At 37.5% G+C, this 57,671-nt stretch carries 51 protein-coding genes and 1 pseudogene (1 of these 52 only partly in view); 31 read left to right on the top strand and 21 right to left on the bottom strand.

Going from position 1 to position 57,671, the window contains the following annotated elements:
• Positions 1 to 148 precede the first annotated feature (148 nt).
• The 8 genes from AC3Y25_RS04940 to AC3Y25_RS04905 all read left to right on the top strand — a co-directional run bounded on the left by AC3Y25_RS04940 (position 149) and on the right by AC3Y25_RS04905 (position 6,454).
• On the top strand, positions 149 to 1,048 hold the full coding sequence (locus AC3Y25_RS04940) for a helix-turn-helix domain-containing protein (RefSeq protein WP_489901971.1): 900 nt from the start codon (positions 149 to 151) through the stop codon (positions 1,046 to 1,048).
• 171 nt (positions 1,049 to 1,219) lie between these two features.
• Positions 1,220 to 2,083, top strand: coding sequence for a helix-turn-helix domain-containing protein (locus AC3Y25_RS04935; RefSeq protein WP_489901970.1), 864 nt, complete (start codon positions 1,220 to 1,222; stop codon positions 2,081 to 2,083).
• A 127-nt stretch (positions 2,084 to 2,210) separates the two neighbouring features.
• Positions 2,211 to 3,035 carry an AraC family transcriptional regulator gene (locus AC3Y25_RS04930; RefSeq protein ID WP_489901969.1) on the top strand — a complete coding sequence of 275 codons (825 nt, stop codon included), beginning with the start codon at positions 2,211 to 2,213 and terminating at the stop codon, positions 3,033 to 3,035.
• Positions 3,036 to 3,140: 105 nt separating this feature from the next.
• On the top strand, positions 3,141 to 3,464 hold the full coding sequence (gene trxA, locus AC3Y25_RS04925; protein ID WP_489901968.1) for a thioredoxin: 324 nt from the start codon (positions 3,141 to 3,143) through the stop codon (positions 3,462 to 3,464).
• A 3-nt stretch (positions 3,465 to 3,467) separates the two neighbouring features.
• Positions 3,468 to 4,220 (top strand): SDR family NAD(P)-dependent oxidoreductase, encoded by a 753-nt coding sequence (locus AC3Y25_RS04920; RefSeq protein ID WP_489901967.1) that lies wholly within the window; start codon positions 3,468 to 3,470, stop codon positions 4,218 to 4,220.
• 17 nt (positions 4,221 to 4,237) lie between these two features.
• On the top strand, positions 4,238 to 4,648 hold the full coding sequence (locus AC3Y25_RS04915; protein ID WP_489901966.1) for an OsmC family protein: 411 nt from the start codon (positions 4,238 to 4,240) through the stop codon (positions 4,646 to 4,648).
• A gap of 493 nt (positions 4,649 to 5,141) precedes the next feature.
• Positions 5,142 to 5,243, top strand: a complete 102-nt coding sequence (locus tag AC3Y25_RS04910) for a hypothetical protein (protein ID WP_489902047.1) — start codon at positions 5,142 to 5,144, stop codon at positions 5,241 to 5,243.
• A 344-nt stretch (positions 5,244 to 5,587) separates the two neighbouring features.
• Positions 5,588 to 6,454, top strand: a complete 867-nt coding sequence (locus AC3Y25_RS04905; protein ID WP_489901965.1) for a helix-turn-helix domain-containing protein — start codon at positions 5,588 to 5,590, stop codon at positions 6,452 to 6,454.
• A 136-nt stretch (positions 6,455 to 6,590) separates the two neighbouring features.
• On the opposite strand, the gene AC3Y25_RS04900 is transcribed toward AC3Y25_RS04905, so the two are convergent.
• On the bottom strand, positions 6,591 to 7,955 hold the full coding sequence (locus AC3Y25_RS04900) for a T9SS type A sorting domain-containing protein (RefSeq protein ID WP_489901964.1): 1,365 nt from the start codon (positions 7,953 to 7,955) through the stop codon (positions 6,591 to 6,593).
• Between the two features lie 195 nt (positions 7,956 to 8,150).
• Here AC3Y25_RS04900 and AC3Y25_RS04895 point away from each other — a divergent pair, with 195 nt between their 5' ends.
• From AC3Y25_RS04895 to AC3Y25_RS04875, 5 genes are all read left to right on the top strand, one after another.
• Positions 8,151 to 8,663 carry a YbhB/YbcL family Raf kinase inhibitor-like protein gene (locus AC3Y25_RS04895; RefSeq protein WP_489901963.1) on the top strand — a complete coding sequence of 171 codons (513 nt, stop codon included), beginning with the start codon at positions 8,151 to 8,153 and terminating at the stop codon, positions 8,661 to 8,663.
• Between the two features lie 211 nt (positions 8,664 to 8,874).
• Positions 8,875 to 9,879: a hypothetical protein gene (locus AC3Y25_RS04890; RefSeq protein ID WP_489901962.1), complete on the top strand. Its 1,005-nt coding sequence runs from the start codon at positions 8,875 to 8,877 to the stop codon at positions 9,877 to 9,879.
• Between the two features lie 73 nt (positions 9,880 to 9,952).
• Complete coding sequence (locus AC3Y25_RS04885; RefSeq protein ID WP_489901961.1) at positions 9,953 to 10,381, top strand: DoxX family protein; 429 nt, start codon at positions 9,953 to 9,955, stop codon at positions 10,379 to 10,381.
• Between the two features lie 39 nt (positions 10,382 to 10,420).
• Positions 10,421 to 10,966 carry a YbhB/YbcL family Raf kinase inhibitor-like protein gene (locus AC3Y25_RS04880; RefSeq protein ID WP_489901960.1) on the top strand — a complete coding sequence of 182 codons (546 nt, stop codon included), beginning with the start codon at positions 10,421 to 10,423 and terminating at the stop codon, positions 10,964 to 10,966.
• Between the two features lie 135 nt (positions 10,967 to 11,101).
• Positions 11,102 to 11,965 (top strand): COG4315 family predicted lipoprotein, encoded by an 864-nt coding sequence (locus AC3Y25_RS04875; RefSeq protein ID WP_489901959.1) that lies wholly within the window; start codon positions 11,102 to 11,104, stop codon positions 11,963 to 11,965.
• Between the two features lie 258 nt (positions 11,966 to 12,223).
• Here the strand turns inward: AC3Y25_RS04875 and AC3Y25_RS04870 are convergent, their stop codons facing one another.
• The 3 genes from AC3Y25_RS04870 to AC3Y25_RS04860 all read right to left on the bottom strand — a co-directional run bounded on the left by AC3Y25_RS04870 (position 12,224) and on the right by AC3Y25_RS04860 (position 14,919).
• Complete coding sequence (locus AC3Y25_RS04870) at positions 12,224 to 12,985, bottom strand: LytR/AlgR family response regulator transcription factor (protein WP_489901958.1); 762 nt, start codon at positions 12,983 to 12,985, stop codon at positions 12,224 to 12,226.
• Positions 12,986 to 12,994: 9 nt separating this feature from the next.
• A complete protein-coding gene (locus AC3Y25_RS04865; RefSeq protein WP_489901957.1) occupies positions 12,995 to 14,035 on the bottom strand; it encodes a sensor histidine kinase in 1,041 nt (346 codons plus the stop codon).
• A gap of 251 nt (positions 14,036 to 14,286) precedes the next feature.
• Complete coding sequence (locus AC3Y25_RS04860) at positions 14,287 to 14,919, bottom strand: outer membrane beta-barrel protein (protein WP_489901956.1); 633 nt, start codon at positions 14,917 to 14,919, stop codon at positions 14,287 to 14,289.
• 462 nt (positions 14,920 to 15,381) lie between these two features.
• Here AC3Y25_RS04860 and AC3Y25_RS04855 point away from each other — a divergent pair, with 462 nt between their 5' ends.
• On the top strand, positions 15,382 to 17,592 hold the full coding sequence (locus tag AC3Y25_RS04855; protein ID WP_489901955.1) for a glycoside hydrolase family 3 N-terminal domain-containing protein: 2,211 nt from the start codon (positions 15,382 to 15,384) through the stop codon (positions 17,590 to 17,592).
• 95 nt (positions 17,593 to 17,687) lie between these two features.
• Here AC3Y25_RS04855 and AC3Y25_RS04850 read toward each other — a convergent pair whose 3' ends face one another.
• The gene (locus AC3Y25_RS04850) at positions 17,688 to 18,476 is read right to left on the bottom strand and encodes an NUDIX hydrolase (RefSeq protein WP_489901954.1); all 789 of its coding nucleotides are present in this window, start codon (positions 18,474 to 18,476) and stop codon (positions 17,688 to 17,690) included.
• 370 nt (positions 18,477 to 18,846) lie between these two features.
• On the opposite strand from AC3Y25_RS04850, the gene lacZ reads away from it, so the two are divergent.
• The 8 genes from lacZ (at position 18,847) to AC3Y25_RS04810 (ending at position 34,586) form a co-directional block, all read left to right on the top strand.
• On the top strand, positions 18,847 to 21,969 hold the full coding sequence (gene lacZ / locus AC3Y25_RS04845) for a beta-galactosidase, LacZ type (protein ID WP_489901953.1): 3,123 nt from the start codon (positions 18,847 to 18,849) through the stop codon (positions 21,967 to 21,969).
• Between the two features lie 415 nt (positions 21,970 to 22,384).
• Positions 22,385 to 24,730 (top strand): TonB-dependent receptor, encoded by a 2,346-nt coding sequence (locus AC3Y25_RS04840; RefSeq protein ID WP_489901952.1) that lies wholly within the window; start codon positions 22,385 to 22,387, stop codon positions 24,728 to 24,730.
• Between the two features lie 29 nt (positions 24,731 to 24,759).
• Positions 24,760 to 25,134 carry a hypothetical protein gene (locus AC3Y25_RS04835; protein WP_489901951.1) on the top strand — a complete coding sequence of 125 codons (375 nt, stop codon included), beginning with the start codon at positions 24,760 to 24,762 and terminating at the stop codon, positions 25,132 to 25,134.
• A 305-nt stretch (positions 25,135 to 25,439) separates the two neighbouring features.
• A complete protein-coding gene (gene bglX / locus AC3Y25_RS04830) occupies positions 25,440 to 27,725 on the top strand; it encodes a beta-glucosidase BglX (protein WP_489901950.1) in 2,286 nt (761 codons plus the stop codon).
• Positions 27,726 to 27,728: 3 nt separating this feature from the next.
• On the top strand, positions 27,729 to 29,681 hold the full coding sequence (locus tag AC3Y25_RS04825) for a sialate O-acetylesterase (RefSeq protein WP_489901949.1): 1,953 nt from the start codon (positions 27,729 to 27,731) through the stop codon (positions 29,679 to 29,681).
• 61 nt (positions 29,682 to 29,742) lie between these two features.
• Positions 29,743 to 32,244 (top strand): glycoside hydrolase family 3 N-terminal domain-containing protein, encoded by a 2,502-nt coding sequence (locus AC3Y25_RS04820; RefSeq protein ID WP_489901948.1) that lies wholly within the window; start codon positions 29,743 to 29,745, stop codon positions 32,242 to 32,244.
• Between the two features lie 442 nt (positions 32,245 to 32,686).
• Positions 32,687 to 33,787: a pectate lyase family protein gene (locus tag AC3Y25_RS04815; RefSeq protein WP_489901947.1), complete on the top strand. Its 1,101-nt coding sequence runs from the start codon at positions 32,687 to 32,689 to the stop codon at positions 33,785 to 33,787.
• Positions 33,788 to 34,016: 229 nt separating this feature from the next.
• Positions 34,017 to 34,586, top strand: coding sequence for a Crp/Fnr family transcriptional regulator (locus AC3Y25_RS04810; protein ID WP_489901946.1), 570 nt, complete (start codon positions 34,017 to 34,019; stop codon positions 34,584 to 34,586).
• A gap of 274 nt (positions 34,587 to 34,860) precedes the next feature.
• On the opposite strand, the gene AC3Y25_RS04805 is transcribed toward AC3Y25_RS04810, so the two are convergent.
• Entirely contained in the window at positions 34,861 to 35,040 is a 180-nt protein-coding gene (locus AC3Y25_RS04805) for a hypothetical protein (RefSeq protein ID WP_489901945.1), read from the bottom strand.
• Between the two features lie 116 nt (positions 35,041 to 35,156).
• Positions 35,157 to 35,627, bottom strand: a complete 471-nt coding sequence (locus AC3Y25_RS04800) for a Crp/Fnr family transcriptional regulator (protein ID WP_489901944.1) — start codon at positions 35,625 to 35,627, stop codon at positions 35,157 to 35,159.
• A 651-nt stretch (positions 35,628 to 36,278) separates the two neighbouring features.
• Between AC3Y25_RS04800 and AC3Y25_RS04795 the strand changes: the two genes are divergently transcribed.
• Positions 36,279 to 36,776, top strand: coding sequence for a hypothetical protein (locus AC3Y25_RS04795; RefSeq protein ID WP_489901943.1), 498 nt, complete (start codon positions 36,279 to 36,281; stop codon positions 36,774 to 36,776).
• 1,679 nt (positions 36,777 to 38,455) lie between these two features.
• On the opposite strand, the gene ilvD is transcribed toward AC3Y25_RS04795, so the two are convergent.
• Positions 38,456 to 40,147 (bottom strand): dihydroxy-acid dehydratase, encoded by a 1,692-nt coding sequence (ilvD, locus tag AC3Y25_RS04790; protein ID WP_489901942.1) that lies wholly within the window; start codon positions 40,145 to 40,147, stop codon positions 38,456 to 38,458.
• A 33-nt stretch (positions 40,148 to 40,180) separates the two neighbouring features.
• Complete coding sequence (locus AC3Y25_RS04785; protein WP_489901941.1) at positions 40,181 to 40,750, bottom strand: Crp/Fnr family transcriptional regulator; 570 nt, start codon at positions 40,748 to 40,750, stop codon at positions 40,181 to 40,183.
• A gap of 54 nt (positions 40,751 to 40,804) precedes the next feature.
• On the opposite strand from AC3Y25_RS04785, the pseudogene AC3Y25_RS04780 reads away from it, so the two are divergent.
• Positions 40,805 to 41,087 (top strand): annotated as a pseudogene (locus AC3Y25_RS04780) (fibronectin type III-like domain-contianing protein).
• A 266-nt stretch (positions 41,088 to 41,353) separates the two neighbouring features.
• On the opposite strand, the gene AC3Y25_RS04775 reads toward AC3Y25_RS04780, so the two are convergent.
• Positions 41,354 to 42,565, bottom strand: a complete 1,212-nt coding sequence (locus AC3Y25_RS04775) for an MFS transporter (protein WP_489901940.1) — start codon at positions 42,563 to 42,565, stop codon at positions 41,354 to 41,356.
• Positions 42,566 to 42,725: 160 nt separating this feature from the next.
• On the opposite strand from AC3Y25_RS04775, the gene AC3Y25_RS04770 reads away from it, so the two are divergent.
• Positions 42,726 to 43,622 (top strand): LysR family transcriptional regulator, encoded by an 897-nt coding sequence (locus AC3Y25_RS04770; RefSeq protein ID WP_489901939.1) that lies wholly within the window; start codon positions 42,726 to 42,728, stop codon positions 43,620 to 43,622.
• 157 nt (positions 43,623 to 43,779) lie between these two features.
• Here AC3Y25_RS04770 and AC3Y25_RS04765 read toward each other — a convergent pair whose 3' ends face one another.
• Positions 43,780 to 44,145, bottom strand: a complete 366-nt coding sequence (locus tag AC3Y25_RS04765; RefSeq protein ID WP_489901938.1) for a winged helix-turn-helix transcriptional regulator — start codon at positions 44,143 to 44,145, stop codon at positions 43,780 to 43,782.
• 132 nt (positions 44,146 to 44,277) lie between these two features.
• Here AC3Y25_RS04765 and AC3Y25_RS04760 point away from each other — a divergent pair, with 132 nt between their 5' ends.
• From AC3Y25_RS04760 to AC3Y25_RS04735, 6 genes are all read left to right on the top strand, one after another.
• A complete protein-coding gene (locus AC3Y25_RS04760; RefSeq protein WP_489901937.1) occupies positions 44,278 to 45,258 on the top strand; it encodes an MBL fold metallo-hydrolase in 981 nt (326 codons plus the stop codon).
• A 16-nt stretch (positions 45,259 to 45,274) separates the two neighbouring features.
• Complete coding sequence (locus AC3Y25_RS04755) at positions 45,275 to 46,264, top strand: aldo/keto reductase (RefSeq protein WP_489901936.1); 990 nt, start codon at positions 45,275 to 45,277, stop codon at positions 46,262 to 46,264.
• Between the two features lie 130 nt (positions 46,265 to 46,394).
• Positions 46,395 to 47,246, top strand: a complete 852-nt coding sequence (locus tag AC3Y25_RS04750) for a helix-turn-helix domain-containing protein (protein WP_489901935.1) — start codon at positions 46,395 to 46,397, stop codon at positions 47,244 to 47,246.
• Positions 47,247 to 47,328: 82 nt separating this feature from the next.
• Complete coding sequence (locus tag AC3Y25_RS04745) at positions 47,329 to 47,925, top strand: short chain dehydrogenase (protein ID WP_489901934.1); 597 nt, start codon at positions 47,329 to 47,331, stop codon at positions 47,923 to 47,925.
• A gap of 10 nt (positions 47,926 to 47,935) precedes the next feature.
• On the top strand, positions 47,936 to 48,157 hold the full coding sequence (locus tag AC3Y25_RS04740; protein ID WP_489901933.1) for a hypothetical protein: 222 nt from the start codon (positions 47,936 to 47,938) through the stop codon (positions 48,155 to 48,157).
• Positions 48,144 to 49,154: an NAD(P)/FAD-dependent oxidoreductase gene (locus tag AC3Y25_RS04735; protein WP_489901932.1), complete on the top strand. Its 1,011-nt coding sequence runs from the start codon at positions 48,144 to 48,146 to the stop codon at positions 49,152 to 49,154. The genes AC3Y25_RS04740 and AC3Y25_RS04735 overlap by 14 nt, the downstream gene beginning before the upstream one ends.
• Before the next feature lie 342 nt (positions 49,155 to 49,496).
• On the opposite strand, the gene AC3Y25_RS04730 is transcribed toward AC3Y25_RS04735, so the two are convergent.
• The 10 genes from AC3Y25_RS04730 to AC3Y25_RS04685 form a co-directional block, all read right to left on the bottom strand.
• Positions 49,497 to 49,781 (bottom strand): hypothetical protein, encoded by a 285-nt coding sequence (locus tag AC3Y25_RS04730; protein WP_489901931.1) that lies wholly within the window; start codon positions 49,779 to 49,781, stop codon positions 49,497 to 49,499.
• 503 nt (positions 49,782 to 50,284) lie between these two features.
• A complete protein-coding gene (locus tag AC3Y25_RS04725; protein WP_489901930.1) occupies positions 50,285 to 50,569 on the bottom strand; it encodes a hypothetical protein in 285 nt (94 codons plus the stop codon).
• A complete protein-coding gene (locus AC3Y25_RS04720; protein WP_489901929.1) occupies positions 50,569 to 51,594 on the bottom strand; it encodes a hypothetical protein in 1,026 nt (341 codons plus the stop codon). Before AC3Y25_RS04720 ends, AC3Y25_RS04725 begins: the two co-directional genes overlap by 1 nt.
• A gap of 25 nt (positions 51,595 to 51,619) precedes the next feature.
• The gene (locus AC3Y25_RS04715) at positions 51,620 to 52,732 is read right to left on the bottom strand and encodes a hypothetical protein (RefSeq protein WP_489901928.1); all 1,113 of its coding nucleotides are present in this window, start codon (positions 52,730 to 52,732) and stop codon (positions 51,620 to 51,622) included.
• Between the two features lie 87 nt (positions 52,733 to 52,819).
• On the bottom strand, positions 52,820 to 53,662 hold the full coding sequence (gene traN / locus AC3Y25_RS04710) for a conjugative transposon protein TraN (RefSeq protein WP_489901927.1): 843 nt from the start codon (positions 53,660 to 53,662) through the stop codon (positions 52,820 to 52,822).
• An 11-nt stretch (positions 53,663 to 53,673) separates the two neighbouring features.
• Complete coding sequence (traM, locus tag AC3Y25_RS04705) at positions 53,674 to 54,963, bottom strand: conjugative transposon protein TraM (RefSeq protein WP_489901926.1); 1,290 nt, start codon at positions 54,961 to 54,963, stop codon at positions 53,674 to 53,676.
• An 11-nt stretch (positions 54,964 to 54,974) separates the two neighbouring features.
• Entirely contained in the window at positions 54,975 to 55,232 is a 258-nt protein-coding gene (locus tag AC3Y25_RS04700; protein ID WP_489901925.1) for a hypothetical protein, read from the bottom strand.
• A gap of 6 nt (positions 55,233 to 55,238) precedes the next feature.
• Entirely contained in the window at positions 55,239 to 55,847 is a 609-nt protein-coding gene (gene traK, locus AC3Y25_RS04695) for a conjugative transposon protein TraK (RefSeq protein ID WP_489901924.1), read from the bottom strand.
• 30 nt (positions 55,848 to 55,877) lie between these two features.
• A complete protein-coding gene (gene traJ / locus AC3Y25_RS04690) occupies positions 55,878 to 57,074 on the bottom strand; it encodes a conjugative transposon protein TraJ (RefSeq protein WP_489901923.1) in 1,197 nt (398 codons plus the stop codon).
• A gap of 4 nt (positions 57,075 to 57,078) precedes the next feature.
• Positions 57,079 to 57,671, bottom strand: partial view of a TerB family tellurite resistance protein gene (locus tag AC3Y25_RS04685; RefSeq protein ID WP_489901922.1) — the 3' portion only. The gene runs 43 nt beyond the window's last position; the window shows 593 of its 636 coding nt (coding positions 44-636); the start codon falls outside the window, past its right edge; it ends in the stop codon at positions 57,079 to 57,081.

Below are 57,671 nucleotides of genomic sequence, written 5' to 3'. Positions count from 1 at the left end.
GACCTGGAAATGGATGAAATTGAAAAAAGATGGTAATTATTAGTAGCACATTTCAGCAATTAAAGCTCAATATCTACTACTTTTGTTTTTATAAACAAGATTCAGAATACTATTTTTAAAAGTTGGGCATCCATAATAATAAGCAGCAATGAGTAAAGCGATCCATCAAAATATACACGAGTACCATCTTAATTTACATGAACCCGATAAGCAGCAGTTTAAGATCTATGAGATGAACAGCTACTTAAAAGACCATGGTGAAAAAGCAAGCAAACCTCATATTCATAGTTATTACCAGATCATTTGGTTTAAAAAAGGTATAGGAAAACATTACGTTGATTTTAAGGAATATGATGTTACAGATAATTCAATATTTTTTATAGCAAAAAACCAGGTTCATTATTTTGATAACAGTATTGACTATCATGGTGTAATTCTTGTTTTTAATGAATCCTTTATAGTACAAAAAGACAGCGAGGTAGAGTTTTTTCTCAAATGCAATATTTTCAATAATCCCTATCAACGACCGTCTTGTTGTGTTGGAACAAATATGGATGAAATTTTGGACCAGTACCTGAAGTTGATAAATGTAGAGCTGCATCATGAAAATGATTTTGGACAAGGAGAGCTGCTCAGAATGTATTTAAGGTCTTTTTTAGTGCAGGTACAGCGCATTAAAATAGAATCAGAAAAAACTATCGGCGAAGCTTCTTTTTATGTCGACGAAAAAAAGATGCTATTAATACATTTTAATAATTTGATTGACGAGCATTATAAAAATGGATTGACTGTTGGCAAGTATGCAGAAAAGTTACTTATATCGGCCAGGACATTATCGGATCTTACCAACCAGTTACTTGGAAAAAGCCCGTCTTTGATGATACAGGAAAGGATTGTTCTTGAAGCCAAACGCCTTTTACTCCATTCTAAACTGCATATAAACGAGATTGGCTATAATCTTGGATTCGAAGATCCGTCTTACTTTGTCAAATACTTTAAAAAGCATACAAAAATGTCTCCCACAGAATTTAAAAAATCTATTTCTTAAGAGCTTTCTAATAGATACAGTTTTTTATTTGTAGTATGATATAATGGTAGATTTTGCCGAGCAAATATTCCATAACCAGAGTATTAATAGTACTGATAAGATTATATCGCCATACATGATGTACACACACTATATCAATAAATCATTGTTAGTAACTAATATGTAGTATTTATGAATCCTTCTGTAATTATATCTCTGCCTAATTCAGCTGATGCAAATGGGATAGAACCTGTATCGCTGATGTATTACCATTCAGATGTCGGCAGTGTTAATAGCCGAATTAACTTGAAGCAAAATTTATTCAGTTTTTTACTCGAGGGGCAAAAAAGTGTGCAATATGCAGGAACCCAGATAAAAATTGACACAAATGAATTTTTACTGCTTTCGGCTGGCAACTGTCTGATGAGTGAAAAAAATGTGGGACCTAGTGGGAATTACGGCAGTATATTGCTCTTTTTCGATAATAAACTATTAACTGATTTTTTCCTGCGCAGAACCCAAAGGCCTCATTCCCTGGAGCGTAAAAACAATCTTACACCCATTGTGAAGTTCGAAAAAGATCCTTTTCTTATAAACTACATTAATTCTCTAAGTTTTATGCTGAGCTCAAATCTGCCATTATCCTCTGAGATGCGAAAGCTCAAACTTGAGGAGATACTGCTTCACTTAAGTGAATACTATCCTGAAAAAATTCAGCAGCTTCGTGGTTTAAGTTTTGAAGCTAATGAGGATCTGCTGATTCGTCAGGTTATTACAGATGCTATTGACAATACGATGACTGTCGAGGAGATGGCATTTCTATGTCATATGAGCCTCTCTACTTTTAAACGTCGTTTTGCTATTATTTTTGGTACCTCACCAAATAAATGGCTGCTGGAAAAAAAAATGCAAAAAGCAGCTCAATTGCTGAAACAGGGAGATTTTAAGGTAAACGAATTATATTTTGAACTTGGTTATGAGAACTTGTCGAGCTTTATTCAGTCGTTTAAGTTATTTCATGGAGTAACACCCAAACAATTCCAGTTATCAAATTGAACTTTTATAAATACTTTTGATCATCAGTGTGAAAAGGTTTTTACCTTTTTTTAAAATAATATCTGAAAAAGAAAAAAAGGTAATGGTGACAGTAACGAAAACATAGCCGATTAAACCAAACAGCGTAATGATTTACAAAGGAATAACAAACGAATATTTACAATTAGAAAATATACAGAGCAATAATTGTTTTGTACAAAAAGATGCTATTGAAAGTTCCCTGACTTTTCTTTGGTTTGAGGATGACAGCAACAAAATTATTATTGATGGTATTGATTACCAATTTAATAAAAATCAAATCGTATGCTTAACAGAATTTCATAAAGTAGATATTTCAAATGTATGTAAAGCTAAAATGATTCGCTTTAACAGGTCCTTTTATTGTATAGTTGATCATGACAGCGAGTTAGGCTGCAAAGGAATTTTATTTTTTGGCGCATCACAATTACCAATACTGAATATTCCTGATATGGAAATAGAAAAATTTCAGGCCATTTGGAAAATGTTTGAAATAGAATTACAGTCTAAAGAGGAGCATCAACTTGAAATGTTGCAACTGCTGCTGAAGCGTTTTGTGATTATGTGCACAAGGATTTTTAAATCACAGGAAAAATACACTGCAATAGCCGATAATCAAATTGACCTTGTCAGAGAGTATAACTTTTTGGTAGAAGAAAACTTTCGGACAAAACATACTGTTGCAGAGTATGCTGCAATGTTAAATAAATCACCTAAAACACTTTCTAATTTATTTTCAAAAATATCAAGTAAAACCCCATTACAGTTTATACAAGACAGGAGAATGTTGGAGGCAAAACGCCTATTGCACCATAGTGATAAAAGTGTAAAGGAAATCGCCTACGAAATTGGTTTTGAAGATTTACAAACCTTTGGCAGGTTTTTTAAAAATGCAGAAGGCATTTCACCAACCGATTTTAAAGAAAAAAAATAGAAGGGAAAAATTACCTACTCTTCGGGCATTGTTACCTAACAATGCCCTTTTTTATTGTCTGAACTTTGCACTATCAAATTATTAATAACAATTAAAATTAAAAAAATGATACAGCAATTAGATAATTCAAATTTTAAGGAAACCATAAATAATAACGAAGTAGTATTAGTCGATTTTTATGCAGATTGGTGCCCTCCTTGTCAGGCTTTACACCCAACATTAGAAACATTAGATATTGAATTTGAGGGAAGGGCTACCATTGCCAAGATCAATGTAGATCAAAATCCTGAGTTGGCACAACAGTTTCAGGTGAGAAGTATTCCTGCTATTTTTTATTTCAAAAATGGACAAATGGTAGAAAAACAGGCAGGGTCATTTTCTAGAAATGTACTTAGCGAGAGTTTAAATTTTCATTTAACAACAAAATAAAAAATGAAAACAGCAATTATATTAGGTGGCAGTAGCGGAATAGGCAAAGCCACAGCACTTCAATTAGCATCACAAGGTGTAGAAGTACACATAGTGGGAATTACCCGATCTAAATTAAACGAGGTAAAAGCTGAAATTGAAAAAACAGGTAAGGTACAAGCTCATCAGGTAGATATTACTAATGTAAATGATTTAGAGAACTTTATTTCAAAAATTGATTCACTGTCAAGAGTAGATTATTTGGTTAACGCTTCGGGTATTTTTGAACCAAAACCTTTTTTAGACCATACAATTTCGGATTATGAGGCGTACTTGAATTTAAACCGTGGTTTCTTTTTTATTACCCAGGCAGTTGCCAGAAAAATGAAAGCAAATGGAGCAGGAAGTATTGTAAATGTAGGTTCTATGTGGGCAAAACAAGCTGTAAAAGCTACCCCGTCTTCAGCTTACTCTATGCAAAAGGCAGGATTGCATTCTTTAACACAGCACCTGGCGATGGAATTGGCAGATTATAACATTAGGGTAAATGCAGTTTCACCCGCAGTTGTAAACACTCCTGTTTATCATGGAGTTTTTGGAGGAAAAGCAGCAGCCGAAAAAGCATTAGAAGGATTTAACGGCTTTCATCCAATAGGAAGAAACGGAACAGCAGATGAAGTTGCCAATGCAATTATATTCTTGCTTTCTGATAAATCAAGTTGGACAACAGGTGCAATTTGGGATGTAGATGGTGGTGTAATGGCCGGTAGAAATTAATTTATTGATTTAAAAATATGGGAAAGAAAATAAACATTAAAAATATTCCAGCAGGTTATCAATCATTTATCAGCAATGGGAAACACTCACTAATTGGTGATGAGCCCCAAACCAGCAAAGGGACAGATCTTGGGTTCTCACCGGAGGACTTTATTTTATCAAGTCTTGCAATGTGCAAAGTGGCTACAGTTCGCTACATTGCCCGTAAAAACAATTGGGAAATTAGAGATGTAGATGGTGAGTTGGAGATGAATGTAAAACGTGGAGAAGACGGGAAATTATCAACCCACATAACAGTTGACATAAAAATTGAAGGTAATATTTCTGAGGAGCAGAAAATAGAACTGCTCAAACATGCTGATGCCTGTTATATTCATAGAATGATTGATGGTCAATGGAATATAGAACAATCCAAAAGTCTAAATTAATTTGATCAACCACACAAAAAAGTTTCTCATTAATTTGGAAAACTTTTTTGCTTTAATAAAAAAAGTACAGCCTCTGGAAGCATTTTGCAAGATAGAGGTTTTTTACCGCTTTATTATACTATACACAAAAAAAACAGATTCATGTACTGTCAAGACTATTGAATTTCAAAATATGTAAACTCAAGTTTTTATTAGAATTGAATATTCTGTTTTCTTCCTTGCTTTGTAGTTCATAAAGTGTATTGTTAAACTGGACGTTTACCAATACTTTTTGAACGTCGCGCCTTATACCATACGCCTTCTTAGGTATTACCTTTGAAAATAATTATTAACTCATAAAATTATGGCAACACCAGCAACAAATGACTTCGTACAAACATTTACTCTAAAGAGTAACCAGATAGGTGGTCAGTTTACAAACAAACAATATGCAAACGCAATGGGTTTTTCCGCAGAAAACTAGTCACCACAGCTTTACTGGGAAAAAGCCCCAATAGAAACACAAAGCTTTGCGGTAACTATATATGATCTGGATGCTCCAACGGGTAGTGGCTTCTGGCACTGGGTAGTTTTCAATATTCGGGAAGATGTGTGAGAACTTCCTTCAGATACAGAGAATAGCATAAAGAATTTACTTCCAAAGGGAGCCCTGCAAACAATACTGATATGGGGACTCCCGGCTATGCAGGGGGCAGCTCCTCCCGAAGGTCGTGCACATCGTTACCTGATTATGGTTTATGCTTTAGCCAAAAATTGGAGCTAGAAAAAACAGCTACTCCGGCATTTGTTGGCTTCAATATGCGTTTTGCTACTCTATCGAAAGCTTCGCTGTTGGTTTACGGCCAAAAAATATAAAAAAACAAGTGCAGAACATTTCCCCGTAATAAACCAGAAATGTTGTAAATTCGTTGGCATTTCCAAAGCAATTAAATCCCATTTATGAAGCAGCCCATAGTAATATCCTTTCCTGATTCGGTCGATTCTAAAAATGTGATGGAACCTGTTTCATTAATGTGTTATAATTCGGATGTAGTGAGTATTAACACCAAGATTAAACTCAGACAAAATTTGTTTAGTTTTTTACTCGAAGGTCAAAAAAGTGTTCACTATGCTGGAACAGAGGTGAGAATTGATCCAAGTGCGTTTTTACTGCTTTCTTCTGGAAACTGCCTGATGAGCGAAAAAATTGCAGCATCAAATGGACGTTACAGAAGTATTCTTTTATTTTTCGACAACAAGCTTCTCACGGATTTCTTTATTCGTCATCCCCATGTGCATAAGGCTTCAAAAAATGAAAATAAGGAAACGCCTTTTCTTATCTTTGAGAAAGATCCGTTTCTGATCAACTTTATTGATTCCCTTGGTTTTATCCTAGGGACAAAAAAGCCCTTATCCTCTGAAATGCAAAAGCTCAAACTTGAAGAATTATTGCTTTACCTTAGCCAACAATATCCCGAAAAAATTCAGCAGCTTCGTAATTTAGGTTATAAAGCTGATGAGGATCTTTTAATCCGTCAGGCTATTACAGGTAGTATTGACAATGTTGTAACTGTAGAGGAATTGGCATTCTTGTGTCATATGAGCCTGTCTACCTTTAAACGACGTTTTATGAAAATCTACAGTACTTCGCCTAATAAATGGCTGCTTGAAAAAAGAATGCAAAAAGCGGCCCAATTGCTAAAAGAGGGTGACCTTAAGGCAAGTGAAATATATTGTGAACTTGGATATGAGAATTTATCGAGCTTTATTCAATCCTTTAAACAAATTTATGGGATAACACCCAAGCAATATCAGTTAGCGAATTGAAACTTTTATGTACTTTTATTCTTAGGGTTATAGGTTGGCCTATTTTCTTAAATAAGTATTATAAGTTTTGGGTAGGGAGAAAAAAATTAGAAAGGCTTGCAGATTTTGAACTGCAAGCCTTTTTGATTTAACAAAATTATCTTTTTATAAATTTTAATGTGGAAGAGGTTTCTGCTGATCTGACAGTGCAGAGATACATACCCGGCGATAATGCAGCTACGTTAACTGATACTTTCTGGTTAGAGGCAGCATTTTTGCAGGAAATAACTTTTTCTCCATTTAGGGAATAAATATCTACCGCTGTATCATGGTCAGAAGTATCAAGTAAGTCAATATTGAGCATATCATTAACCAGTGTTGGGTATAATTTTGCATTATTTATAGCATAATCTTTCACCGCTAAACTAGAGCAGGAATTTGAAATTACGCCTGCTGTGGAGACCTGTAATGTCGCTCCTGCACCGCAATTTTGGTTTGTAACAGAAGAAGATACATCATTTACGGGCATTACGGTGTAGGGGTAACTTGGTTTTGCAGGCGCCGTTCCCGAATCCAAACCTGTAACAGCCACTGGGGCAGCTCCTTTTGTACAGCCGTCAAATTTTACTGTGATGCTTCCTCCGTCTGCCGGATAAGAGGTGTAGATTGAGGCTATCTGTTCAAAGTTTGAATTTTCTATATAACAGGAGGTATTATTATTTCCGCCTCCCAATCCAATAGCTTTTGATGAGGCAACACTGGTTTTGTAAAAACAATTCAGGATATGCAATTGTGCATTTCTGGCCCTTGGCATTCTTTCCTTACAGCCTTCTGCCCAATAGCAGTTTTTAAAGGTTACACTATAGTTTCCGTCAGCTGGATAATCAGTGGCGGATGATCCGATTAAGTCTGTAAAACGATGGTCATTAGTTCCGCCCGAACCGCCCGGTGTCGGAGTTTTTAGATAGGTGAATTTGCACCATGAAATACTGACATTGTCGGCTTTGCCTTTGTTATCAAAATTGCCATCCATACCGTCCTGAAATTCGCAGTGGTCTACCCAGATATTGGTAGCTTCATTGGTCAGGTTATCCTTACCGTCCACGTCATATGCCCCGGGACCTTCAAAAATAAGATTTCTTATAATTACATTATTGGATCCGGGTTTTATATTAATAATCCCGGAATTTGCAGCAGATGCTGCTGAGTTGCCGAGCGTTATTTGAAGGTTTCTAAGTTTGGCCCCCGGTAAACCCAATATGGTTTTATTGTTAAGCAGTACACTGGTGTAAGGGCAGTCAATAATGCCGGAAACCAAAATTACACTAGTTGCAGCGGCTGTTGAGTTAAGCGCGCTTTCTAATTTGGCATAGCTATCAACCAAAACAGTATTAGATGCAGTGGGAGTTCCTCCACCTGTTGCAGCTGCCCCAAATCCCTCAGGACTTGTCGTATAATAATTTTGAGCTTCAGCATGATGACCGATCAATAAAGAGAGACATAAGAGTAATAATTTTTTCATTGTTTTAAAAGTTTGTAAGCTTAATAGATTTGAGGTGAAAAACAGTAGCAATATTAAGTAAAATAATTTTGGTAAGCCCTAAACAATATTACTTAAAGAAACTGAACGTTTAGCAATACTTTTTGAACGTCAGACCTTACATCATCCGTCTTGTTAGGTTCTACCTTTGAAAAATAATTATTAACTCATAAAATTATGGTAAGATCAGCAACAAATGACTTCGAACAATCATTTACTTTAAAGAGTAACGAACTAGGTGGTCAGTTTACGAACAAACAATATGCAAACGGAATGGGATTTTCCGGAGAAAACAAGTCACCACAGCTTTACTGGGAGAATGCGCCCAAAGAAACTCAAAGCTTTGCAGTTACGATATATGATCTGGATGCCCCAACCGGTAGTGGTTTCTGGCACTGGGTAGTTTTTAATATTCCAGCCAATATACACGAACTACAGTCCGATGCAGGAGATGCTTCAAAAAATTTACTTCCTCAGGGTACTGTGCAAAGCAATACTGATATGGGTACTCCTGGCTATATAGGTGCAGCTCCACCGGCAGGTCCGGCACATCGTTACCTTATTACGGTTTATGCCCTGAGCCAAAAATTGGAATTAGAAACAACGGCTACTCCCGCATTTGTAGGCTTCAATATGCATTTTGCTACTTTATCTAAAGCTTCGCTGCTGGTTTACGGACAAAAACAATAAGTAATTAGAGATTGGGAAACTATGGACAAAGCCCATTTAGGTTAACTGATATTGGTGGCTAGTCATTTAGCGTATTTTTTTTGGGAATTTTCATCATGAGCCTAAATAGCAAAAGTACTGAAAGTCCTTTTGAAAGCGGTGTTCATAGTGTACCAACTTCCATAAGTAAAACTATTTATTTTTTTTAAAATTCAAACAACGCAACATACCAATGAAATCAATAATAAAATTAAAATTATTTGCAATCTGTATTATCACCGCTTTTGTGTCTACTTCATGCTCAGATGACGAAAAACAAGACCAAAATACGCTTACACCAGATACAATAACAATAAATCAACAAGGTTTATACCCTGAAGGTTTGGCATACGACCCTCAAGGAGAAAGATTTTTAGTAAGTTCTTTCACAAGTGGTGCTATAGGAATGGTTAAAGATGACGGTACTTATTCTAATTTCATTAATGATAAAGAATTAATTTCTACTACAGGGATTTTTATTGATAATGCAAGAAATCGAGTGCTTGTAACCATTGCAGACCCAGGAGCAAGTACAAAGACAACAACTGAAACACAAGGAAAGCTAGCGGCAATTGCTATTTATAATTTATCGACAAAACAGAGAATCAACTATGTAAATTTAGGAAAATTAAAACCCCTTTCAGGACATTTTGCTAATGATATTGCAGTTGATAATATTGGAAACGCATATGTTACAGATAGTTTTTCAGATATTATTTATAAAATAGATTTAGCAGGAACTGCTACAATTTTTTTAGAAGACAGCAAGTTTGTAGCTCCAGCAGGTTCATTTGGTTTAAACGGAATTGTTTACCATCCCGATGGCTATCTTATTGTCGCAAAATATGATGAGGGATTGTTATTCAAAATACCAGTTAATAACCCATCTGCTTTTACTCAGATAAAAATGACCCAAACACTATCAGGCGCGGATGGATTATTGCTTAATGACAATAATACATTAACTGTTTCTTGTAATAATACTACTAATACGGTATTTAAACTTACAGGTAACAATAATTGGAATAGTGCAAATGTAACTGGAACTTTTGCAACAGGCGATGTATTCCCGACTACTTTAGCTAAAAGGGATGGTGAAACCTATGTGCTGTATGCTCATTTGGGGGCATTATTTAGTGGGCAAACACCAGCAGTAGCATCATTTAAAATTCAAAAAACAAATTTCAAACTATTTTAGTTAATCATAACAAATACAGCTGCATTCAAATTCTAAATGCAAAAAAATAATCTAATCACTAACAATATTTAATATGAAAACAACATTATTGCAAAATAGTATGAGAATCATTCTTGGTTCTATAATGGTTCTTTCAGGTATTAGTCATCTAACCTTTCAAAGAGAAGGATTTCAGGCTCAAGTGCCCCGATGGTTGTCAAGTGATAGCTCATTTATGGATTTTATTGTGCTATCATCGGGTGTTGTAGAAATCATACTTGGACTTGCAATGATTTTCCTAATTAAGAATAAAATCAAAGTGGGCATAGCATTAGCTATTTTCTTTATCCTCGTTTTTCCGGGAAACATATCTCAATACACCAATGGGATAAATGCTGCAGGATTAGATACGGACCAAAAACGCTTTATTAGATTATTTATTCAGCCTATTTGGATTTTATGGGCACTCTGGTCAACAGGAGCCTTAAAATACTTGCGAAACAGAAATACTGTCACCAATTAAAATCTTTTCGAAATTCAATTAATATCAAATTTAAAACTTATGAAAAAAATAATAACAATTACAATCCTTTTAGCAGGACTTTCAAACTGTGCCCTTCACGCACAAACATTTACCTTAAAGAGCAACGAACTCGGAGGCCAGTTTACAGACAAACAATATGCCAATGGTATGGGATTTTCAGGAGAAAACAAGTCACCACAGCTTTACTGGGAGAATGCCCCAAAAGAAACCCAAAGCTTTGCTGTAACGGTATATGATCTGGATGCCCCAACCGGTAGTGGTTTCTGGCATTGGGTTGTTTTTAATATTCCTGCCAATGTACACGAGCTAAAGTCAGATGCAGGCGATGCTTCAAAACATTTACTTCCTGAGGGTGCAGTGCAAAGTAATACGGATATGGGAACTCCTGGTTTTGCAGGTGCAGCTCCTCCCGCAGGTCCGGCACATCGTTACCTGATTACGGTGTATGCTTTGAGCAAAAAACTGGAATTAGAAAAAACGGCTACTCCAGCTTTTGTAGGCTTCAATATGTATTTCGCTACTTTATCGAAAGCTTCACTGCTGGTTTACGGACAAAAACAATAAGTATAATATTTCTCAAACTCCTGCAAGGCGTGGTATTTTTTCTGCTAAGGAGTCAAAACTATTTTGACTCCTGTATTGTTGAAAGGTGCGTTATATTATACCCACTGATAAGATTAATCAAATAAATAAAACAAAATGAAATTAAAACAAATTAAATTCGCTTTAGTTGCTCTGGCAGTAACAACATTTTTTGTAAGTTGTGACAACAGCAACAACGATTCCGCTCCGGAAGTAAAAAAAGAAATCAGCCTTTCTATAAACACTACATTAGGGTCTTATCTTTCAGATAAAGAAGGAAGAGCTTTATATTCCTTTGCTCTTGATGCCAATGGACAATCATCCTGCACAGGAGGATGTGAAGCAGTATGGCCTCCGTTTTATGTAGATAACTTAACTGCCGATAAATTAAGTTCTGGATTATTATCATCTGATTTTGCAACCATTACAGCTAGTTCAGGCAAAAAACAACTTACCTATAAAGGTTGGCCATTATACCATTTTTCTCCGATGGCAAATGGGACGTTAGAAACTTCTGGGGGAACAGCAGGAGATGGAATAAATGGAGTTTGGTTTATTGCAAAACCCGACTATTCTATTATGCTTGCAGCTAATCAACTTGTAGGACACGATGGCAACAAGTATAAATCTGATTATACAGTTGGAGATGGTTTAACAGCATATTTTACGGATTCAAATGGAAAAACATTATATACATTCAAGTATGATAATTTCGAACATAATAATTTCACTAAAGAAGATTTTTCAAACAATGCAGTTTTTCCGATCTACGAAACAGATAAAATAGTTGTTCCGTCCATACTTGATAAAACAAAATTTAAGGCTATAACTGTATTTGGTAAAAAACAGCTAACCTATAAAGGTTGGCCATTATATTATTTTGGACAAGATGGTGCCGTGAGAGGATCCAATAAAGGAATTAGTTTTCCTGCTGTAGGCGTTTGGCCTGTAGCTGTAAAAGATATGGCTTTAGCACTTTAGTCCTTACATGATGAAATCTTTTTCTCCTAAGAATTAGCCCAGTCAATGCACGACATACCAAAGTTCATTTGCATAAGCACAATTTTTCTTGTGCTTATGCAAAATAACAATAATAAAACCTTCTTAAATAATTATAGTGTCGTACAAACTTAAGAAGATATATAAATTATCTTTTAAGGAGATTAAAGATGGAGTTATCCCATAATTTTTCTAATTCAGATAGGTAAATTTATTTCCCGATTTTAATCAAATAATACCCTACTTGCTGTCAAGCCAATTTTTCAAAGCGATACCACGTTCGCGGCTCACCAGTATAATTTCATTAACAGTGGGAGTGAGTTCAAGTTTAAGCTTATAATCAAAAGATTGGGATAGTTTATGGATTGCTTTTAGGCAAACGATATAATTTCTGGTCACTTTAAAAAAATCATCAGGATTTAATTCCTGCATTAATTCATCGAGTGTCTGTTTGATAACATATTTTTGATTGGAATGAGTTGTGAGATGTACTATTTTATTTTCAGAGCTAAAATAGGCAATATCAGTAGTAGGTATTGTTAGGAACAAATCTTTATAAGTGATTAAAAATCGTGATCTGTAAATATTGTTTTGGAAACGCAGATTTTTTAATACCTCAATAATACTGGCGTCAGGCTCAGGAGTCATAAAACTTTTGATTCTCTTTATGCTGGAATCCAGTTTTTTTTGTTCGATAGGTTTTAGAAGATAATCGATACCGTTTACTTCAAATGCCCGGAGCGCATATTCATCGTAAGCCGTTGTAAAAATAACATAGGACTTAATGCTCACCTGATTAAAGATTTCAAAACTCAGACCATCGGTTAGGCGTATATCCATAAATATAATATCAGGGCTGTTTTCTTTTTCAAGCCATGAAATACTGTCCCGTACGGTTTGTAAAACCCCGGTAATTACAATTTCTTCCTGTGATTGTAAAAGCATTTTTTGTAATCTTGCAGCATTTGCAGCTTCATCTTCAATGATCAAAACAGTTATCATAAAATATTTTTAATTGTTTAATAACGGAACCCTGACTTCAAAAGTAGTTTCCAAATCCTGCACAACAGGAATTATATCACCTAAGAGTTTGTAACTATGGTAAATATGCGCAAGACCAATTCCTTCTCCGGGTTCTTTTGTGAATTTGGCCGATTTGTTATTATCAACAATTATCCAGTCATTTAGGTAATTTATATTAATAATAAGAGGTGCAGTTGTAGAGAAGGAATTATGCTTGATAGCATTTTCAATCAAAAGCTGCAGGGTCAGTGGGGCTATAAATTTATTAAGATTGTGAGTCTCACCTATAATGTTGATCGCAATAGAGGAGCCATATCGTATTTGGTATAAAAATAAATATTCTTTGATAAAATCGAGCTCTGTTTTTAAAACAATCATATTTTTGTTTCTGTTGGACAAAACATAGCGATAAACTGCAGAAAGATTGGTGACGTACTGCACGGCAGTTTCCTGGTTTTCTTCGATTAGAGAAGTAAGTGTGCTCAGATTATTAAAAAGAAAGTGCGGATCTAATTGAAGCTTCAGGGCATTGAGTTCAGATTGTAATGCCTGTTTTTTATTTTCACTAGCTTCCAGTTCGCTTTCGTTCCATTTTATAAGAAGTTCTTCGGCAGTAAAACCTGTAGTTACCAATATCGAGAATATAAAGCCAATAATTAGTGCCCGGCGGACAACCAGGTCATTGTACCCATACTTTTGCGGAAAATCAATGCTAAAAAATAAAATAACCAGGACACTTATAATTAATATATGCAGCAGCAGCTTTAAAATGAACCGCAGGCTTCCATTTTTTTTCAAAGCAGCGTTAGAATTTATGATTTTAGATAACCACAACCCTGTTTCAAATAATCCAATTGTAAAGAGCAGGCAGAATAATCCTTCAATTACAAAATCCGTATTGCTATAAACCTTCCAGTCTTTAATGTTGCCCTCATCCGAATTCAAAAGTACCAGAATTAGATTAAGAAAAACAGCAAAAGCCGGGTATCCATAGAAACGTAAATATTTATAGTGCCTTTTATATGTCATATAAACTAATATTCTGTTGTTACTCTAAAATAATTCCTCACAGTGTATTCCAATTTTATAAAGTTCGGATATTAAAAGATCCGAAAGGCTTTCCTGGCTCTCGACCCTTAGAATTTTATCACAGTCTTCTAAATCAAAATTCCATTTAGTGTTCAAAAGTATTCTATTTAGAACAGGTTTTGCCTTTCTTAACTTAGTTTTTGTAGTAACATTTGTTTTGTAAACTGAAACTATCATACTGGGGGAATTATTTAGAAACTAAAAAGATATGATTTTAATCCAAGCTGAAGACTCATACCGCTCAGATGGGTGTCAGACCCTGAGGGCGCTGTAGGCAGTGTAGAGGCTTGTCCTTCCAGAGAAACAATAAAATACCGGTTAAAAATATAATTTACTCCCACACTTGCAGAGAGATACAGGTAATTACCAGTTTTAGTGGTGTAACTTATTGTGTTTTCATTTATTAAGGTTGTTTTGGGAGAATCTATAAAGGAAGTACCTGATCCTAACATTATAAAGGGCTGCCAGCTTTTTATTTTGTATTGATATCCCAAATTTATTCCAATTGTAGTGCTGTTTGCCTTAGAATCGATTATAGAATTAAAGCCATTAGAATTCTGTATTGATTTGTAAGAGACAGTAGTCTGGCCAAACTGTAATTTTGCAAAATAATGTTCTTTGTAGTTCAGCTGCAGAAAAGTTACCCCGTTGGATCCAAGCTGGTTTTTTTCGTCAGGAAAGCCTTTGGCGGAACTTTTAAAGGGAGAGAATACTCCAAATGATCCTCCGAAATCCATCGAGAAATTTTTTGACAAATCGGCTTCATTTTGTGCCATTAAAAGTGTTGTAAAAAATAATAAGATTATGGTGTTTAACTTTTTCATGAATATCAATTTAGGTTCAAGGCAAAGATACTTTCAAGTAAATTATTTATAAGGGAATAATTGACCTAACTGCTCAAATTGACCACTGAACTTCAAAATACTTGAATTGAATTTTTTTTGAACATCTCAACCAAACAGATAATGGTTAGTGAATAACTGATTTAATTGTGAATAAATTACAAAACTCAAATCAAATGAATTTGGACTCATGGATCTTACATGGTCTCTTATCCTCTATGTAATTATCAATACTTATGTTACATTTCATAATTAGTTTTTGACTTTACGATAAAACAAAGATTTGTTATTCTTTTTTGTTAAAAATGAAAAAATAATTGATTTATATAATTTTTTAATTTTTTTTATAGGGTATTATGATAAATTAAATATCTTTACGTCATATTAACGTATTGATTTTGCCTGCCGTTAATGCTATTTGTAACGACTCAAATAATTATTACTATGAAACAGAGATTACTTCTTTATTTACTTCTTGGCGGATTTTGTCTGTCTTTTGCACAGCAGCCACTTTACAAACAAAAAAAGGCGCCGGTAGAGAAAAGAGTTTCCGATTTACTCAAACGAATGACCCTTGAGGAAAAAATATTGCAGTTGAACCAGTACTCTGCCGGAACAAACACCAATGCAAACAACATAGGAGATGCTGCTCGGGCTATTCCAGCTGGTATTGGTTCGATAATTTATTTTAATACCGACCCGGAATTTCGCAACCAATTGCAAAAAAAGGCTATGGAGCAGACACGGCTTGGTATACCCATACTCTTTGGCTTTGATATAATCCACGGATGCCGTACAATTTATCCCATTCCTCTGGCGCAGGCCTGCTCCTGGAATCCGGAACTGGTACAACAGAATTGTACGATGGCAGCTAAGGAATCTGTGTTATCAGGTATTGACTGGACATTTTCCCCTATGGTAGATGTTTCCCGTGATCCACGCTGGGGAAGGGTAGCAGAGGGATATGGTGAAGACCCTTATATGAATGCTGTTTTTGGAGCTGCGGCAGTGAGAGGGTACCAGGGAAAAAATCTTAATGATCCTTTTTCAATTGCGGCCTGTCTAAAACATTATGCCGGATATGGGATGTCTGAAGGCGGCCGTGATTACCGTTATTCGAATATTTCTGCACAGTCACTCTGGGAGACCTACCTGCCTCCATTTGAAGCCTGCATTAAAGCAGGTGCAGCAACGGTAATGAGTGGATTCAATGATATTGGCGGTGTTCCGGCCACTATTAATCATTATACATTAACTGATATACTTAAAAACAAGTGGGGGCATGATGGTTTTGTAGTATCGGATTGGTTTGCAATAGAACAGCTTATCAATCAGGGCGTTGCCAAAGACAGAAAGGAAGCGGGTTTGAAGGCATTTTTGGCAGGAGTTGAAATGGATATGCTTGATAATATTTATATGGAGAACCTAAGAGAGCTTGTTGAGGAAAAAAAAATAAAGCTTTCCCTAATTGATGACTCAGTTTCAAGAATACTGAGAGTAAAGTTCAAACTAGGCTTATTTGATGAGCCTTATTCAGAGGTTATAGCGGAAAAAGACCGATATCTGCAGCCTGAAAATAAGCTCCTTGCCTCTAAGCTTGCCGAGGAATCTATCGTACTGTTAAAAAATCAAGGCAATATTCTTCCCTTGTCTGCTTCTGCTTTTAAAAGTATTTCAGTTATCGGACCAATGGCCAAGAACAAACAGAACCTTTTAGGATCCTGGGCAGGATTTGGAAAATCACAGGATGTCGAAAACCTATATGATGGCCTTGAAAATGAACTTGGCGAATCTTTTAAGCTTACCTATGCTAAAGGTTGTGATTTCGATGGCAGCGATGAATCTGGGTTTGAAGAAGCGGTTTCCATAGCCATGCAATCGGATATTATTCTGGTTTGCCTTGGGGAGAAAAGAGCATGGACAGGGGAGAATGCTTCAAGGTCCACCTTGTCACTTCCGGTCATACAGGAAAAATTGATGACAGCATTAAGTAAAACAGGCAAGCCAATTGTGCTTATTCTCTCAAACGGACGACCACTGGAGCTGACAAAACTCGAGCCACTTTCGGATGCAATATTAGAGATTTGGCAGCCTGGCATTGCCGGAGGGACACCCCTTGCCGGTATTGTGTCGGGACGGGTAAATCCCTCAGGCAAGCTTGCTATTACTTTTCCACTTACTGTGGGGCAGGTTCCCACTTATTATAGTATGAGGCCAAGTGCCAGGATAGGAGAGAAGCTGGGTGATTCCGGTAATTACCAGGATATCCCTATAACGCCTTTGTATCCCTTTGGTTATGGTCTTAGTTATACAACCTTTAAATATGATCAGGTAAAAATTGCTGCAGCAAAAATTAAAGCCACCCAAAAGCTGCGGGCAGAGGTTATGGTTACCAATACGGGGCTGATCTCTGGAAAAGAAACAATCATATGGTATATTTCCGATCCTGCAGCGTCAATATCACGGCCGGTGAAAGAACTGAAATTTTTTGAAAAAAAAGAAATCAAACCCGGCGAGAAGGTGCTGTTTGTGTTTGAAATTGATCCACAGAAAGATTTGGGCTTTCCGGATTCAACAGGTAAAATGCTTTTAGAACAAGGGGAGTTTTATATTCATGTCAATGACCAAAAAATCAAGTTTGAACTCACTAAATAGCTATAGGAGCAATACCAGTATATTGTCTCTGTTTCTTTAAGATGTTCTCTAGGCTTTAAAAAGCAAGAGATAATTTCTTCTCATAATTTGACTATTTATGAAAAGAAAATACCCTGATCGAGCGCCTGATGATATTTTTCCTTGTTGAAAGTGTATAGGTAGGGAGAACGATGGCCACGCGTATATTTGATTTCTTCTAGCTTTTCGATAATGCCTAAAGAAGTTAGTTTTCTTGCAAAATTACGGTCATCCATTTCCTTTCCTAAAATGGTCTGATATAATATTCGAATATCAGGGAGGGTAAATTTTTCCGGTAAGAGCTCATACCCTATTGGATAATGATAGATATGCTGTCTCAGTGCATTAAGTGCTTCGGCAATGATTTTACTATGATCGTGTAATAATGGAGGTAAATCATTAATATCAAACCATTTTACTTCTTCATCGTAAGAACTGCCATCAACGGAAACTTTGGAGAATTCTACTAATGTATAGAAACCTACTGTGGCTATTTGGTCAAAAAGCCAGTGGTTTTTATCGATGGTCTTACCAGTGAGTTTACTAAGTACTTCTGGTGTAAAATGAGGGTCTTTGTTTCTTCCTGGTGCACTGAAAACTTTAAACTGTTTTAAAAATAAGTCCTGAAGGCCAGTACGCAGATGGGCAACCCTGGAGGCTGCAGTCTCGACATCTTCGGTCTTTTTAATATATCCTCCAGGCAGCATCCACGGATTTGTATAGGGGCTTTTTGCAAGAAGAACTTTTAGCTCCCTTTCGTGGTAACCGAAAATAACATTGTCAATGGCTAAATTTTTCAGGTAATCTTTATTGTCACTTGTAAAGAATTGAAATACCTCGAAAAGTTCATGTGTCTTGTCAATCATAATGCAAATTTTAAAAAAAATCTATGATATAAGCCTAAACAGACCTGGTGAACAGCTGCTGAGAGAGGCTTAAAAATTTGTTGCTTAATTATTTGTAAAAATAAAAACGAAGTTAGTTTATTTTTTTTTTTGCTTAAAAAAATATTCAGGCAACATTACTAGCAGTACCTATTGGGATAAAAAAATAATTGCTCCAACTTGCTCGGTACGATAAAAAAAATCGTCTTTATGTTATTTTGACGTAAAGGTAGGCATTTAAAGCAGTTATCAGAAATATAATAATGTAGAACAACTAAAAAGATAATATCGGGCTTTGAAATAGGGCAAGGATATAAAATTGAACAATTGTAAAATCGAAATAATTTACTTCATGAATAAAATACTAATCTCTTTGCTATTGGGTGCGATGCCGTTATTTGCCCAGGAAAAAATAAATGAATGGGAAAACCCATCAGTCTTTGAAAGGAATAAAGAGCAGGCTCATGCACCGTTTATAATTTATGACAGTGAGCTTCAGGCAGCTGAAAATAAACCGGAGAATTCTCCTTATTACCAAAGTCTGAATGGGGAATGGAAGTTTAATATAGTCAAGACACCTGATCAGAGGCCACTTGATTTTTATAAAGCTGGCTACGATGATCAAAAATGGGATAATGTAATGGTACCCTCAAATTGGGAAATGCAGGGTTACGATATTCCGATCTATACCAATTATGTTTATCCTTTCCCTAAAAATGCTCCTTTTATCGATGGGAGCTATAATCCAGTAGGAACTTATAGAAAAAATTTTACAGTTCCGGCAAATTGGCACAACAATGAGATCCTGCTGCATTTTGGTTCTATAAGCGGTTATGCGCGTATTTTTGTAAATGGCAGGGAAGTAGGAATGACTAAAGCTTCTAAAACTGTTGCAGAGTTCAATATAACGCCCTTTTTGCAAAAAGGAAATAACCTTCTGGCTGTACAGGTGTTTCGCTGGCACGATGGCAGTTATCTTGAGGATCAGGATTTTTGGCGTCTGAGCGGTATTGAACGTGAAGTTTACCTGCAGGCACTTCCTGCTGTATCGGTCCGTGATTATGAAGTTTCCGCGGGGCTTGATGCTTCTTATTCAAATGGGAACCTGATGGCCAAGGTGCATTTTAGATCATTTTCCAAGGATAATATACAGAAGACCAGGGTGCGTTTTACCCTAAAGGATTCCAAAGGGACGCCAATTTTCACGCAAATTAAAGAGCTTGTCTCCTCGGATCAAATCCTTGACTTTAGTGCTGTTGTGGCTAACGTTAAAAAATGGAGCTCCGAAACCCCAGACCTTTATACTTATTTCATTGAGTGGGATCTGCCCAAAGGTAAACGTGCTTGTATATCGGCGAAAACAGGTTTTAGGACTGTTGAGCTTAAAAATGCGCAGTTATTGGTTAATGGAAACCCCATAATCGTTCACGGTGTCAATGTTCATGAGCATGATCCCGTAAATGGCCATGTTCCAAGCAGGGAACTAATGCGTAAGGATGTGGCATTGATGAAACAAAATAATATCAATACCATCAGGATGAGCCACTATCCGCATGATCCTTACCTATATCAGCTCTGTGATGAATATGGATTGTTTGTAATTGACGAAGCTAATTTGGAATCGCATGGCATGGGCGCGGAAATGCAGCTGGGATTTGATAAAAGCAAGCATCCGGCGTATTTGCCTCAGTGGTGGCCGGCCCAGAGCGACAGGATTCGCAGAATGGTGGAAAGTGACAAAAACCATCCCTCAATAATACTTTGGTCATTGGGTAATGAATGTGGAAACGGACCAGTATTTTATGAGAACTATGCTTGGTTGAAAAAACGTGACCCAAACAGATTGATCATGTTTGAGCAGGCCGGACAGAACAGCAATACAGATATTGTTGCTCCCATGTATCCCACCATTAAAAGAATGATTAAGTACGCCAATAACAATGAAGTTACCAGGCCTTTGATAATGTGTGAATTTGCCCATTCTATGGGAAACAGTACAGGTAATTTTCAGGAATACTTTGATATTATAGAAAGCAGTCCCCATATGCAGGGCGGCTGTATTTGGGATTGGGCAGATCAGGGGATAAAAGCCTATGATAAGAATGGAAAAATGTATTGGGCTTACGGAGGTGATTTAGGGGGTGATAAATTACAGAATGATGCAAACGGCTGTGCAGATGGCCTTGTGACGGCCGACCGTGTTCCTGACCCCGCCCTGCAGGAAGTTAAAAAAGTATATCAGGATATTAAATTTGATTTTAGTGAAGGAAATATACTCACAGTAAAGAATCGTTTTTTTGAGACCAATCTCAGTGCCTTTAGGTTCAGATGGGAGCTTCTTTGCAATGGAATTGTTATAGAGCAAGGCGATTTTGACATCGAGGTGAGGCCAAGAGAAAATTCAACTTTTAATATCCCGTTAAAATCAAAGCTTCAGGATGGCGAATATTTCCTTAATGTTTTGGCACTGACTAAAGAAGCAACCGACATGGTTCCCGTGAATCATGAAATTGCAAAGGAACAGTTTAAAATTAAAGGAAGTTTCTTCAGTCCCACTGCAGTGCAAAGCAATAAAAGTGCACTGCAATATAAAAAGAATAATACGGTCTTAAGTTTTGAAACGGATCAGGTCACGGGGACTTTTGATCTGTTAAAAGGTGTTTTGTCAAGTTTTAGCTTAAAGAATAGCCACCAAGAAGCAATAAGTAATTTTCCTATTCCCTACTTCTGGAGGGCACCCACTGATAATGATCTTGGAAATGAAATGCCGAAAAATCTTGCTTTATGGAGAAAGGCACATCTGAATCCAATAGTAAAATCAGTGATTTGTGGAGAGAAAACCCTGGAAGGGCTTACTATTGAGGTGCAATACCTGCTTGCAGATCGACAAGTGCCTTATCATATTGTTTATCTTATACAAAACGATGGCAGTATAAAAATCACGGCAAGTATTGATATAAGAGGGAAAGACCTGCCTGAGTTGCCCCGTTTTGGGATGCGTATGGAGCTCCCCGGTGCATATGACAGACTGAGTTATTATGGACGCGGACCATCTGAGAACTATTCCGACCGAAATACAGCTTCCTTTCTTGGCCTTTATAATGCAAAGGTGGCCGACCAGTATACATGGGAATATATTCGTCCGCAGGAATGTGGTTACAAGACTGATGCAAGATGGATAATGTTGCAAAACAAATACGGCAGTGGCCTTGTGATCACTGGTAGCCAGCCCCTGGGTTTTAGTGCTATGAATATTTCAACAGAGGACATAGATCCCGGAGATACAATCTCCCAGCGTCATATAAATGATGTTCATCCTGCCGATACTGTGTATTTGCATATAGATTATGGACAAAGAGGAGTGGGCGGAGATAATAGCTGGGGGGCAAAAGCCCATGCTCCATATTTGCTCTTAGCAAAACAATATACCTATAGCTACACAGTAAAACTGCTGCCGCCGGTACAAACAAATTAATACTCACTGCACAGTTTTAATTAGTGAGTGTTTGTGCTGTTAAAAATTCGCATTCTTATTCTATTGGCAGTAGAATACAGAATGCGTTTTTTTTTCTCTTTATATCTGGTTAAAGCCGATGCTTTTTCTCACTTTATACTGCTGGAATTTAGAATGTTTGATTTCATGGACTGAAAAAATCAAACGATTTAGTACTAAATCCTCAATTTTTTGCCCTATACGTATAAATAACGTAATGGGTTTGAATAAATATAATGATTATACTTTTAATTATGTAAAAAAATGATTTATCTGTTTTTATTTTCTCGAAAAATTTTGTTATTCTTAAAATGTATTTACCTTTACGTCATAGTAACGTATTGTTATTTTACTGTTTAAAAAAAAACTAATTCTAACCAACCAAACTAAATGCAAGATGAAGTCAATTACAATTAAACTGCTGACGTTAATCAGCTTAATTTTGTTTCAATACCGGGTTTCCAGCCAGACTGTTAAGGATTCGCTGCCTGCTGTAGTCAAGTCTGAGACTCTTAGTAAAAGCAAAGAAGAAAAGAATAGAAATGTGATGCTGAATGCTGATGGTAACACCGGACCAAGAAATGTTAACATAGGCCTTCCCTTTCAAGGGGATATTATTATTTTGGAGAATGATATACCTGTAGTATATACCTTTCAGCCGCAAATTCCAACCACGGTATGGCGCTATGATAATAGTCTGGCCAGAATGGGCCTGCTTTCCTTCGCAGAGGGAGCCCTCACTTATGGTAAAGTAGGTTATGCCGTAAATAGTTACGACAGGGACCCGGGCAGTAAATTTAAAGGCTATGCCTCTTTTTATACCAACAGCTGGGGATCCTATAAATATGATGCTACACTCACTGGTCCTCTTAATGATAAAGGCTGGGGATATATTGTTAGCCTTTTTGAAAATTATGACCATTATAACGGGACTAATTTTATGTACACACAATGGGGGGACCGTACTACAATCCTTAAAGCGGGTATTTCCAAAAAATACAAACAAGGAAGTATAAAGTTTCTTTGGAAACATGCCGTTTCTAAAGCGATCTTCAGTAATTATTATCCTATAACCTACAATGGTAATGGCAAAACAAGCCCGCTTCCGAATTTTAGGCTCGGTCAGGACAGCTACTTACTTGCAGATGGTAATGTGCCTTATTATGATGCTAATACAGGGGCTCCGGGTATGGTAAATATGGACAGTGATAGTGCCAGTAAGTACATCTCAGATTCCTTTTATCTTACCGGTAACCATAAATTTGAAAATGGCGTATCGATGACCTATTCCTCTATGTTGATGAAGGCTAAAGCGCCTTTTACCATACAGTTTCCAATCAGCTTGCAAATCCAGGATCCTGACCAGCAGGCGCAATCTGGCTCCATTTTCCAGTTGCATAACACCAATACAGTCTACAATGGTTCTGTGCAGCTGGTAGCCAATACTTTTGTGCCGCAGTCTGACATCACAACCTTCATCAGCCGTGTTGAATTTAAAAAGAAGTTTGGCGTTCATGATGCGCGACTGGGATTCACACAGCAGTTTAATGATCTTCCTATTAAGTTTAATAATGGCGTGTACTACCAAACCGTTGAGCCTAATCCTAAATTGGTGGATTTCTATGTAAATGTTGCTCCTGGTACGAACTATAAGGTTACTAATGACTTTGGTCTTCTGCCTTCAACAGGAATAGGGGACTATGTTCATACTAAAATCCAAAAATATGCGCTCTACGGTTCCGATGACTTCTCTATCAACCGTTGGTGGGAACTCGGACTTGGCGCACGTATTGAATTGCAGAATGACCATGAAGATCACAATCAGTACGTAAACCAATTTATTAATGACAGGCCTTTGGTAAGCAGGGATTTCAATAACAACTGGAATAAGGTGTTTTTGGCAAGTACAGTGATTAAGGCAACCAAGGACTTTGGATTTCTGGCCGATGTAACATACAATGATTGGTATAACAGATACTGGGATTATCCTTATAAGGATGCCAACGGAAATCCTATTGCACCTCCGGGATCACCAGACGGAACCCTTCCATTGGCAGATGTTGCCCTATCAGGGAGACAGAAAGTGTTAAACTACGGCGGGGGAATTTATTACAATAGGGGCAATACACTGAGTATTGTTTCAAAAATTACTAAAATCTCTAAAGAGAACAATACCACAAGCAGCGATATTACAAATCCTGCTGATCCAACACAGCGAGCTAAATTTTATCCATTATTTTATGATATTGAAACCCTCGGGTGGACTACTGATATTGTAGCAAACCCCATTAAAGGTCTTTCCATTCATTATTTGATTACATTGCAGAACCCTCAATATAAGAATTATGCCTACAGTGCATTTGGGGTAAATTACGACATTAGCAACAACATTATACCGGAGCTTTCCAAAGTTTTAATGGAGTTTGATCCAAGCTATACTTTTATGAAAGGTTCTATGAGGGCATGGGTTAGCTTCAGGTATTTTGGCAAACAGTATGCCAACCAGACCAATGCTTTTTTCTATAACGGATGGGTCGAGAACTTTGGTGGAATTGACTACCGACTAAGCAGGAACATTGATTTCAAATTCCAGATTACCAACTTCCTTGACCAGGAAGGAGTAAAGGGAGCCATACAGGGTGCGGACCAAATTACCGACGCGGGGCCTTATACAAACAGAAAGGTTGCTGCCGGTGCGATAAGACCAAGAACATTTGAGTTCACTGTCAATTTTAAATTTTAATTATTATTTTAATATTATCTGATTACATTATGAAAAAGGTATCATTTTTTTTAGCAAGCATGTTTTTTTTATTGTTTTTCTCTAACGCTGCCACGGCGCAGCAAAAAAACTTTTTTACAGGCAAATGGGATGTTCTGGTTACCGGCACGCCGCAGGGTGATGCTAAGATGGTTATTGAATTTATTGAGAAGGATGGAAACCTTACAGGCTCAGTGGTAGATCCATCAACTAAAAAAGAGATTAGTAAGCTCAATAAAATTGAATTAAAGGAAAAGTCAGTGACCGGATATTTTACTTCACAGGGATATGAAGTGTATCTCTTTTTAGAAAAAGACGGGCAGGATAAGGTAACGGGCAGTCTTATGGATATGTTTGATGCCAGCGGTACCAGAATCCAGGAGTAGTGAATTAGAAAGCAGGCAATTTTTGCCTGCTTTTATTATTACATTGACTCATAAGAATAAAATTATTTAATATAGGACTTTATTTACCCAACAAAGTACCTTTTTTGCCTACAGCTGTAAGGTTGCCCCAAAGGCTGCAGAGCTTAGCATTTTCTTCCGATTTTTTTAGAAAATCATCAAGTAAGAATCATTTGATTAATAGGTGGCTCTGCAAAAAAAATACAATTACTTTCAAACCATATTTGGTTCATTCAAAAGAACATTTAATAGCACCTTCGGGCTTATATGAGAAAAAATAAACAGGCATGAAACACAAAACACTATATATATTAATCTTTATTACATTATTTCTGGGAGCCGTACCCATGCAGGGACAACAAAAAAATGAGCAGAAACAAATGGATATCTTTGTAACTACCTTACTGAAAAAAATGTCGATGCAGGAGAAACTAGGGCAGCTGAATCTTATTACCCCTGTTGTAAGGACCGGACCTTTCGCTACTAAGAATGCCATCGCTAAAATAAAAGAAGGCTCCACTGGCAGTGTGTTTGGATTATTGGGATCATCCCCTGCCATTCACTCAAAACTTGCCATGGCGGACAGTACGCGTCTTAAAATCCCCTTACTATCGGGTTTAGATATTATCCATGGATATAAAACGATATTTCCTATTCCCCTTGGTTTGTCTTGCAGCTGGGATATGCCTCTAATTGAGAAGACCGCAAAAGTTGCAGCGAAAGAGGCTTCGGCCATGGGATACAACTGGACATTCTCCCCTATGGTGGATCTGACACGTGATCCAAGATGGGGGCGGGTAATGGAAGGGCCCGGCGAAGATCCTTATTTGGGTTCTGAAATTGCCCGTGCTATGGTCAAAGGGTATCAGGGCAATAGTCTTCTAGATGAAAATTCACTCATGGCCTGCGTCAAGCATTTTGCACTCTACGGTGCTCCTGAAGCAGGCAAGGACTATAATACAACAGATATGAGCAGACTGGCCATGTACGAGAATTACCTTCCCCCCTACAAAGCTGCTGTAGAAGCCGGGGCCGGAAGTGTTATGGTTTCTTTCAATGAAATCGATGGAGTTCCCGCAACAGCAAACAGCTGGCTCTTAACGGATCTATTACGAAAAGAGTGGGGATTTAAAGGATTTGTAGTTTCCGATTTTAACGGTGTTCAGGAATTAATCGCCCACGGCTTTGCTGAAGATTATAAACAGGCGGCTGAGCTTTCTCTCAAAGCAGGGGTAGATATGGATATGGTCAGCGAAAGTATGATAGCTTCCCTGGCCCAGTCGGTAAAAGTAGGCAAAGTTACAATGAAGCAGATTGATGCTGCCTGCCGCAGGGTTTTAGAAGCCAAGTACAAGCTAGGCCTCTTTACTAATCCCTACCGAAATTATGACCCGGAAAAAGCAAAAAAAGTGTTATTAACGCCTTCCAGTAAAGAGACGGCAAAGATCGCAGCCCTTAAATCGTTTGTGCTTCTTGAGAATAAAAATCAGATACTACCCCTTAAAAAAGACAGCCGTATTGCACTTATAGGGCCATTTGCCAATAGTCAGCCTGAAATGTTCAGTACCTGGTCTTTTACCGGAGATGTGCAAAGTGTGACGACAATATATGAGGGGATAAAAAAAATAAATCCCAATGTGCGTTACGCTGAGGGAACACAGGTTAGTGATAATGTTCTGTTGAATTCGAAAAAAAACCTGTCTTTTGATCCGGACAGGCAGGACACACTGGTTAAAGAAGCCCTCAATATAGCTAAAGAGTGTGATATTATCGTAGCAGTTCTCGGTGAGACAGCAGCGATGTCAGGAGAGGCGGCAAGCCGCAGTGAAATTTCCCTGCCTGAATGCCAGAGGAAATTACTTCAGGCGCTTAAAGCAACCGGAAAACCCGTAGTGCTGCTGCTTTTAAACGGCAGGCCGTTAACACTTACGGATGACCTTCAATACGCCGATGCAATAGTTGATATATGGCGTCCGGGGACCGAGGCAGGAACTGCTGTGGCGGACATGCTTTTTGGAGATTATAATCCCTCGGGAAAACTCACCATGACTTTTCCCAGATCAGTAGGACAGATTCCACTGTATTACAATCATAAAAATACAGGAAGACCCTATACGCAGGGTTCCAAGGAAACATATGTATCTAATTATATCGACCAGCAAAACAGTCCATTATTCCCTTTTGGATATGGACTGAGTTATACAACATTCAATTACAGTAAAGTAATATTAAGCGATACATTAATAACCGGTGAAAAGAAAATTCTACAGGCAAAAGTCAATGTAACTAATACAGGGAAGTACGCAGGGGAGGAAACCGTGCAATTGTATCTGAATGATCCGGTAGCCACAGTAACACGGCCGGTAAAAGAATTAAAGAATTTTAAGAAAGTTTTTTTGATGCCTGGGGAAACCAAAGAGGTAAGCTTTACTATTACCACGGCGGATCTGAAATTCTATAACAGCAATTTGATTTGGAATTGGGAATCAGGAAAATTTTATGTTTTTATAGGTACAAATTCCGATGCAACCAATCAGGGGGAGTTTATTTGGAATAAGGAAATGAAAAAATAGGTCATGATGAAAAAACTCTTTTTACTTTTTTTACTTAATATTCTGGTTCCCGGCCTACGGGCAAATATTATACTTCCTGCCCTGGTTGGTGATAACATGGTTCTTCAAAGGGATACCAAGATCAATCTGTGGGGCTGGGCTGATCCCGGAGAAAAAATAAGCATTCAGTTTCAAGCCAAACAGCTAAAAACAAAAGCGGGTAAGGATGGCAAGTGGACTATTATTTTGCCTTCTTTTCCTGCAGGAGGACCCTATCAGATGTTTATAAAAGGAAAGAATTCAATCACGCTGCAAAATATTCTCATCGGTGATGTCTGGCTGGCTTCGGGTCAATCCAACATGGAAATGCGTCTCCATGATATTAAAAATGGCGAACAGGAAACTGAGTCAGCGGACTATCCACAAATCCGTCTCTTTACAGTCACCAAAAAATTTGCTTTTCAACCCAGAGAGAAATTGTCCTCAGGTTATTGGACAGTTTGCTCACCCGATGCGGTTGCCAGTTTTTCTGCTGTTGAATACCTATTTGGAAGAGAGCTTTACAAACGTTACAAAATACCCGTGGGACTTATTCATTCTTCGTGGGGCGGCACTGCAGCCCAAGCCTGGATCAGCAGCGAGGGTTTAAAGCCATTTCCGGCCTATTCAAAAACAGCAAAGGATCTGTCCTGTATAGATTCAATAACTTACGACGCGTACATTGCCAAAAGGAAAGCATGGCTGAGAGAGTTTGCAAAAACAGACCGCGGACGGATTCCAGGCAGTAAATCCTGGGACGCCACTGAGCTGAATACGGCCGATTGGCTTACTATGAAACTGCCAGGCTTTTGGTCATCCTATAAGGAGTTAAAGGGATATAGCGGCACTATATGGTTTAGAAAATCCATAGAAGTTCCGGAGCAAGCAGCAGGAAAATCTATAGAACTGCATTTGGGCACAATTTTATTTCGAGATTCTATATTTGTTAACGGGCAATTAATCGGCGCTACAACAGGGCAGGAAAAAAAACGCGTGTACCAGGTACCCGGCAATTTAGTAAAGGCAGGTTCTAATTTGTTAGTATTGCGAATTACCGGGATTTTGGACTTTGGCGGTATGACAGGCACTTCGAATGAATTATATGCCAGGGTTGCGGAAAAAAAAATATCACTGGCTGGTGATTGGTTGTATAAAACGGCACCGGATATAGGAAGTTTTCCTCACGATGAAAGATTATCAGGCTTTCTTCCCGGGTCACCACAAACACCATCTGTCATTTTTAATGCCATGATTGCGCCGCTTATCCCCTATAGCATCAAAGGAGTGATATGGTACCAGGGAGAAAGCAATACAAACAGCATGGATGAGGCAAAAGAATATGCTTCTCTTTTTCCGGCACTGATAGGGGACTGGCGGCATAAATGGGGCTATGACTTCCCATTTCTTTTCGTGCAGCTAGCGGGTTATAAATCTGATGAGGATCAACCTGGCGACTATATTTGGGCACACCTCAGGGAAGCTCAGTATAAAACCCTCACGGTTCCAAATACAGCCATGGCTACAGCTATTGACATTGGTGAAGAGGACGATATTCATCCAAAGAACAAACAGGATGTAGCAAAGCGATTGGTGTTGGCCGCTGAAAAAATAGTATATAATGAAGTTGTAGTCTTTTCGGGACCGACTTATAAATCAATGAAAATCGAAACTGATAGAATTAGAATAGCCTTCGATAATATAGGTTCGGGCTTGTGGGTAAAAGACAAATATGGGTATATCCTTGGATTTGCTATTGCGGGGGCCGATAAAAAGTTTGTGTGGGCAAAAGCATACCAGGATGGAAATGAAATCATTATTTATGCTGATGGTTTAAAACAACCTGTGGCTGTGCGTTATAACTGGGGCAATAAACCTGAGGGAAATTTGTACAATAAAGAAAATCTGCCTGCGGTACCATTTAGAACAGATGGATGGTAGTATCTACCGCAATTCTTTTACTTATGTAATCTGCAGTATTATAATAATAAAAAATTATTCAATGTCTACGATTAAAATTTCACGTACTATTATTGCATTTTCTGCGCTTGTACTAGCAATATCAACAGCGCATGCGATGTATAGATTAAATTCAAAGCCTGTTACTGGATCTTTAGCGGTACAGGATAAAATAAACGGCTATGAAGCAGTGGGCAGTTTACGGGTTTTCCAAGACACTGTTGAGAAAACGATCACTGTTAAAGGCATTAAGTTTAGGGACCTCAATAAAAACGGCAAGCTTGACGTTTACGAAGATTTTCGAAAATCGTATGATAAGAGGGCCAAAAACTTGCTGTCCCAGATGAGCATGGAAGAAAAACTGGTTCAATTGCAGTGTACGCACTCTAAAAAAACTAAGCTATATCCCGACAACCAATTCAGCATTGATGCAGCTAAGGAATTGTTCCCAGACGGGCTTGGCGGAATCTTGCGTATCAGTGACGGATATAATGTATTGTCAGCGGAGAGATCACCCTCATCGGCGCAGACTGCAAAGCTGGCCAATCAAACACAAAAGTATTTTATTGAACAGACAAGGCTGGGTATACCTGTATATTTTGTAGAGGAAGCACTTCATGGCCTGGCTGTCAAGGATGGTACCATGTTTCCCAGCGCTCTTGGACTGTCCTGCTCATGGAATGATGCCTTGACTGCAAATATTTTTGGAACGATTGCCACCGAGAGCAGGGCTATCGGAACCCACTGTGTGCTGGGTCCGGTTCTTGACCTTGCCCTGGATCCAAGATGGGGACGTACGGAAGAAACTACAGGGGAGGATCCCTACCTGACCAGCCGTATGGGTGTGATAAAAGTCAAGGCATTGCAGGGAGATGCCACTATTCCTGATAGTAAGCATGTTGGAGCGTTCCTAAAACATTTTGGGGCCCATGGGCAACCTGAAGGCGGAAGTAATGCAGGACCGGTTTCAATTTCAGAAAGACAGCTCAGAGAAGTTAATTTTAAAGCTTTCAAGGCCGCAATAGAAGAAGGGGGTGCGTTAGGCATTATGCCGAATTATAATGAAATCAACGGCATGCCTGCTCATGCAAATAAATGGATGCTTGACCAGGTATTACGCACCGAATGGGGATTCAAAGGTCTCGTGATCTCTGATTATAAGGCTACCCTTGAACTTCGGGATATCCATCATATTGCGGCAGATACTATTGAAGCCGCAGTTAAAGCACTCTCGGCAGGTGTAGATATAGAGTTATCCGATGGCTATTCGTATTTGTCGCTTCCTCAGGCTTTAAGACAGGGGAAGATCGAAATGGCGCAACTTGATAAGGCAGTACTGCGGGTACTGGAGCTCAAACTACGTCTAGGTATTTTTGAAAATCCTTATATCAGTACAGGAAATACCGATGCAATAGGTTCAAAAGCCAGCAAAGATCTGGCGCTGCAGGCTGCAAGGCAGTCTATGGTGCTGTTAAAAAATGAAAACCAATTACTGCCTTTGGATAGAAAAAAATATAAAAAAATAGCCATTATAGGACCTAATGCAGACCAATGTATCTTGGGTGGATATTCCCAAATCCCCAGAGAAAAAATAAGTCCATTAGCCGCTATTAAAGAGAAATATGGCGATGTAGAGATTGTATATTCAGTTGGATGCAAATTAAATATTGGCCGTTCAAAATCAATATACAGCCCGACAAAACTTAATTCCCATCAAGATAATCTGAAACTTATCCGCGATGCTGTGGCAGTGGCACAGGATGCCGATGTTATAATCCTTATGCTGGGGGGAAATGATCAAATATCAAGAGAAGCAGTGTCACCTGCCTCCCCGGGCGACCTTGCTGATCTCGAATTATTAGGGGATCAGAACGAACTTGTTGATAATCTTAAAGCGCTCAATAAGCCCATGGCTGCTTTTATTTTCAGTGGACCTCCGATCTCATTTGTACATCTGGACAATACGGCGGATGCCATTGTGCAGTGCTGGTATCTGGGCCAGGAAACGGGTTATGCAGTGGCGGAGACGCTCTTTGGAGATAATAATCCATCTGGCAAGCTTACCATTTCCATTCCCAGATCCTCCGGTCACCTTCCGGTATATTACTATAAAAAACCATCCGCTCGTGAAAGAGGTTATAATCTGGATAATATCAAGCCTTTATATCCCTTCGGATTTGGATTAAGCTATACAAGTTATCAGTATAGTAACCTCAGGATTTCTAAAAATGTTATCACTTCATCCGAAAGTGTTAGGGTAAGTGTTGATGTAAAAAATACGGGTACACGTGATGGTGAAGAAATTATTGAGTTGTATATCAGAGACAAGGTAAGTTCTGTAACACGTCCTGTCAAAGAGTTAAAGGACTATACAAGAGTTGCCCTTATTCCAGGAGAGACAAAAACAATAAGCTTTACAATTACACCCGATAAACTGAAATTTTTAGATATGGCAATGAAAGAGGTTCTAGAAGCAGGTGAATTTACTATTATGGTTGGGCCATCCTCGGAGAAATATGATACTGTAAATCTGGCAGTAAAATAATTCGTATCAAATTATTGGTGCAATTACATAATTAATTGTAAAAAAAGTGACTCATAAATTGTCCCGAAAGAAGATAAGGTTACGTGCGCCGGCATAGCTGGCCCTGTATTTATAAGGCCGGAAAAGCAATTGTAATGAAAGGAATTAAGGCCTATAGTTAGGTACTAATATATTTGGGTTCAGGTGTGTATGTTTTTCGTAAATCAAAGATCAGTAATAATTAATCTTTATTGGATAATAAAAAAGTCACTGAATCAAATTAACCGGTTATTCATAGTCTTAAAGTGGTATCAATATTGATTTTCAAATATAGCATGATGTACTATTTATAAAATTTTAACTAATAAAAAAGTTTATTTAAAAGTGTTGAAGAAGTTCAACATTTTTTAAACAATTAAAGAACACATTTGCAGTAGTAAATAATTAACCCCAAATTTTTATTATGAAATTAAAATTAACATTTTCAGCATTTTTGCTGATCGCTATTTCATCTTTTACAAGCTGTTCCACAGATGATGCAGTTTCTGCACAAAACAATCAAAATTCTGTCCTTATAAAAAAAGAGGCAGCTTCGGCCCTTGCGGGCGATTGCAGCAGCGTGCCGGGCTGGGCATCTCAAAATGGAAGTACCAGCGGTGGAGCAGGCGCTGTCGAAACAGTGGTAAGTACCTACGCTGAACTCAAATCAGCCCTAGAGAACAATGCTGTAAAGGTTGTGAAAATCACGGGCACTATTGCCATTACCACAAGATTGTCACTACAGGACCAATCCGGTAAAACTCTTTATGGAGCGAGTGATGCCAAGTTGGTATCAACAGATCAGACTAAGGCAAATTCAGGGATCCTAAACGTGAAGAGATGTAATAATATCATTATCAGGAATCTGATATTTGAAGGTCCCGGTGCTTATGATACAGATGGCTGGGATAATGCCATTTTGGATGATTGCAAAAATGTATGGGTAGATCATTGTGAATTCAGAGACGGGGTCGACGGGAATCTGGATATTAAAAACAAATCGGATTTTATAACGGTTTCCTATACCAAGTTCAATTATCTTAAAGCTCCAAAAAAAGGAGGCTCGGGTGGAACGGACGATCACAGGTTTTCCAATTTAATTGGATCAAGTGATGGCGCTACGGCAGACCGCGGGACACTAAGAATTACATTTGCACGCTGCTGGTGGGCTCCGGGCTGTAAAGAAAGAATGCCAAGGGTCCGATTTGGCAAAGTACATATTATTAACAGCTATTTTAATAGTGAGGTTAGCAATAAATGCATAATGGCCGGGTTAGAAGCAAATATTCTGGTTGAAAATAATGTTTTCCAAAACGTTACCAAGCCAATTGATTTAATGACCGGTTACACGGCTGTAACGGCAAGCGGGAATATTTTCACAGCCACTACCGGAAATACCACAGGAGGCAATACTGCATTTACACCTCCGTACTCCATTATCACTCTTGCAGCTTCTGCTGTGGTGGCCGATATCACGGCAAATGCAGGTGCAACTTTTAGCGGAAATACCTGCGGATCATTTTAAATAACGCAAATAAGGTTTAACAAAGCAACAGGCTGTCTTATTGGGCAGCCTGTTGCTTTTAAGTATGCGTTACTTTTTATTTCAGCTTGGATATTTTGAAGTTCAGTCTAAAAATACGCAGGTTGGGTTATTTTCATAATTGAATGAATTGTATTGTTAATTATATTGCATGCGGCTTTTACTTTATGAGATAAAGGACGGGCAATTTTAAATTAAAATGAGTAGAAGTATGGCTGATATGGCATTACGAAAAAATGTAGAGCTCGATATTACTTTAACAGATCACGAATGGTGTTGTATCCTTGAAAGAGCAAATTATGCAATAGTTAAAAAGAATGAATTTTTACAGACTCAAAACTCTAATACAACTTATCAAACTTTTATAGTAAAAGGCTCATTCAAAATTTACATATTAAATGAAGACGGGACAGAGAGTATTGTTTTTTTTGCCTTTGAAAATAGTTGGATGTGTGATATCGAAAGCTTTTATGATCAAAGAGTAGCCAAATACAATATAAAGGCAATGCAACAGAGCGAGGTATGGATCATTAGCAGACCAAATAAAATGCTGTTATTAAAGCAGGTGCCAAAGCTGATATACTTTCAGATACGAATGCTTGAGCAATTAAATCTGGCTATAGAGAAAAGACTTTTGGATATTTTGTATAAGACATCCAAACAAAGATATAATGAATTTGTGAAAAGATATCCCGATAAAATTAAGAATATAACCGATAGGAATCTATCATCCTATCTTGGGGTTTCCCATGAGTTCTTATCCAAAATTAAGAAGTTGTAATTTTAGATTTATAATTTAACTTAACTAGTGTGGCAATTTAAGGTGGAATATTAATGCGTTTTCTCATTTTTGGAGCAGCTGGCGGGGTTAATTTTTAAATTCTGCCATTGTTTTTCTAAAAACCGATGACGCTTTGGGCTTTTTCATAATGTAAATGTATAAAAATAAAACCAACCTCAGCTATGGATATTTTTGTTTGAAACTGTTAATAAACATTCTCCTTGGGGAAATATCCCAAAGAGAATGTTTTTGATCTGCAATGATCCGCTTTGTTTTAAACTCCCCTTGTAATTTTGGAAGCTTCGCTCACAACGGGAATAGCAACTATCTTTAAGTCTTTTAAAAATGGCAGATTTGCAACCACCTTTATCTCAGGTGAATCCATGAAAAGATCCATGTCTTTTTTTGTTTCCCATAAATAGAAACTTGAAAACTGGGTGTCAAAGTCTGCCATCCAGACCTTTGAGATCAGTCCTTTTAATCTGACCGTACTTCATAATAGATATGTTTTATATTTTACACTACAAAATTGAAGTAATCTGCATGTAGAAAAAAGGAACTTTCACACTTTTATTTTGTGTGATTTGTCACTTTTTTAGTCAGACGGCTCAGCATTTCTCTGGACACACCGATGTACGATGCTATTAAGTATTTAGGTTTGGATTGGATAAGGTCCGGATATAAACCAGTAAAATGTTCATATCGCTCCATAACCGTTAAATTCAGCATGGACAATATTCTCTGCTGTGATGCCACATAACCTGCATTTGATTTAACGCGGAAGAAATGTTCCATTTTATGAAATTCGGCACTTAGTTTCTCTAAATCCGTATTGCTTATGTATAAAAGTTCACAGTCTGTATTACAATCAATAAAGATGGTAGATTCTTTATTGCTGAAAAATGTACTGTAATCTGTTATCCACCAATTAGGCTGGGCAAATTGTATAATATGCTCCTTGTCATTTTTATCGATATAATAAGATTTCAAAATTCCGCTAAGGACAAGGTATTTGTTGACTTTTTGCTGGCCAGCCTGCAAAAGAAACTGATTTTTTTTTCATTTTTTTATAATGAAAATGCGAGTTTATGTGTTGAAATTCCTGGTCTGAAAGGCCTACTATTTCTTCTATATGTTCTCTGAGCTGTATCTTCATTGTGTATCCTTGCTTATTATTGCCGTTAAAAATCCATACCGATAAGATATAAACCTCTCTAGAGGATGCGATGCTATTTGCCCTTTTGGCTTACCCTGTACACTTATTGGAAATCCTTGGGGCTATATGGTGGTATGAATGATAAGCAAAAATACAAATAATGTCCCTTATGCCTTGCAGAGAGAGTCCTTTTGATCAGAGATTTTACATTGCTATGACATGTCAGTGCCGTAAGATTTTAAAAATTAATACTCTATAGGAGGTTAAGAGATCTTTTGGGAGTACTTTTTGGCAATAGGATTTTTTATGCCAATTTGATTTGAGATCCGATATTTTACTGTTCAGTTTACAAATTAAGGGGTTGGGTCATTTTTCCAGTTAGGTGAATTATTTTTTTAAGTAATTTGCACTGATATTGGATTAAGGAGTTTTACGTATGTATTTTAAAGCAAGGTTTTTAAAATAGATAACGATATCTAATGTATCAATACTAGTATGAAAACAGCAGTGTTAAGTATTTATCTAAAAATTATCTTTTGCTTAGTAAAGAATTATATTCGTTTGTAAAAGTTCAGGCTCCTTGTCCCGAGGTATTCCTCTATTTTTTTTCAGCAGAACCCCTTGAGATTTTTAAGGGAACCTATTTTATTGCCAATGTGATGCCGGGGAGCATCAAAAACGGGTCAGCTCAATTGGGATCAGAGCAGAGTCTTCATTTTAAAAATGGCGCTGAGGCAAAATATGAACTGCTTAATTTTACATCGCCGCTGTGCTACTCGGTTCGAATTTATGATTTTACCCATAATAGTTTTTTGGGACTCCAATCAGTGCAGTACAATTTTTCCTTTACAAGTGAAGATAAAAAGATGGCAAAGGTACATTGCGATATGCATCTTACATGGTCCTATCGAATCAGTTTTTTGATTTACAAAGTTTTTTTTCATCGATTGCTCCAAAGAAAACTCGACCAATTTTTAATTCAGACCGCTAAAGAAGTTAAATTCTTTATAAACTGGAAATTAAAATTGGATTAAGGGAGATAGAAAAAGTTTTTAATGTCCCGATCAATTCCATGTATTGGCTTATTTAATTAAAGATGAAAGGCCAGTTTTATAACTTAATTATCATTATTTATAAGCTATCATGTATACCTTAAATACGCAGTTAACCTGTTTTAAATACAGCCGGGATTCTAAAGGAATAATTGTCAATATTAAATGGTTTAAACTTGATCGTTTTGCAGACCGGGATATAATTCCTGGTTGCCTTAACGGGTTAGAAATTAAAAAAATCTGTGAATTCACAAATAAAAATAGGCTTAATTTTCCCGGTTCTTGTTTTGTTGAAGATGTATTCAGTGGGATCTGGGTTTTGATATCATTGGAAAAATTAAAATATATAAGCAGACAAAAAATAAGTAGCGGAAGCCTGATATAATGGCAGACCCGGCATAAATAACAGATAATTTTCACTTTCACAATTGCCATTCTTAAGGAGATATTTGTTAAAAAGGATTAGGTTTTCAAAAGCCTCAGTCAAAAAAAGGTCTTGTTAAATCAATAGATTCTGTTTTTTAAGATTGCTGTTTACTTGTCAAAAAGCAGATTAAAATAAAGCATCGATCTTTTTTATCAGAACACTTTTTTTGGCGTTTTTCTCAAGTTCAATGAAAATGTACCGATCATTAAAATACAATATTTGAGGGGCTTTTGAATATTTATCCTCTTTTTGAATGGTTTTGATTAAATGCTGGAAATTCTCGACATCATTTAGATTTTTTGAAATATTATTAAATGAAATAACTGTTATACTAACAAATATCACTGCAAAAAAAATAAATGTCAACTGCAGCAAGATTTCATCCTTAAGAAATTTGCTTATCAGGAAATATACAATGATAAGTACAACATAAAGAATATGTATGCGCTGCAGCAAAATTGATAAGTTGTCAATATTGATATAGGTATAAATTTCAAAGTAAAAAATCACTCCTAGAACCAGAATTAGTTCGAGAAGAATAAAAATAAAATGTGTCAGAAATTGGTCTTTATTGAAAAGATTCGTGCCTTTCTTTTTTTGATTGACAGCTGATCTGACAAATGGCAGTGCATATATAAACATTGGAAAAAAAATGATCAACAGGATAATTATTCCATCTGAGTAAGTTGTGAAACAGAAAAGAACCGGATCATATTTATTGAAATAAATCCCAATTTGCAAATTTGCCAGATTCCTCCCAAGGCAGTTGGCACTAGTGCAAAGAGGGTTAAATTCTCTTTGAAAAAGCAATATGTTTTTTTTAAATAATTATCCATAAAGTATTTATTTTAAACCCAAAAAAGGGCTGCGTATATTTTTTTAGAATTGTTGTGGTAAAACTGCGCAGTATTTTAAGTGCCGCAGCAATATGAGTTTTAGCCAATAGAATAGTTTTAAGATTGAAAAAACAAGATATCTCAATTATTCACCAGGATCAAAAGCTTTTCCTCACTCTCTATCTAACTTCTCTTTATGTGTAAGGGATCAGAAGAGGAGAGTTGTACAAAAGAGGTATTGATTTAATAAAGAAAGTAGTAATTAATGATAGTAAAAATAATTTGTATTTGCTTCATTTGATCTGAATGTCTGAAATATTATTAGGAATTCTCAAAGCAACTTTTACTTAAAGGGCAATATTTTTTGTATGGCTCTAATAAATAAGGATCTTTTTTAATTAAGGTAAATCAGTTTTTAATACCGCACCATTACTTGCATTTCTTACCAATGCCCTGTATTGTCCAAGCCATTTTGAAGTTAATGTTTTTTTAATGGGTTGAAATGCTGCTTTTCGGGTATTTATTTCTTCGTCAGTTAAGTTAACAGATAAGATATATTGATCCACATCAATATGAATTTCATCTCCATCTTTGAGAAGACCAATCATGCCTCCTTCTGCCGCCTCAGGCGAAACGTGTCCAATTGAAGCGCCCCTGGTTGCCCCGCTGAATCTTCCGTCTGTTATCAAAGCTACCGAACTTCCAAGACCCATACCCATAATCATGCTTGTAGGGGCAAGCATTTCCTGCATTCCCGGCCCGCCTTTTGGACCTTCATATCGAATAACCACAACATTTCCGGCTTTTACTTTTCCCATCATAATTCCGGCAATAGCTTGGGCCTGACCATCAAAACAAACGGCTTGTCCGGTAAAAATCCGGGCACCGGTAAGTCCGGCAGTTTTAATTACTGCACCTTCTTCGGCAAGATTGCCATACAAAATAGCAAGTCCGCCAACACTGCTGTACGGATTGTCTATAGTATGAATAATTGTTTTGTCTTTGATCTCAGCATTGGCTATTTTTTCCAATAAAGTTTCGCCGCCGATTGTCAGATTATCAATTAAAACTCCCGAGCCTCTTTTATTCATTTCCTTCATAACTGCATTAACACCTCCCGCTCTGTTGATATCTTCCATATGAACAGTGCTTAAACTTGGCGATATTTTAGCGATATGAGAAACTTTTGCGGAAATTGTATTAATATCTTTTAATTTGAAATTAACATCTGCTTCATTTGCAATTGCAAGCATATGTAATACAGTATTACTGCTTCCGCCCATAGCCATGTCGACTGCAAAAGCATTTCTAACCGCATTTTCATTTAAAATATTCCTTAGTTTAAACTTTTCAATATCATTTTGATCTTTCGCGATAGCACAGATTCTTCTGGCAGCCTGACGATATAATTCTTCACGTTGCGGAGTCTGAGCCAGTATTGTTCCGTTGCCGGGTAAAGCAATACCCATTGCCTCCATTAAAGTGTTCATCGAGTTGGCTGTAAACATTCCCGAACAGCTCCCACCGCTGGGGCACGCATTACATTCTATATCATACAATTCTTCTTCTGTTATCCTGCCCGCCTCGTGCTTTCCAACTGCTTCAAAGGCAGTGGCCAGATCAATTGGAGTACCGTTTTTTGTATGTCCTTTAGCCATCGGGCCTCCGCTGATAAAAATAGTAGGAACATCAACCCGCAATGCACCCATAATCATTCCGGGAACAATTTTATCGCAGTTTGGAATGGCAATCATAGCATCAAGTTTATGAGCATTCATCACGCTTTCAATTGAGTTTGCAATAATTTCGCGACTGGGAAGGGAATACAACATCCCATCATGTCCCATCGCAATTCCGTCGTCGATTCCAATGGTATTAAATTCGAAAGGTACACAGCCGTTAGCTCTAATTTCTTCTTTAATAATTTCAGCCACTTTATTTAAAAAAAAATGACCAGGAATAATCTCAATAAATGAATTGGCTACCCCAATAAAGGGTTTGCTAAAATCCTCATTTTTTAGTCCGGTTGCTCTCAATAATGCTCTGTGAGGTGTCCTTTGCACGCCTTTTTTTACTTCATCACTTCTCATATGTTTTTTTGTCCTTTTTTTTGTTTTCAGTAATTATATTTGAGATTTAATTCTACTGAGTGTTTCAGGTGAAATATTAAGGTAGGCAGCAAGATTAACATTCGATAATCGCTGAACCAGTTCGGGATTGTTTTTAAGAAGATTTTTATAACGTTCCGAGGCATTTTGGGTTAGTAAGCTATTAAGCTTAGATGTAATTACAGTTAATCCATACTCAAGAATATAGATATACATTTTATCCCACTCAGGGATCATTTCTCTTAAACGGAAAAAATCATGATGGGAAATAACTAGCAGCTCTGAATTTTCCACTGCCTCAATGTATTCTAAAGACGGCTCTCGTGAGATGAAGCTTAGAATGGAAGTTAAAAAAGTGTTTTCAAAGGCCATGAATCTCGTGGATATGCTATGATCAGTATTACTGTAATACAATCGCAGGCATCCTTTATTTATAAAGAAAATTTGGTCAGCTCTTTGATTTTCTCTAAGCAGTAGTTGATTTTTTGATACGTTAAGGGGTATAAAAGAAGAAAGAACCTTATCAAGCTGTTCTTCATTTATAGCTGTTTTATCTTTAATAAGTTGCGTAAGTACTATTTTCATTTAACTAATCAATTTTCATTATGTCAAAACTATGCTAAATTGATTTTGTAAACATTGACTTTGGTCAAAATCGTATTTTTTAAATGGAAAAAAATTGAGTTTAATAAAATTTTAAATATTTATAATAATATTCAAAATATATCAGATAAGGTAAGTTCTGTAACACGTCCTGTCAAAGAGTTAAAAGACTATGCAAGAGTTGCCCTTATTCCAGGAGAGGAAAACGATAAGCTTTACAATTACGGCCGATAAACTGAAATTTTTAGATATCGCAATGAAAGAGGTTCAAGAGCCAGGCGAATTTGAGATTATGGCAGGGCCATCTTCTGATAAATAGGACACTATAAATCTGTTAGTAAACTAATTCAGTAGATCGTTAATTTAGCCAATAGAGATTTAACGTGCAGATATAATTTTCCTTGGATCGAGCAATAGCCTTAATGACCAATTCTTTGACTGTTAATTTAACGGTTCCCTTATACAATGTATTTCCGCGCTAGATAGCCATTAGTTTTTTAAAGGTGAGTCACCAAGAAAAAATTCCTAAACATGATCAGTTTAGGAATTTTTATTATCAGTTTTCAAGATTATCGAACGATTATTTTATTTTTTGTTCTGTATGTATTTGTATATAGCACAAAAAACCAAAGCGATTGCAACGAAAATAGCTCCTGCCAATGGTGTATAGCCAAGTCCAAAACTCGATATAACTACAATACCACCTGCCCAGGCTCCCAATGCAATACCAATATTAAATCCCGATATATTCAAGGAAGAAGCAAAATCAATAGCTTCTGGTAATTCTTGTTCTGCTATTTGCACGATTAACAACTGACTTGCAGGTACTGTGGCGAATGATAGTCCTCCAAGTATAAACAATGTAATTAGTGCAGGAATCGGGAGCTGATCGGTTATAAAAAGAGTGGATAAAACAAAGGTTTGAAAAAGAAAAATCCAAACCATTGCTTTGAAAGGATTTTTATTCGCTGCTTTCCCCCCAATTAAATTTCCCAAAGCAACAGCGATACCGTACACCAGGAGAAATATACTTACTGCGTTTTCCGAAAATCCTGTAATTTCCTGAAGAATTGGGGACATATAGGTAAAGGCAACAAATACGCCTCCGTAGCCGAAAAGAGTCATCAGTAATGCAATAATAAACCTCGTGTTGAGAACAATACGGACTTGTTTAAATATATTTTTTGCTGTGCTGCTGGCGATAGTATTGGGTAGAAGTATAGCGATTCCTATCAAGCCAACAACGCCAAGTATAGCCACACCTACAAAGGTAGCCCGCCAGCCCCATTGTTGACCTATATAAGTGCCTAACGGAACACCTACAATTGTTGCAATGGTAAAGCCTGAAAACATCATTGCGATAGCACTCCCTCTTTTGTCGGCAGGAACCAATGATGCCGCTATGGTAGCACCTACACCAAAAAATACGCCGTGGGCAAAACCGGTAATAAATCTGGAAGCCAATAACAGATTATAACTGGGCGAAAAGGCCGATGCCAGATGACCTATAATGAAAAGTACCATCAGGAAAATCATTAAAGGCTTTCTTTTCATTTTTGAAGTTAATGCGGTTAAGACAGGCGCACCGATAGCTACTCCCATTGCATATACACTTACCAGTGAACCTGCATCAGCAATACTCACTTTTAAGTCGTCAGCTAATGTTTTTATTAATCCAACAATTACAAATTCCGTAGTACCAATAGCAAAAGCACTAATTGTCAATGCCCATAAAGCGGGCGGGATATTAAATTTTGTTTTTACTGTTTTTTCAACAGCTATTTTTTGTGTATTCATTGCTTGACGCTTTTTTATTAATTTAACAGAAAGGAAAGATTGAAATCCATTATAAAATGTAGTCTTCGCCTATTTTGAGGTACAAAGATCAAAATTTATAAACTATTATAATAATACTAATTATTAGGGTCTGCTATTAAATTTTTAATAGATTTGCGTTATGGTAAGTTTGGAATGGTACAGAACTTTTGTCGCGATCTATAGGCAGGGTAACCTCACAAGGGCTGCACAAGAATTGTCCATATCCCAGCCCAATGTCAGTGTCCAGTTAGCCGCATTGGAACAGTATGTCGGCGGAAAATTATTTGACCGGCTGCCCCGAAGAATGATGCCTACCGAATTGGGCAAACAACTCTACACAAGAGTTGTAGAAGGGGTAGAAATTCTGACATCAACGGAACAGTCGTTTAGAAAAAATGCATTGAACAACCAATTAATAATCAAATTGGGAAGTCCTTTGGAGTTCTTTCACACCAAACTGAGCCCGCTATTGGAAAATATTTCTTTTCAACTGAACGTAACATTTGGCATAGCCAAGGATTTATTGCGGCAACTGTCTGACGGTGAACTTGACTTTGTTCTGGCAAGCCAGAAATCTGTTGAAAGCAAACACCTCGTTTATTTACCTGTCCTTACCGAAAATTTTATTATTGTGGGGAGCCCGGATATGGATTTAAAAGATTTCAAAAAATACTCAAAAGACAATGATATTGCTGCCGTTGAAAAATGGCTTATTAATCAGAAATGGTATGCTTATGGCAACGATTTGGCTTTTATCAGAAGATTTTGGCTAGCCAATTTTAATAAACGCCCGATGATAAAGCCTCAATATGTACTACCAGATCTGAACGTAATACTTCAATCAATAAGTAAGGGAAGTAGTGGAATCAGCATTGTTTCGGATTATCTTGCAGAGGAATTTCTCAAAGAGAAAAAGGTCGCTGTTATTTGGAAAGGTATTGCCGAAACCTCTAACACCCTTTATCTTGCTTATGATAAAAGCAAAATATCAGAACAGAAAATTAAAGAGATCAATACCTTATTTTTCGCCTTATGATTTTATTTGGCTGATTTATTATCGTACTATTTAAACCCTAATATATTGGCTATGTAAATGCTCAATTCAGATATTGGCATACCTGAATTTATGGCAATGCACATTTTAAGGAATTGTGCAAAACGCCACGATACGATATCAATTTATCTATCAGAAATTAAGATTTAAATATTTGATGTTGTCTGATGGGAATGCTTTCCTTTTCCATCTGAGAAATACCCCATTCTCTCAATTGATTTATAAATGGTATCAAGCTCTTGCTCGTTTCAGTAAGTGAATACTCTACTTTTGGGGGAACCTCGTGATAAACTTTCCGATACAATAATCCATCGCTTTCAAGTTCCCGTAACGTTTGTGTAAGCATTTTAGTGGTAATATCATTCATACATCTTTTTAACTCTCCAAATCGCAGAACGTCCTGATTGAAAATATACCAAAGGATACGGCCCTTATATTTTCCGCCAATTCTTTTGAATGCAAAATCCACAGCACAAATAGGTTCAATAATTTTATTTTCAGACATGCCTAATTTTTATTATACTGATAATCAGCAATAGTTTCCTTTTGGTAGCTAAAGTACAAAAAAGTAGGTACTTGCCAATAGTAAATTATTGAAATAGCTTTGTATAAAATTAATAGAATAAATAGCAGAAAAATGATAAAGATATGTGCTCTCGCCTGCAATATGCTTGCTGTGCTCTCATTTACAAGTAATGCAGGTCCAAATAAAGTCAAGATGGAAAACAAAAATAGTATAAAACCTCTAGAAGTTCATTTGGGAAAAATAAAGATTCTGATCTTCTCTGATGGGCAGATGGCCTTTGACAAGGCGCAGCCAACTTTTGCCCCAAATATTCCCAAAGCAGAATTTGAGGCAGGAACCCAAATGCTGCATCTAAGAAAAGATGCTGTAGATCTTGGAATTAATGTAATGCTCATCAAAGCTTCAGGAAAGACTATTTTGATCGATGCCGGTATGGGAAAACACTTTGGGGACAATCAGGGAAAGCTTTTGGAGAATCTGACCAACGCAGGCATTTCTCCAGATTCCATCACCGATATTCTGATCACGCACGCACATCGGGATCATATAGGCGGTCTTACATCCAGGGAAGGAGGTCTTATTTACCCTAATGCAAAGTATCATATGGCCAGAGAAGAGTACGATTTCTGGATGTCTGAAAATCCTGATTTTTCCCATAGCAAATTGAATGCTGAACAGATCAGGGGAACAATAAGCTTTGCAAAGAATATTCTGGGCAGGATCAAGAAAAATGTTGTTTTATTTAATCCGGGAGCAAAATTGTTTTCCATTATTCAAACGGAGTTAGCAGCCGGACATACTCCGGGACATACCATATTTACAATAACTTCTGAAGGGAAATCTATTAAAAACATTGTAGATGTATTCCATACAACGCTGATGATTTCCGAACCTGAATGGGGTGTTTCACTGGATGTGAATTTTGAACAGGGCATCAAAACCCGGAGAAGCATTCTGGAAGAATGTTACACCAAAAAAATATTAGTCATGTCATCTCATTTGCCCTGGCCAGGCTTAGGTTATATTGATAAAAGGGACAAATATGGATGGAGCCCGCTAAATTATTATAATCCCTCTGAAATAGAATTGTAACGATAAAATATAGAAAATGAAATATAAGACACTAGGAAATTCGTCAGAAAAAGTTTCAGCCATTGGTTTGGGATGTATGGGTATGTCGCATGCCTATGGAAACAGGAATGACAATGAAAGCCTTAAGACTCTAGATAAAGCCTTGGAATTAGGAATCAATTTTTGGGACACGGCAGATTTTTATGGTGGCGGGGAAAATGAAAAACTTATTTCCAAAGCATTAAAATATAAGAGAGATGAAATATTTATGGCCACTAAGTTCGGTTTTAAATATGGACAAATGGCAAAGTCGTTTTCCAACGAAGTGGATGGCTCACCTGGATATATGCGTAAAGCAGTAGAACTAAGCCTCAAACGTTTGGAGACCGATTATATAGACCTGTATTATTTGCACCGTATAGACCCTCAGGTTCCAATTGAAGAAAGTATTGGAGCAATGAGTGAGCTGGTAAAGGAAGGTAAAGTTCGTTACCTGGGGATTTGTGAGGCGTCTTCTAAAAGTATTGAAAAGGCAAATGCTATACATCCGATCGCTGCATTGCAAAGTGAATATTCCATATTGACCAGGGATATAGAGAATGAGATATTGCCGGCCGTAAGAAAAAATAAGATGTCACTAATTTCATTCTCACCATTGGGCAGGGGAATGTTCACGGGAAATTTTGATAGCATAGAATTTAGCAGTAACGATTCGAGATTGTTATTACCTAGATTTCAGGGTGAACATTTGGAAAATAATAAAAAATTGGTAAAAAACCTTTCCGAGTTTGCCAGCGACAAAGGGATATCGACATCTCAATTGGTTCTTGCCTGGTTATTGGCACAGGGAGATGACATTATTCCGATTCCAGGGACAAAGAAGCAAAATTATATAGAACAGAATATCAAAGCTGTCGATGTTGAATTGTCAGAGGAAGACCTTAGAACCATTATAGATATTGTTAACGAACATCCAAATACCGGAGAAAGATATGGTATAGACTCACTGAAACTCACAAACGGCTAATTGTAACTTTAAGCTGATATATTTGTAATATTTAGGTAAATATTTTAGCATGATAGCCTTTGATCACCAAATACTTAATATATTAGCCGCAAAGGTTGTCAACGAATTATGCAGACAACCAAATATTTGAATGAAAGAAATTAGCGTAAGAAAAATTAAAGAGCCTGATTTTTCAGAGGGTTTTAGTATTCGGAACATCGGAACTTTGCTCTTCGAAAAAGATTTAGTGCAGGATCTGCATAGGCACAACTTCTTTTTTGCTTTGTTTTTAGAGAAAGGAACAGGGAAACATAGTATTGATTTTATCAATTACCCTGTTGGCGACTACTCTGTTTTCTTTATGCGACCAGGACAAGTACATCAGCTCACGCTAAAAGAAGGGAGCAAGGGATACTTAATTCAATTTAACCGTGAATTTTACGCTCCAAAAGAAGAGCCCGTTAATTTCGTTTTACGGAAAGTAAGCCATAAAAATCACTGTCCGCTTTCGCTCGAAAAGTTTAGCAAATTACTGCTGCATTTGTCTTTTATTTTTGAAGAGTATACCCAAAAACAAGACCGCTACAAGGAAGTTATTACGGCAAGTTTGGAAATACTTTTTATCGAATTGGTAAGACAAAGTAAAAAACCGAAAGAAATTACAAATGATGGTACTAAATATTCGCAAGAACAATTGGATGAGTTATTAGAACTATTGCAAAAACATATTGTAACGCATAAACAAGTAACACAATATGCCCAAATGATGCACCTCACTACATTTCAACTCAACAAAATAACCAAAGAAACTACCGGAAGCACCTGCTCACAACTCATCAACGAGCAAATAGTACTTGAAGCAAAGAGAAGCCTTTTGGCTACCACCAGTCAAGTAAATCAAATTGCTTTCGATTTAGGATTTGAAGACCCTTCCTATTTTATTCGTTTTTTTAAAAAACATACCAACTTTTCCCCCGAAGCATTCCGCAGGAACTTTAAATAAGTCCAATCCAAGTTCAATTTTGTCCTATCATACCCAATCACACTAAGATAACTTTGCAGAATAAATAAAAATATTCAGCAATATGAAAATAGTAATTGTAGGTGCATCGGGCACCATGGGGCAGTATTTGGCCAATGTGCTTGAAAAGGAAAATCACGAAGTAATAAGAGCCAGCCGTTCTTCAGAAGAGATACAGGTTGATACAACCTCCACCAAGTCCATTGAAGAAATGTTTGCCGGGATTGGAACTTTTGATGCCCTGATTTCTACTGCAGGGGAAACTTTTGTCGGTCCCTGGATAAATTTGAATGACCAAACTTTCAAAAAAGGAATTCAAGGAAAAATGATGGGGCAGATTAATTTGGTGTTAATTGGTCAGCATTACATCAATCCCAAAGGTTCGTTTACATTGATTACCGGAGTATTAACACACGAACCTCAGATTAATTTCGCCAATGCTTCAGCAGCAAACGGAGCTGTAGAAGGCTTTGTTAGAGCCTCTGCCATTGAGCTGCCCAATGGTATCCGCATCAATGCTGTTAGCCCAACGGTAATTGAAAATTCTCCACAATATTTTCCTTATTTCCCGGGAGAAATTCCAACAACGATGAAGCAATTGGAATTTGCTTTTAAGAAAAGCTTGTTTGGCGCTGTAACAGGACATATTATCAACCCATAAAATAATCAAGATGAATACTAAAAGTAAAATTATCCAGTCCATCAAAATCTGGATAGTAATTTACCCTTCGATAACGCTTTTTCATGTATTGTTTGGTAGTTATTTAGCTGAAATGCCGTTGTATTTAAGGACGCTAATCCTAACCTTGATATTAGTGCCCTGGATGGTTTTTGTGGGATTGCCACTTATAGATCTTTTGTTGAAAAACACCTCCAAAAATGACAAACCTTAACCGAAGAACTTTTATTAAGCAGAGTGGAATTCTTGCAACAGCCTTTGCATTGCCACCAAGTTTTAACCCGTTTATAGAAAATAAAGCAATGAGCGACAAAAAACAATTTGATGTAATTATTATAGGAGGCAGTTATGCCGGCCTTGCCACAGCAATGGCGTTGGGCAGAGCATTAAGAAATGTGCTTATTATCGATGGTGGAAAACCCTGTAACAGACAAACACCGTATTCGCATAATTTTTTAACGCAGGATGGCAAGACACCAAAAGAAATTTTAACACTTGCAAAGCAACAAGTAGCAGCATACGATACAATCACATTTTTTGATGGTATTGCTGCAAAGGGCGTAAAAACAAGCAGTGGTTTTGAAATTCAAACTGAAACGGGAGACAGGTTTTCGGCTGCAAAATTAGTTTTCGCCACAGGTATAAAAGATATAATGCCCGAAATAGCTGGATTTTCTGAATGTTGGGGTATTTCTGTTTTGCATTGCCCGTATTGCCACGGTTACGAAGTGAAAAATGAAATAACCGGTATTTTGGGCAATGGCGATTTTGGCTTTGAATTTTCTAAACTCATATCGAATTGGACAAAAAAGCTGACCCTTTTTACCAATGGAACTTCAGGGCTGAATAAGGAACAAAAAACTGAGCTTGAAAAGCATTCTATTGAAATAGCAGAAAAAGAAATTGAGGAGTTGGAACACCAAAATGGACAGATCAAAAGTATCATTTTTAAAGATGGTTCAAAACAAGTAGCTAAAGCCATTTACACCAAACTTCCTTTTGAGCAAAGTTGTACTGTTGCTGAAAAACTGGGGTGTGAATTAACTGAAGATGGATATATAAAAATTGATGGTGCCCAAAAAACAACTGCAAAAGATGTGTTTGCCTGTGGCGATAATGCAGCACGACTGCGGACCGTTGCAAATGCAGTAGCAATGGGGACATTTACGGGCATGATGGTAAATAAAGAACTTTTAGAGGAACGTTTTTAAGTAAGCTCTATCTGCTTTTGAGCTATCTATTTTTTTTAATAGTCATTCTAATAGTAAGTGATCTTAACGATCTGTTTTCAATGAAAGGATATCAATATTAAATTTCTAAAAGTTTCGAACCTAAGCTTGTCAAACCTTTGTTTTGCTGGAATTTTAGTTTTATAAATTGCATTGCGCCACGATTCTGCCACAAAACTTTGACCGTAAATTATCTCTAAAGCCGCCTTAACTTTTTGTGGCAAAAAATATCTGCTCGTGAGATAAAGAACCCAGGTTCCACCTATAAACAGCTTTGCTGTCTTTTACTGGGAATTTCAGCAAACTCTTAAAGGGTGAAATAAATTATGCTCTTCTGATTCTGTTTCTCTTTGGAAGATAATTTATATAGCCGTAATCATTTAGGTCTCTGATGCATCTATGATAGGTAACTGGGCCGCTTATTTTGGCAATCTTCATAATTTCATGTCTATATGCTTTAATGGGATTCATATAGCCTGCAGCAGTTCTGAATTGCAGCAGTGCCGCAAAAATTCCAATATGGGTAATGCCGATGCGCTGGTCTTTTTCTATTGCTTTGAAGAATTGCGTTGTCTTTTCCTTTGTCAAATTTAAAAAGGATAGTGACATTTTTTTTTTACAGAATAATAGTTTGTATTTATAAAATAGCGGTCAGGTAATCAGTCAGGTAGAATTAATCGGGTGTTAGGAATTGTTGGCGAATATAATCGGGATGATTAGCATCGTGCATTGTATTTAATATTTTTGAGCTTTAGTATTGTTTTTTAGGAGCTTTTTCCCGCTATTCGTTTCAATCTTTTGCGCCGAACCCCGGCACAAAAGGATTTCCACTTCTATCGGGGCTAAAAAAATGCTAACGGCTGTTAGGAATACACCAATTTTTTGCTTCAGTTGAGCAATAATTATATTAAAAAAAACAAGAGCAGGAAATTCAAATTTTCTCCTAAATCAAGTCATATTATTGCGGCTGGTGATGATTCAATAATTAATTTGGGATGCAGGCCCCTTGCAGTGATAGTTTATAGATATATTTTTCTTAACCCTCTACATTGTATTATTTCGATAATTTCGATCTTTAAGTTTAATTTTAAAACTATGTCAGAACCTGCCTTTTAAACGAGAAAATAAATGACACTTTTTTGATTTCTATTTTTTTTGGGGACATAGTTTACATAGCCGTATTCATTTAAGTCTTTTATGCACCTGTGATACGTGACAGGGCCGGTTATTTTGGCTATTTTCATAATTTCATGCCTGTAGGCTTTGATAGGATTGATATTGCCTTGATTTGTTCTGAATTGAAGCAGTGCCGCAAAAATTCCAATATGGGTAATGCTGATGCGCTGGTCTTTTTCTATCGCTCTAAAGAATTCCGTTAAAGGATTTAATTGTTCCATCACTGCTGTATTTTAGATTTTATTCCTTTTTGGACAGATTGTTTCGGGAATGTTGCTGCCTGGTTTTTTGATGAAGCTGTCTGGATTTTACGAAAATGCCGGTCATAGATATTCAATGATCTAAACTGCGGATTGGCCTCTATATAAATCTGATTTTCTCGTCCATTTTTAATCAGCACAGCAGATACTCTGTCACCCTGTCTTAAAGCATGTTTTAGTTTCTCCATTTCATATGTATTAGATATCTCTTTTAAAGGAATGGCCTTTAAAGTCTTTTCTAAATCATAAGCATATTCATTTCGAAATTCTTTTAAGTGATAATTGCCCGAAGCGTCTCTATCATTAAAGTCGAGCTGAAACCATGATTGGTTATGCTCTACAGAACGGCCTGACAATAAATTATAAACTTCATTAAGTTTAAAATTGCGTTCCTGCCCATTTTTAAAGTAATAATCCCTGCTGTCTTCTGGTGCAGAATTATTCTGCATGCTGCTTTTAAATCCATCGAGTTCAAAATGCCTTTCAGCATTTTTTGAAAACGAAAGAGTATGAGTAATCTTTTCTTTTTCATTAATGTAGTAGGATAGAGGAATGCTGAAATTTTCCTGTTCTTTGTCAATAAGATTTTTTAATTTTTCGGATAAATCAGGAAAGCCGATACGCTGCACTTCCTCGTTAAGCGAATTGAAGTTTCTTTCGTCTTTTTTTGTCTCACTGCGAAGTGAAAGCTGATTTTGCGTGCTGGTGATTATTTTCCTCAGGATACGTGAAATGAGACTTGGATATAATTGTTTTGACATCCTATGGATTTCCATTTTAAGGATTTGAAGAGTATGCTGCTCCTCAACATTTTTTGAAGATTTGTATTTCGTTCTGATTCTCTCGAACTGCCGCAGTTTCTCAGCCAATAAAGATTTGTTTTCTGCCGGAGTAATTGAAAAGAGCGTATTGAAACGTTCCTCTCTTGCTTTCCATTGGCTGAATTCCATTTCTACTCTATTTACGGGAAACTGCGGGTTCATCATCTAAACTTTAATAATTTTAAAATCTCTAAACCGAATTAGACTGCTGTCTTCTTTTTTTTGGTTTGTTCGACGAAGGAGTTTCACTGTTCTCATCAGCATTCTCAGACTGTTTTTTGTCTGATTGTTTTTTAGATGTTTTTTCTCCTTCTGATTTTTTCTCTTCCTTGCTTTCTCGATGATTGATGCGCTGAAGGTTTCCATCATATACATTAAGAGTCTTAAACTGCGGATTTGCTTCCACGAACATTTTGCTTTCAACGCCGCTGACAACAAAAGTCACAGATTGCAGATTTCCTTTTTTAAGGGAATTTACAAGGTCTTCCTTATATTGCGGCGTACTGAGTTCTTTTATGGAATGCTTCTCAAGGCTTGCTTCCAGATCATAGCCGTAATTCTGGTGGTAATGGTTAATCTTAAAATTTCCGGAATTGTCTGTCTGTTTAAAATCGAATTTTAACCAAGAATTGTAACTTTCTCCTTCTTTAGTTTTAAGATCCTTATTTACCGAACGGCCTTCCATTAAATTATAGGCTTCTTTGAGTGTAATGCTGGTTGCATCATTATTGATGTAAAAGGTCTGCTGCAGTCCCGGCTTGTTTTCTTCTTTTTGAAGATTCACATGATAGGTATTAAAAAAGTACATATCAGTCTGATCTGACTTCTTGAAGTTCAGCTCAACCGTTACGGTATCTCTGTTTGGAACGCCATTGTTCATAATGCCGGTGTGCATGATTTTAAAATCCTTATCTCCCTTCAGCATGTTTTCTCTCAATTCAGTATCGAAAGTCTCTCCAAATCCAGTATATTTCAGCTGGTCTTTCAGGTATTTTAAATTAGTCTCATTCATAATGTTTGTATTTAAGTTATTTTCTGGTAATTCCTTGTTTTCTCTTGCCAGACGGACAAACTCCGTAAGATCAAGTTTCTGATTGCTGTACAGATCAATTCCGCTCTGCATGACTATCTTTAAGTCATTTATAAGCGAATCGATCGGCACGCTCTTAAAATAGTCGATATCATTACTCCCCACCAGACAATGGTCCTCTGCGCCCATTGATGTCCTGAAAAAAGCAATGTTGTCGCTGTCAGCTGATAGATTAACAGGGTGTGCAGCATAGCGATAGCCTAGGGAAGCCATTTCCTCTGCAAAGCTTAACAGCGTTTCGGTCTCATTGATATTTATATTCATAATCTGCTTTTTTAGTTCTTTAGGATGGTACCAGGATTATGGCAGCGGGATTACTTTATCGGCCAGATTTTTTTTAACGTTGACTTCCAAATGCCTTCCGCCATTCTTTTCCAGCAGCTGGAGCGTTAAATACTTATTCTCGGGAATGGTAAATTTCTCCAGTGCAAAAACTTTTACTACTTCAGACTTATCAGGAATCACCGCAGATGATGAAGTTGAATACAGTGGCTGAATCTCTATTTCCTGAGAGGCAGTTCGTTTTGATTTTCGCTGGTCTCTTATGAAAAAACGCAGCTGGTCGATATCGTAGCTGATTTTGGATTTATTTTCAAATACAGCCCGCAGATACAGCACATCCTCATGTATAAAAATGCCGCTGACCTCAAGCTTTATCTGAAACTTAGCTTTTTTTAAACCGCGGGTCTTTATTTTTTTTGATAATGCCAGTGAAGCAGACTGTTCTATTTTTTTCTGATTTTCGTTTACTAGGGTAAATAGCACTTCCTTACTTGCAGCTAAAGCATTTTCTGCATTTATATTCAGGTCCGGGCAGTCTTCATTGTAGTTCAGTACAAATACATATAATTTTGCGTCAGATGTGACTATTGTCAGGTTAGTCTGGAAAAAGTATTGTCTTGCAGCCTTTACAAGCAGAATGTTCTCGACTCCTTTGGCTTTCTGCACCAGCACATCAGCACTCCCTTTATCGATGCTTTTAATCGGGTAGGGAAAAACGATGCTGGTAGTCTTCGAATAGCCGATCTGAAGATTTTTATAGTGGTCTTCATAAAAAACAGTTTCCCTGCTCTTTAGCTGGGGATAAGCCCAAACAGAAACCAGCAGCAGACTCATTAAAAACAAATAATTAATTCTTTTCATCTTTCTCTATTTTATGGTTTTAAATTCTTTTGTTTTTCATCATACAACAGCACCTTGTATCCTGCTTTTACCAGTACCTTTATGAGTTTAACCTTTTTGCTCATAAGACTTTTGGCTGCCTCAATGCCCAGTCCCGCAGCCTGTGCTCCCCATGAATCAGTGATACCGGTAAGTCCGAGTGTCTGAATCGAGCGGTCGGCAGATGCTTTGGCAGCATCCCTGCTAATGGCACCAGGAATGTATATTCCCTCAATTCCGTCCATATCATATACCGAGAGCTGAACCGGAAAAATGGAACCATGATGCTGGAGGTTTTCTATCTTTATTTCGAGCCTTTCTCCTTTCAATTCCGCCATGCCGTATACAAAGGTGTTTTTGGGTATTGTTGTTCCCTGAAGTGTAATATCGGCAGTGAGCCTTAGTTTAACCACAGATCCATTTACAATGGTCTGTGTTTCGTGCACGGCAGCTTCAAGTGCATTTTGCGTATGATCTGGATTTAAATCCTCATCTGCAGTGAAAAAAGCGTTCAATTTAAAGTTGTCTGCAGGTATTGCATTTTCTTGGAGAGAAGAAATATTGTCTTCCGTATTTTTAAGGCCTGCAGAATAAACTTTTCCTTTTTTTTTCTCGTAATTCTGTTTTAAGCGTTCCTGCACTCTTGAAGGATGCTGAATATCCAGTATATTTTCCAGCATGCCTCCGAGCTGTTGCAGTTCCGGGTCCGGCTGAGTTTCACCCATTGCAGACATCATCTGTTCCAAGTTCTTAATCTGGGCAGATGCTTCATTTGATGAGCCATAGTTTTCAAACTCCCTCATATCCTGGCCGTAATTTTTATCAGGTGCAGGCTGGCTGATGGTTTTCTGGAGCAGCTGCAGTTTTTCATAGATTTTCTGCTCGTTTTTGTCCTGAGGGGCCACTGCATTCAAGCCGGTTCTTTTTTTTGAAAAACTCTGGGATGCAAAATCCAGTTCGGGGAACTCCTTCAAAGATTCTTCAAGAACTTTTTGATTGGAATAGTTGGGATCTTTTTTAATCTGCTCCTGCAGTTTGACTGAATCTACTGCTGCCTGGTCATAGTAGCTCATTTTATCCAGAGAAGAATCTTCTTTAAAATTTGGAAGTGGCAGTTTAAAATTAAATCCTTTCTTTATTTCATTTTCAGCCGCTGCGGCTTCCATTCTTCCTCCTCCCAAGGTGTAAAAAAGAATGGTGATAAAAGGAAGTGTTATGATCGGCAGAGCCAGAAGCATTTTTCGTTTTTTTGCTTCTTTTATTGATATCGTCTTCTGTTCCATGTCTTTATTTTTTAATCGATTATTTTAATTTTTACAGTCTGTTCTGAAATTTTCACCTGTTGTGTTTCCTTTTCTGAAAAGGTATTATAGATGTTATAAAGAAGATAGCCTGCTGATAGGATAACAAATAAGCTTAGAAGAAAAATGAGCTTCCTCTTTGAACACCCTTCCGCCAGACTGCTCATTTTTTCAGACCATTTTTTTTGTGAAGAGAGATAGTGCCTATGGTATGTAAATGCAATTTCCCGTTTTTTAAAAAGTGATTTCATAACCTGTCATTTTCGGTTTTCAACAGTTAAATCGCGGTTTTCAATCGTATTGAAACGCTCGATTAAAAAACCGTGCGGATTGTTGTCGCTTCTTGATACATTGCGCAGACTCCCTTGCGTAATCAGGCTTCGCTTCAAAATGCTGGTGGTTCTGATGATGTTCTGCCGCGAGAAACATTTAAAGCGGTAGGGATAGTCACGTGTATCGACAGTTACACTGTCAATCTGGATGGTCTGGCTTATATTGCCTGAGATGATTCCGGAATAAAAGGCGTTTTCTTTCAGGTCATCATAAATTCTTTTAGCACTTTCGTCAGCCAGATAAAGGGCTTTGGTAACATTGGACTTGATTACTTTATCGTCTGGGTCAAGGGTAAAGAAAAATTGGTGAAAAGTTTTAATATGATCTCTTGCTTCAACAGGCACATTATCCTTCCTGTCTGACGCATATGCTTCCAGAGCTTTTCCTGCCGCAAGGATATATACCTTATCCTGCATCCGGCTGACAGTCTGAAAACTTTTATGAAGCGTAAAACAGCATATCATAACACAGCCCGTAATAACCAGCATTGTAAATGCTCTGACGTATTTAAATGCGGTATCTATATTTTTCATTTTGCTGAACATGGGATGATCTTTTAAGTTTTATTTGGAATTCCCTTTAAGCCTGTCGCTCATATAATTTCCTTTCTCTTCAAAATAGGGACCCGAAGTGCCCGATGAAGACATACTCTGGTACATTCTCCCTGCTGCATTTCCCATGGAATCCAAGACCATTGCAGTTCCCTGTGATGTCTTGGAAACTGCTGAACTGGCTGAGGTGCTGAAAAGGGTAGTGGCTTTCTGGCTTAGGGCTCCGCCGCCGCCTGCATGAACGATGTAGTTAGCCACTGAAGGCACAGTGAAGTAGCCAATAATACCGATAATCATAAATATCAGATAAGACATATCAGTAGTACTGAAAAATGTATCGCCTGTGGACTCCACCTGGGACAAATCCAGCTTGAGCATCAACTCTTGTATTTTGCCGATTATGCTTCCAAAAATATTAGCAACAGGAAGCCAGAGGTATATGTTAATGTACCTTGCCAGCCAGACCGTCAGTGTATGCTGGAACCCGTCAAAAACAGCAATGCCGAAAACAAGCGGCCCCAGGATGGAGAGGACAACCAGCTGAAATGTTCTGAGTGTATCAATGCAGAGGGCCGCCGATTCAAATAAAATCCGCAGTACCTCGCTCATCCACTGCTTAACGGAATTCCTAAAACTATAAGAAGCCTTTTCCATGGCAAATTTCACATCATTGCCGATGCCCGCCAGCATGCCTTCATCAGATGGATCAGCACCGTCATGCGTGTACTTGTACCATTTATCACGGTCTCCCGAGCCTGCGACGCCTACATACATTTTCCATGGATCGGTCTGCCTCACTGCCTTTTCTTTTTCTTTTAAAAGAACCGCGACCGCATTATTGGATCCTGTTACCATAGCAGCCGTTGCGGTAACTGTGGGTTTCATAACGCCGTTGATAAGGGCCAGCACCGATGGGAAAATCATGATGCAGAATCCGATTACAAAAGGCCTGAACAGGGGATAAAAATCAATCGGCTCTGCTGCTGCAATATGTCTCCAGACACGCGAGGAGATGTACCAGATGGTCCCAAATCCTGCAATTCCCTGTCCTACAGCCAGCAGGTTGCCGCACAGGGGCATCATCTCATCATAAAGCTGGTCCAGCACCAGGTGCAGGCTCTGCATGTTATCGCCCACACCCTGAGCTTGGCTTAAAAAGGGCAGCAGCAGGGTTGTGAGAACAATTTTGTTTTTTATTGGCAGTTTCATCTTTTTAGTTTTTAAGTTCCTGCAGTTCTTTGGAAGCATAAACATCATTTTTTTCTTTTGCCCGCTGCAGTGCCAGAATATTTGACGATGCATTAAAATCTCGAAGAAAAAAAAGTTTATCCTGCATCTGCTGATAGATCATATCCACCGCCTGAAGTCTTTCATCATCGGACATCCTGAGTTTATCAGCTGTCATGATCATAGTGAGTTCATCAAGATTACGCAGGCTCTGGCTGAGCAGATTTGCGTAAACCTTTTCAAAATATCCAATTTCCTGCGCGCTGAAACTGCCGTTTCGCGCAAACCGGTTCAGCCCGTTTCTGCTTTCCTTTACCAGAAGTATTTGAAAATTTACAATTTCACCCACTCTTTTGTAATTCTTTACCGCCGGGCTTACCTGCATAAGGGCATCTAAAAAAGTCTTATGAAGGCTGAAATTGCCCTGCGACATATCCTTAACTGTTCTATAACCTCCCGAGAGCAGTTCATAGCCCTTTTTCATATCACTGAGGATCTTTTTAAACTGGGAGAGTTTTTCAATGTTCAGGATCAGCTGCTGTATTTCTGCTGACTGGGCACGGGCTTTGCCTGGCATCA

It is taken from the genome of Flavobacterium sp. LK-23 (assembly GCF_058135255.1).
The sequence above is the reverse complement of the archived record's forward strand: the minus strand, read 5'-3'. Positions and strand labels throughout refer to the sequence as shown.

Bases quoted from the DNA above. Each gene is read 5' to 3' on its own strand.
- AC3Y25_RS04715 (WP_489901928.1), bottom strand. From the start codon at position 52,732: ATGGCTTCCCTAGGCTATCGCTATGCTGCACACCCTGTTAATCTATCA.
- AC3Y25_RS04725 (WP_489901930.1), bottom strand. From the start codon at position 50,569: ATGGAACAATTAAATCCTTTAACGGAATTCTTTAGAGCGATAGAAAAA.
- AC3Y25_RS04915 (WP_489901966.1), top strand. From the start codon at position 4,238: ATGGGAAAGAAAATAAACATTAAAAATATTCCAGCAGGTTATCAATCA.
- AC3Y25_RS04700 (WP_489901925.1), bottom strand. From the start codon at position 55,232: ATGAAATCACTTTTTAAAAAACGGGAAATTGCATTTACATACCATAGG.
- AC3Y25_RS04820 (WP_489901948.1), top strand. From the start codon at position 29,743: ATGTCTACGATTAAAATTTCACGTACTATTATTGCATTTTCTGCGCTT.
- AC3Y25_RS04735 (WP_489901932.1), top strand. From the start codon at position 48,144: ATGACAAACCTTAACCGAAGAACTTTTATTAAGCAGAGTGGAATTCTT.
- AC3Y25_RS04920 (WP_489901967.1), top strand. From the start codon at position 3,468: ATGAAAACAGCAATTATATTAGGTGGCAGTAGCGGAATAGGCAAAGCC.
- traN (WP_489901927.1), bottom strand. From the start codon at position 53,662: ATGAAAAGAATTAATTATTTGTTTTTAATGAGTCTGCTGCTGGTTTCT.
- bglX (WP_489901950.1), top strand. From the start codon at position 25,440: ATGAAACACAAAACACTATATATATTAATCTTTATTACATTATTTCTG.
- AC3Y25_RS04720 (WP_489901929.1), bottom strand. From the start codon at position 51,594: ATGATGAACCCGCAGTTTCCCGTAAATAGAGTAGAAATGGAATTCAGC.
- AC3Y25_RS04940 (WP_489901971.1), top strand. From the start codon at position 149: ATGAGTAAAGCGATCCATCAAAATATACACGAGTACCATCTTAATTTA.
- AC3Y25_RS04850 (WP_489901954.1), bottom strand. From the start codon at position 18,476: ATGATTGACAAGACACATGAACTTTTCGAGGTATTTCAATTCTTTACA.
- AC3Y25_RS04890 (WP_489901962.1), top strand. From the start codon at position 8,875: ATGAAATCAATAATAAAATTAAAATTATTTGCAATCTGTATTATCACC.
- traJ (WP_489901923.1), bottom strand. From the start codon at position 57,074: ATGAAACTGCCAATAAAAAACAAAATTGTTCTCACAACCCTGCTGCTG.
- AC3Y25_RS04935 (WP_489901970.1), top strand. From the start codon at position 1,220: ATGAATCCTTCTGTAATTATATCTCTGCCTAATTCAGCTGATGCAAAT.
- lacZ (WP_489901953.1), top strand. From the start codon at position 18,847: ATGAATAAAATACTAATCTCTTTGCTATTGGGTGCGATGCCGTTATTT.
- AC3Y25_RS04760 (WP_489901937.1), top strand. From the start codon at position 44,278: ATGATAAAGATATGTGCTCTCGCCTGCAATATGCTTGCTGTGCTCTCA.
- AC3Y25_RS04745 (WP_489901934.1), top strand. From the start codon at position 47,329: ATGAAAATAGTAATTGTAGGTGCATCGGGCACCATGGGGCAGTATTTG.
- AC3Y25_RS04870 (WP_489901958.1), bottom strand. From the start codon at position 12,985: ATGATAACTGTTTTGATCATTGAAGATGAAGCTGCAAATGCTGCAAGA.
- AC3Y25_RS04875 (WP_489901959.1), top strand. From the start codon at position 11,102: ATGAAATTAAAACAAATTAAATTCGCTTTAGTTGCTCTGGCAGTAACA.
- AC3Y25_RS04755 (WP_489901936.1), top strand. From the start codon at position 45,275: ATGAAATATAAGACACTAGGAAATTCGTCAGAAAAAGTTTCAGCCATT.
- traM (WP_489901926.1), bottom strand. From the start codon at position 54,963: ATGGAACAGAAGACGATATCAATAAAAGAAGCAAAAAAACGAAAAATG.
- AC3Y25_RS04805 (WP_489901945.1), bottom strand. From the start codon at position 35,040: ATGGCAGACTTTGACACCCAGTTTTCAAGTTTCTATTTATGGGAAACA.
- ilvD (WP_489901942.1), bottom strand. From the start codon at position 40,147: ATGAGAAGTGATGAAGTAAAAAAAGGCGTGCAAAGGACACCTCACAGA.
- AC3Y25_RS04765 (WP_489901938.1), bottom strand. From the start codon at position 44,145: ATGTCTGAAAATAAAATTATTGAACCTATTTGTGCTGTGGATTTTGCA.
- AC3Y25_RS04750 (WP_489901935.1), top strand. From the start codon at position 46,395: ATGAAAGAAATTAGCGTAAGAAAAATTAAAGAGCCTGATTTTTCAGAG.
- AC3Y25_RS04855 (WP_489901955.1), top strand. From the start codon at position 15,382: ATGAAACAGAGATTACTTCTTTATTTACTTCTTGGCGGATTTTGTCTG.
- AC3Y25_RS04770 (WP_489901939.1), top strand. From the start codon at position 42,726: ATGGTAAGTTTGGAATGGTACAGAACTTTTGTCGCGATCTATAGGCAG.
- AC3Y25_RS04810 (WP_489901946.1), top strand. From the start codon at position 34,017: ATGGCTGATATGGCATTACGAAAAAATGTAGAGCTCGATATTACTTTA.
- AC3Y25_RS04825 (WP_489901949.1), top strand. From the start codon at position 27,729: ATGATGAAAAAACTCTTTTTACTTTTTTTACTTAATATTCTGGTTCCC.
- AC3Y25_RS04740 (WP_489901933.1), top strand. From the start codon at position 47,936: ATGAATACTAAAAGTAAAATTATCCAGTCCATCAAAATCTGGATAGTA.
- AC3Y25_RS04730 (WP_489901931.1), bottom strand. From the start codon at position 49,781: ATGTCACTATCCTTTTTAAATTTGACAAAGGAAAAGACAACGCAATTC.
- AC3Y25_RS04815 (WP_489901947.1), top strand. From the start codon at position 32,687: ATGAAATTAAAATTAACATTTTCAGCATTTTTGCTGATCGCTATTTCA.
- trxA (WP_489901968.1), top strand. From the start codon at position 3,141: ATGATACAGCAATTAGATAATTCAAATTTTAAGGAAACCATAAATAAT.
- traK (WP_489901924.1), bottom strand. From the start codon at position 55,847: ATGAAAAATATAGATACCGCATTTAAATACGTCAGAGCATTTACAATG.
- AC3Y25_RS04840 (WP_489901952.1), top strand. From the start codon at position 22,385: ATGAAGTCAATTACAATTAAACTGCTGACGTTAATCAGCTTAATTTTG.
- AC3Y25_RS04905 (WP_489901965.1), top strand. From the start codon at position 5,588: ATGAAGCAGCCCATAGTAATATCCTTTCCTGATTCGGTCGATTCTAAA.
- AC3Y25_RS04860 (WP_489901956.1), bottom strand. From the start codon at position 14,919: ATGAAAAAGTTAAACACCATAATCTTATTATTTTTTACAACACTTTTA.
- AC3Y25_RS04895 (WP_489901963.1), top strand. From the start codon at position 8,151: ATGGTAAGATCAGCAACAAATGACTTCGAACAATCATTTACTTTAAAG.
- AC3Y25_RS04785 (WP_489901941.1), bottom strand. From the start codon at position 40,750: ATGAAAATAGTACTTACGCAACTTATTAAAGATAAAACAGCTATAAAT.
- AC3Y25_RS04865 (WP_489901957.1), bottom strand. From the start codon at position 14,035: ATGACATATAAAAGGCACTATAAATATTTACGTTTCTATGGATACCCG.
- AC3Y25_RS04880 (WP_489901960.1), top strand. From the start codon at position 10,421: ATGAAAAAAATAATAACAATTACAATCCTTTTAGCAGGACTTTCAAAC.
- AC3Y25_RS04900 (WP_489901964.1), bottom strand. From the start codon at position 7,955: ATGAAAAAATTATTACTCTTATGTCTCTCTTTATTGATCGGTCATCAT.
- AC3Y25_RS04775 (WP_489901940.1), bottom strand. From the start codon at position 42,565: ATGAATACACAAAAAATAGCTGTTGAAAAAACAGTAAAAACAAAATTT.
- AC3Y25_RS04885 (WP_489901961.1), top strand. From the start codon at position 9,953: ATGAAAACAACATTATTGCAAAATAGTATGAGAATCATTCTTGGTTCT.
- AC3Y25_RS04835 (WP_489901951.1), top strand. From the start codon at position 24,760: ATGAAAAAGGTATCATTTTTTTTAGCAAGCATGTTTTTTTTATTGTTT.
- AC3Y25_RS04930 (WP_489901969.1), top strand. From the start codon at position 2,211: ATGATTTACAAAGGAATAACAAACGAATATTTACAATTAGAAAATATA.